We start from the raw sequence: 55201 nt of genomic DNA on the forward strand, positions 1-55201 counted from the left end.
ACCCGGGCAACTCCGCCCGAGGCACAGAATCCGCAGGAACGCGCGTACTCATATACACCAGCATCCCCCCACACCCCCCGACCGGCGAATTCAGACACCACGGACCCCCGCACACCCGCGCACCGGGTCGCCCGTCGCCGTCCGCGGGACACTGGAGGCAGGGACGCAGACGGCGGGGCCGGTCCGGCCGGCGACCGCGTGACGGCCGTGCCCGCGGGCGCCTGTGCCTGGACCTCCGCCCGGATGTCGTGGCAGGCGGGGGACATCGGGAGGGCCTCGGCCGAACTCGTGGCGCGGGGCGCGGCGTTCGAGCCGCGCGCGGCGTACGGCAAGGGCCGGCCGGTCCGCTGAGCCACTGTCCGTGGGAGCCGCCATGAGTTCGACCGCGATCGCAGACTACGCACTGATCTCCGACCGGCACTCCGCCGCGCTGGTGAGCCGGGACGGCTCCGTCGACTGGTTGTGCTTCCCCCGGTTCGACAGCCCCTCGGTCTTCGCGCGACTGCTGGACGGCGCGGCCGGTCACTGGTCGGTCCGGCCGTCGGTCCCGTACGAGGCGACGCGGACGTACGTGGACCGTTCCATGGTGCTGGAGACCACCTTCCGCACCGACTCGGGAACGGCCACGCTCACGGACGCCCTGCTGACCGGCCCGCACGGTGACGAGCACAGCCTCGGGGCCGGCGCGCCGCACCTGCTGGCCCGCAGGCTGACCTGCGCCGAGGGTGAGGTGCCGGTGGAGACGGAGTACCGCCCGCGACCGGAGTACGGGCTCGTCGCGCCGATCCTGTCGGGGACCGAGGGCGGGGTCACGTCCCGGGGAGGGGCCGAGTGGCTGGTGCTGACCACTCCGTACCGCATGGTCTTCGCGGACGCCACGGCCCACGGGACCTTCACCCTGCGGGCCGGCGAGTCCGTCTGCTTCGGCCTGCACCGTTCGACGCTCGAGGAGCCCCCGGCCCACGTCTGGACGCAGGAGGACCTGTCCGGCCGCCTGGACTCCACGATCGCTGCGTGGCAGTCGTGGTCGGACATGCACCAGGCCTACGACGGGCCCTGGCGTGACCTGGTGCAGCACAGCGGCCGGGTGCTGCAGGCGCTGTCGTTCCAGCCCAGCGGCGCCATCGTCGCCGCCGCGACCACCTCGCTGCCGGAGGGCGTGGGCGGCGAGCGCAACTGGGACTACCGCTACACCTGGGTCAGGGACGCCTGCCTGACCATGGAGGCCCTGTGGGTGGCGGCCTGCCCCGACGAGGCGCACGACTTCTTCGCCTTCCTGGCGACCGCCGCGCCGTCGCTGAGCGAGGACCGGACGCTGCAGATCATGTTCGGGGTGGGCGGCGAGCACGACCTGAGCGAGCGCACCCTCCCCCATCTGCGGGGATGGCGGAACAGCCGGCCGGTGCGGGTGGGCAACGGCGCGTGGTGCCAGCAGCAGATCGACGTCTACGGGGAGCTCCTCGAGGCCGCCTACCGCCTCGCGGACCAGTTGCACCGGATCGATGACGACACCCGGCGTTTCCTCGTCGCGTGCGCGGACGCAGCGGCGGAGCGGTGGACCGACAAGGACCAGGGCATCTGGGAGGTCCGTGGCGAGCCCCGCCACTTCCTGTACTCCAAGGTCATGTGCTGGGCGGCGCTGGACCGGGCGGTGCGGCTCGCCGACCGCCTGGGCGCGCGCCGGGACAAGGTGGCGGCCTGGCGGAGGACCCGGGACGAGATCCACCGGACCGTGCTGCGGGAGGGCTGGAACGAGGAGGCGGGCGCCTTCACGCAGTACTTCGGCTCGACCGCCCTCGACGCGTCGAACCTGATGATGCCGATCGTCGGTTTCCTGCCCGCCGACGACCCTCGGATCCGCGCCACCATCGACGCGACGGAGCGGAGGCTCACCGACGCCGCGGGACTGGTCTACCGGTACCGCACGGCGGAGGGGGTGGACGGCCTCGCCGGCGAGGAGGGCACCTTCCTGCTGTGCACCTTCTGGCTGGCCCAGGCGCTGGCCCTGTCCGGCCAGGCCGAACGGGCCAGCGACGTCTTCGCCCGGGCGGCGGCGTACGTCAACGACGTGGGCCTGCTGGCGGAGGAGATCGACCCGGCCACCGGTGAACTGCTCGGCAACTTCCCGCAGGCGTTCAGTCACATCGGCCTGGTCAACGCCGCCTGGGCGATCAGTGAGGCCCGGCAGCCCATCGCCGCATGACGATCCGTCAGGAGACTTCTTCCGTGGCGGGATCGCCCGGGGGCGGAGGCATGACTCACGAAGCGGGCCCGGGGCCTTTCATCGGGGGCCACTCCGGGGCCCCGGGCCGCTGACCACATCAGACACCCGTCGAGGGGTTCCTGCGAGCCGGAGTGACCCACCCGGGCTCAACCGGACACGGCCACAGGCAGCGTGACTCGGTGTCCGAAGCCGGTCGCACCCCGGGGTCCTTCGACACGATCGGCGCCGGCCGGGAAGGGGGGCCAGGCCGGCGCCGGATCGAAGCGGGGCCGTTCTCCTGCTCGGCGGCACTCCGTGGGGGCGGACCGCTCCGCGTCCCCGTGGAGTCCCGTGGCAGGTCTCCCGCGCCTGGTCCAACCGTGAACCGGAAGCGGTCATTCCCCGTCGTCCTCCCCTGTCGTCCTCCCCTGTCGCCATCCCCCGTCGCGGCCGGTGCCCGGGTGACGCGTCTGCCAGTCGGCGGCGAGTAGACCGAACAGCAGGTCGTCGGTCCACTCCCCCTTGATCCAGGTGTGAGCGGGGCGACGGCCCTCCAGCCGGAACCCGGCACGCTCCAGCAGACGTGCCGAGGCGGTGTTCCGCGCGTCGCACTCGGCGGAGACGCGGTGCAGGCCGCTCACGGTGAAGAGCCGGTCCAGCAGCGCGGTGACGGCCTCGGTGGCGTAGCCGTCGCCCTGGTGCGCTCGGGCGAGGGTGAAACCGAGGTCGGCCTGCATCCGGTTGTTGTGCAGGCACACGCCGATGTCGCCGATCAGCTCGCCGGTGGCGGCGAGCTCCACCGCGTACTGGAACCAGCCGGGCTCCTCCGGATCCCCCGCGGCGAACCGCGCGACGAGGTCCGCGGCCGTCTGAGGGGACACCGGCTCGCTCCAGCCCTGGTAGCGGGCGACGGCGGGGTCGGACCGGTAGGCGGCCAGGGCCGGCGCGTCACCGGGGCGGAACCGGCGTACGCGCAGCCGGGAGGTCTCCAGGAACACGCCTGCGATGCTCTCATGCCGCGGCATGCCTTCCGACGCCCCTCCCGGCGCCGCCACGCCCGTTGCGTTGGTGCTCACCCGTCACAGGCACGATGCTGGTCAGTGGATGCCCTGGCCGAGCCCGGTTCCCCCGCCCCCGCGGGGGAAAGAACCTAGCGAGGGCGAGATGACAGCCATGGAGCCACTTCCCACCGCCGCCGGTGGACAGCCGGAATCCCTGGGCACCGACGGCGCCACCGCCTACACCGCCTCCGCCACGCTCGACGACCACGGGATCGTCACCGGCTGGAGCGCCCAGGCCCACCACCTGCTCGGCCACACGCCCGCCGAGATCATCGGTCATCCCGCCACGCTGTTGCTCGCCGGACCCCCGCCGCACGTGCCGTCGCCCCCCTCCACGCCACGCTGGGCCGGGACCCTCGCGCTCCGCCACCGGGACGGACACACCCTGCGCCTGCGACTGCTCGCCCACCACCGCGAGACCGCCGGCCGGCCGCCGGGCGGCACCGGGCCCGGGCACGACGGCGACGCGCACGACAGGAGCGGCTGGCTCGTCGTCGCGGCGGTCCCCGGGTCCTCCGGCGACCCGCCGGCGCACGACGCGGTGTGCGGCTGGGCGTTCACCCAGTCCCCCTGCCCGCAGGCCGTCTTCGACACCGGGCTACGGCTGACGCGGGCCAACGCCGCCTTCGAGGACACCCTGGGACTGCGCGAGGCCGAGATGCGCGGCCTGCGGTTGGCCGACCTCGCCCCCGGTGACACGGCCCGGCAGACGGAAGCCCACATGCGGAGCGTCCTGACCAGCGGGCGCCCGCAGCACGCTCCGGCCCCCTTCACCGCGGACGGCTCCACCGCCACCGGAGACGACGGCGGCCCGGGCACCGCGCCGGGGGACGGCGCCGACGGGAAGCACGCCCTGCAGGCGACCCTCACCCCGCTCACCGACCCCGCGGGGACCGTGAGCGGGGTGGTGCTCACCACGCACCCGGCCGGGGAGGACCCCGAGGTGCGGCGCCGTTCGCAGCTCCTGCACGACGCCGCGACCCGCATCGGCACGACCTTGGACACCACCCGCACTGCCCAGGAGCTCACCGACCTCGTGGTGCCCGAGCTCGCCGATTACGCCGCCGTCGACCTGATCGAGCCCTCCAGCGGCGCCCGGGCCGCTGGGTCGGACGGTCCGGTCACCGTGACCCGCACCGCCGCCAGGTCCATCCTGCCCGGCACCCCCGAGGCCCTCATCGCCCTCGGCGACACCGCGACCTACCCCCCGGGGTCCCCTCCCGCGCAGACGCTGGCCACCGGCAAGGCCGCGCTGTACGACATCACCGAGGCCACCCTCGCCCGCTGGGCCGCCCAGGACCCCCGGGCCGCGTGGATCCGCGAGGCGGGCACCCACTCGGTCATCGCGATCCCCCTCACGGCCGGGGGCGGCACCCTCGGGCTGGCCGTCTTCAGCCGCCACCGCAATCCGGTCCCCTTCACCGCCGACGACCTCGCCCTCACCGAGAAGCTCGCCCACCGGGCCGCCACGGCGATCCACAACGCCCGCCGCTACGCCCGCGAGCGCACGACGACAATGACGCTGCAGCGCAGCCTGCTGCCGCACACCCTGCCCGAGCAGGACGCTCTGGACATCGCCACGCGCTACCTGCCCGCGACGACGCACGCCGGGGTGGGCGGTGACTGGTTCGACGTGATCCCCCTGTCCGGCGCCCGTGTCGCCCTCGTGGTCGGCGACGTCGTCGGGCACGGCATCCGCGCGTCGGCCACGATGGGGCGGCTGCGCACCGCGGTGCGCACCCTCGCCGACGTGGACCTGCCACCCGACGAGCTCCTCACCCACCTCGACGACCTGGTGATCCACCTCTGCTCCGACGACGCCGGGGAGGACCAGGACGCGGAGACCGCGGGCGGGATCGGCACCACGTGCCTGTACGCGGTGTACGACCCGATCACGCGCCAGTGCAGCCTCGCCCGCGCGGGGCACCCTCCGCCCGCCGTCGTGACCCCCGACCACGCCGTCCACTTCCTGGACGTCCCCGCCGGCCCCCCGCTGGGCCTGGGCGGGCTCCCGTTCGAGACGATGACCACGAACCTCCCCGAGGGCACGGTCCTCGCCCTCTACACCAACGGGCTGCTGGACCCGCACCACAACGACATCGACCAGTCCCTGGACAAGATGTTCACGGCCCTCGCGCACCCGACCTCGTCGCTGGACACGGTCTGCGACCGGGTCCTGACCACCCTCATCACGCACCGCCCGACCGACGACATCGCCCTCCTGGTCGCCCGGACCCGCACCCTGCCCTCCGACCACATCGCCACCTGGCAGCTGCCCAACGACCCCGCCACCGTCGCGCACGCCCGCCACCACACCACGTCGCAGCTGACGACGTGGGGCCTGGAGGAGACCTCGTTCACCACCGAACTGCTCGTCAGCGAGTTGGTCACCAACGCCATCCGCTACGGCAAGCCGCCCATCCAGCTGCGCCTGATCCACAACAACACGGCGCTCATCACCGAGGTCACGGACACGAGCAACACCACCCCGCACCTGCGCCGTGCCCGTACGTACGACGAGGGGGGGCGGGGTCTGCTCCTCGTGGCGCAGCTCGCCCAGCAGTGGGGCACCCGTCACCATCCGCGCGGCAAGACGATCTGGACCGAACAGGTCCTGACGCCCGCCTGACGACCACGGCCACACATACCCCCACCCCGTATCCGCGTACTGCCCTCGCGAACCTTGGCACATACCCCTAGGGGGTATAGCGTGGAGCAACGCGCCCGCCCGGCACGTCGTCCCCATGCCACGGCACCCATGGAGCAGCCTTGAACACCGGAACGAAGATCACCGCGTTCGCCGTCGCCCTGGCGGCCTCGTTCGGCACCGCCTACGGCGTGGGTGCGGCCTTCGACCCGGTCCGCCCACCGGTGGCCGGCGTGAACGCGCCGGGGCCGGGACACGCGCACGACACCGCCGACGGCGAGGGCGCCGCCCAGCCCGCGGGAGGCCTGGCGATCAGCGAGGCGGGCTACACCCTGGACCTCCGCACGCCACGCGTCGGTTCCGGTCGCCCGGCCGAACTGCGCTTCCTCATACGCGACGCCGACGGCCACCCGCTCACCTCGTACCGGCGGGCTCACGAGAAGGAGCTGCACCTGATCGTCGTCTCACGCGACCTGATGTCCTACCGCCATCTGCATCCGGTCCGGGCCGCCGACGGCACGTGGAGCACCCCCGTCAGCCTCCCCCGGGCCGGGGACCACCGGGTCTTCGCCGACTTCACGCCCGCCGCGAAGGGCAGCCGGAACCTCACGCTCGGCGCGGACCTCTCCGTGGCCGGGGACCACCGGCCCGGCAGCCCCGCGCCGGTCTCCCGGACGGCGACCGTCGACGGCTACACCGTGACGCTCCACGGCGGCCTGCGACCCGGCGCCGCGCGGGAGCTCCGGCTGACGGTGACGAAGGACGGCCGCGAGGTCACCGACCTGCAGCCCTACCTCGGCGCGTACGGCCACCTGGTCGCCCTGCGCGCCGGCGACCTGGCGTATCTGCACGTGCACCCCGGCGGCGCCCCGGGCGACGGCGCAACCGCGCCCGGGCCGGACGTCTCCTTCACCGCCACGGCCCCGAGCGCGGGCACGTACCGGCTCTTCCTCGACTTCAAGCACCAAGGAACGGTCCGCACCGCCGCGTTCACGGTCACGGCCGGTCCGGACGACGGCCATGCCGACACGGACGGCGGCGGGACGGGCGGCCACGACCACGGCGACTGACGTCGGGCGTGGCTCGGCAGGGCCCTCAGCCGGAGCGGCGCCGCAGGCGACGGGCGCCGAGGAAGGCGGCCGCGCCGGCGGCCAACGCGCCCCCGGCGGCGCCGGCCAGAGCGCCGACGCCCGGCCGGTGCTCGCCGGAACCGGTGTCGGCCAGCGCCGGGCGGCCGGACTCGGCGGCGGTGGCGGCCTGGAGGATCAGGTCGGCGACGGCGTCGGGACGTGCGATCAGGGACACGTGGCAGGTGTCGAGCTCCACGGTATGGGAGTGGGCGCGCTCCGCCTGGAAGCGCTCCTGGTCCGGGTTGATCGTCATGTCCTGGCGGCCGACGAGGGCCCAGGACGGGATCGTCTTCCAGGCCGCGACCTTGGCCTTCTCCGAGAACGCGGTGGTGGCCGCGGGCCGCTGGGTGACCGCCAGCAGGTTCGCCTGGCTCTCCGGCAGGCAGGCGGCGAACACCGGGTGCACCTTGTCGCGCTTGAGGTAGAGGTCGGTACCGCTGACTCCCCCGCCCGCCCGGAACGGCACGGACTTGGTGGCGGTGCCCAGCGCGCTGGGGAACCGCTCGGCCAGCGACATCCCGCTCTCACCGACGTCGGGCATCAGCGCGGAGACGTACACCAGCGACTTCACCTGGGGGTTCCCCGCCGCGGCGGAGCTGATCACCGCGCCGCCGTAGGAGTGGCCTGCCAGGACGATGGGGCCCTTGATGCTCTCCAGTACGGAGGCGATGTAGGTGGAGTCGCTGTACAGCCCGCGCAGCGGGTTCGCGGGGGCGATGACGGGGTAACCGCGGCTCTCGAGCCGCTCGATCACCCCGTTCCAGCTGGAGGCGTCCGCGAACGCCCCGTGGATCAGGACCACCGTCGGCTTCGTCCCGGTCGTGTCCCCGTCCGCGGCGGCCGGAGCCGCGGCGGACGCGCAGAAGGCCAGGGCGCAGCCGGCCGCGGCGACGTGGGCGCGGCGTATGCGACGCCGCGAGCGGGAATCCAGAGTTGCCGCCATGCCGTATCTCGCTTTCCTCGGTGCTCAGGGCGGAGGCCCTACGGCACCTGAGTGTTCACGGCTCGGCGGCGACAGGCCCGGCCGCGTATGCCGACCGGGTCACGCCCGTGGGCCGTCGGGGTGAAAGCTGCCCCGAGGGGGTGTGCGGCCCGCGGGGCGCGCCGTGCGGCCGGGCCGCGGGGGCGGTTCCGGGTCGGACGGCGACGGCCTCGCTCATCTCCTCTTCCGCCTCGCGCTCGGCCCCATGAGGGAGCGCGGGGGCTGCCTCGGCACCGACTCGGCGACGCCCTTCCTGCTCGACAAGTCGACCGCCAGCCGCCGGATCGCGGTACTGGAGCGCAACTACAACGCGGCCGCCGGGACGCTGCGTGCCATCGGCGCGGTCTTCGTGCAGCGGCGCCGGATCCTGCGTCAGTCGTGGTCCAGGAAGCGGTGCGGATGCGCCGGGTAGACGCCCATGATCCGCACCTCGGAGGAGAAGAAGCGCAGCTCCTCCAGGGCCAGGGCCACTCCGCTCTCCTCGGGGTGGCCCTCGATCTCGATGTAGAAGCGGCTGGCCTTCAGCCCCGCGCCCACCTGGTAGCTCTCGATCTTGGTGAGGTTCACCGCGTTGCTGGAGAAGCCGCCGAGCGCCTTGTAGAGCGCGCTCGGGATGTTGCGCACCGAGAAGAAGAGGCTGGTCATCATGGGCGTGCCCGAGTCCGGCGGGAACACGGCGTCGCGGGAGAGGACGACGAAGCGGGTGGTGTTGTCGGAGGTGTCCTCCACGCCGCCGCGCAGCACCTGCAGCCCGTACAGGTCCGCCGCGCCGGGCGGAGCGAGCGCCGCGTGCCGCGGGTCGCCGAGCTCCGCGACCTCGCGGGCGGCGCCCGCGGTGTCGTCGCTCACCAGCGTCTGCCAGCCGCCCTCGCGGATGATCTTCCGGCACTGCCCCAGGGCGTGCACATGGCTGCGGACGCACACGACGTCCTCCAGCGTGGCCCCGGGCACGCCCATCAGGTCGAAGCGGATCGGCAGGAAGTACTCCGCGATGATCGAGAGGTCCGCCTCCGGCAGCAGGTGGTGGACGTCCGCGACGCGACCGGCGGCAGAGTTGTCCACGGGGATCACGGCCAGGTCCGCGCTCCCCACCGCGACCGCCTCCAGCGCCTGCTCGAACGTCGTGCAGGGCAGCTCCCGGCTCTCGGGGTACAGCCTGCGGGCCGCGGCGGCGGAATTGGATCCGGGTTCTCCCTGGTAGGCGATGGTCACCATGTGCGCGTCGGTATCTCCGGATCGGTGGGCTGTGCGTGCGGCGGGGCCGTCCTCGCATGCTACTGCGCGCCGCGCGCGCAACCCGTTCCCGTCCGAGGGCCGGACGGCCGTGGCCGGCGCGCGGCCCCGGCTCACCCCGGGCGCGGGCGGGTGGCCCACGGGCGGCCCCCACCGCCCGTGGGTCCCGCGCCGGCCCCGGCGGCCGGCGCGGGGATCATCACCACGGCAACTGCGCGGTGAGGTCGCCGAAGGTGCCGGTCGGGCCGTCCGGGCCGACCGTGGCGTAGCGCACGATCGCCTCGGCGCCCTCCTCCGGGGTCTGGATGCCGTGCCCGCTCAGACCGTGCAGGTCGGTGGCGCTGAACCCGGGCTCGACGGCGTTGACGCGCATGTGGGGCAGGCCCTTGGCGTACTGCACCGTGAGCATGTTCACCGCCGCCTTCGACGCGGAGTAGACGGGCGTGACGTACCGCGACTCGTTCTTCCCGGGGTCGAGGACCGTGCCGAAGGAGCCGAGCCCGCTGCTGACATTGACGATGACCGGCGCGGCGGACTCCCCCAGGAGGGGGAGGAAGGCGTGCGTCACGCGCACCAGGCCGACGACGTTGACGTCGAGGACGGTCGCCATGTGGGCGCCGGAGGCCTCCGCGGCGCCGACCATGCCCTCGAAGACGCCCGCGTTGTTCACCAGGACGTCGAGCCGGCCCTCGCGGCGCCGCAGCCCCTCGGCCGCCGCGGTCACGGAGGCGTCGTCGGTGACGTCGAGCAGGAGCAGCTCCGCCCCGAGCTCGTCGGCGGCCGCCCGTCCGCGGACGGCGTCCCGGGAGCCGATGTAGACGGTGTGCCCGAGCTTGATCAGACGGCGGGCGGTCTCGCGGCCGAGGCCCTTGTTGCCGCCGGTGACGAGCGTGATGGTCATGGGGTGCTCCCTTGCTGGTGCGCGCGACGCACGGGTGACCGCGCGCCGACGTGTCGGGGGGTGTGGTGGGGGGTGGGGGGGTGGCGCGAGTGGGGCGCCGTTCAGCCGGCGATGCCGTCGAGTTCCGCGACGGCGTCGGCAGGCAGCTCCAAGGCGGCCGCGGCCACGTTCTCGCGCAGGTGGGCGAGCGAGGACGTACCCGGGATCAGGACGGTGGTCGCCGACCGCCGGAGCAGCCAGGCGAGGGCGACCTGCTGCGGCGAGGCACCCAACCGGGCCGCCACGCCGGCGAGTCCGTCCGACTGGAACGTGGTGAAGCCCCCGAGCGGGAAGAAGGAGGCGAAGGCGATGCCTTCGGCCGCGCACCGGTCGACGAGGGCGTCGTCCTGCCGCTTGACCAGGTTGTAGAGGTTCTGCACGGCCACGACGGGGGCGATGGACTGCGCCTCGGTCAGCTGGCCGTCGGAGACCCCGCTGAGACCGAGGTGCCGGATCAGGCCCTGCTCGCGCAGTTCCGCGAGGGCGCCGAACTCCTCGGCGATCGGGTCGTCGCCGGTGCCCCCCACGGAGCCGAGGCGCAAGTATACCACATCGAGTGCGTCGAGTCGCAGGCGGCGGAGGTTCTCGTGCACCTGGGCCTTCAGGTCGTCGGGCTCCAGGGAGGGGATCCAGCCGCCGGTGGCGTCGCGGCGTGCGCCGACCTTGGTGGCGATGCGCAGGGCGTCCGGATAGGGGTGCAGCGCCTCCCTGATCAGCTCGTTGACCACCGCGGGACCGTAGAAGTCGCTGGTGTCGATGTGGGTGATCCCCAGCTCGACCGCCTCCCGCAGCACGGCGAGGGCCTGGTCGCGGTCCTTCGGCGGGCCGAAGACCCCGGGACCGGCCAGCTGCATGGCGCCGTAGCCCATGCGGCTGATGACGAGGTCGTCCGCGAGCCGCAGCGCACCACCGGGGAGATTCCGGGCGTTTCTCATGTGTCGCACCTTTCGCGCATTGGTGTGGGGGGTGACGAACCGGTCGGCTCCGGCCGCCCTCCACTGTGCGCGGCGTGGGGCGCCGGTGGCAGTGCCCCACTGTTCCTGGGGGTGAGGGGACCAGTCGCCTCACCCGCGGGGACGCATCCCGGCGTCCGTGCGGCGCGTCGCACGGCGATCCGGCCGGTCCGTCACGTCGCCTGGTCACGACGACCGGCGACGGCACCCACCCCGGAAGGCCAGACATGAGCACGTACCTGATCAACCACCTGCGCATCCCCGGCGGCATCCCGAACGACGAGGGCCTGACCTACCTGGAGCGCGTCGACGCCACCTTGCGGCCCTACGGCGGCACGTGGCTCGCGAACGGCGAGCCGACCGTGGTGGAGGGCGCATGGCCCGGCCTGGTCGTCCTCCTGGAGTTCCCCGACCGGGCCGCGGCCCAGGACTGGTACAACTCCCCCGAGTACCAGGAGATCCTGCCGCTGCGCACCCGCAACGCGATCTCCGACCTCGTGCTGATCGACGGTCTTCCCGCGGACTACACCGTCGCCGGCTTCGCCCGGCAGGTCCGGGCGTCGCTCGCCGGTGCGTCCGGCGCGTCGGGTGTATCCGGTGCTTCCGGGGCGTCCGGTGCGTCCGGTGCGGACGGCTGACGCAGGCTCAGAGACACCCTGGCCGGGGCGGGTCGATCCCGCCCCGCCGGCCTGCCCGGTCCCCGTCCTCGTCCGCGACCGGCTGCCCGGCCGTCCACGAGGCCAGGATGCGCAGGGCGTCGTACGACGGGCTGCCGGGCTCTGCGGTCAGCACCATGAGGCGCTGACCCGAGCCGTCGGGGCTGCTCCACGTGTCGCAGTCGAGCGTGAGGTCACCGACCATCCGGTGCCGGTAGTGCTTGGTGCCGTAGCTGGTGGTCATGACGCGGTGCTCCGCCCACCAGGTGCGGAAGTCGGCGTCCTGGACCGACAACTCACCCACGAGACGCGCCAGTTCGGGATCGTCGGACTCAGCGGCGGCCTGCATGCGCAGGGCGGCGACGGCGTCGCGGGCGTCGTGCTCCCACTGCCGGTGCATGCCGCGGACGGTCGGGTGCGTGAAGAGCAGGTGCACGTAGTTGCGCCGGCCCGGCGGGACCGCCGAGAAGTCGGTGTACAGGGCCGCGGCGGCGTCGTTCCAGGCCAGGACGTCCAGCCGCTTGCCGAGGACGACGGCGGGCGTCGCCGAGAGCTGGTCGAGCAGACGCCGCATCGCGGGCCTCACGCCCTGCGCGGGACGGCGGCGCCGCGGCTGCGCGTCGGCCTTGCCGGCGAGCTCGTACAGGTACCTCTGCTGGTCCTCGTCGAGGCGCAACGCACGGGCCAGCGGGGCGAGGACCGAAGCCGACGCCCGGACGCGGCCCTGCTCGAGCCGCGTGTAGTAGTCGACGCTGATCGCGGCGAGCTGCGCGACCTCCTCACGGCGCAGACCCGCGACCTTGCGCCCGGAATCCGCCGGCGGCAGACCGCATTCGTCCGGTGCCAGCTGCGCCCGGCGGGCTTTCAGGAAGGCTCCGAGTTCGCGAGGACCAGATGCCGCAGTCATGTGCCCCATTCTCCCGCGCACTCCCCCTGCTGTGAGGGGGCACGTTTCTTCCCCGGCAGGAACCCGCCTCTTTTGCCCACCCCGGCCAGGACGGAGGGTCGAAAGTGCCCGGCACGGTCCCGGGCGGCAGAGGGCCCGCCGAACGGGCGCGGCCCGCCACGACAGCGAACACGGAGAACCCTGTGGCCAAGACCACCGTCACCTTCGACAGCGCCGGCATCCCGCTCGCCGGCCACCTCTACACCCCCGACCACTCCCACGACGCCCCCGCCGCGCGGGGCCCGCGGCCCGCGGTCGTCGTCGGCCACCCCGGCACCGGCGTGAAGGAGCAGGCCGCCGGTCTCTACGCGCGGCGCCTGGCCGAGAAGGGCTTCGTCACGCTCGCCTTCGACGCGGCGCACCAGGGCGAGAGCGGCGGCGAACCCCGCGGCCTGGAGGACCCCGCCCAGCGGGTGGAGGACCTCAAGGCGGCCGTCTCCTACCTCACCACCCGCGACGACGTCGACGCCGGACGCATCGGCGCCCTGGGCATCTGCGCCTCCGGCGGCTACGTCCTTCCCGCGGCGGCCGGTGACCGGCGGATCAAGGCCGTCGGCACCGTCAGCGCGGTCGACGTCTCCCGCCAGTTCCGCCTGGGGGCGGACGGGACCCAGGACGCGGCCGTGTTCCAGGGCATGCTGGAGGCCGCTGCCGGCGCACGTACCGCCGAGGCCCGCGGCGAGGAGCCGCCCGTCCTGACCCTGTTCCCCGACACCGCGGACCAGGCCCGCGCACTGGGCGGGGAGCACGGCGTCGAGGGCTTCGACTACTACCGCACCCCGCGCGCCCGGCACCCCCGGGCCGCCGACTTCTTCACCTGGTCGAGCATCGACAGGATGGCGGCCTTCGACGCCTTCGCCCCCGTGCCGCTCATGGGCCCGCGCCCCCTGCTGATGGTCGTGGGGTCCCGCGCGGTCACCGCCTGGATGAGCGTCGACGCGTTCCAGCGCGCCACCGGCCCCAAGGAGTTGCACTGGATCGACGGCGCCGGCCACGTCGACCTCTACGACCGGGAGCGGTACGTCGACCCCGCGGTCCAGAAGCTCGCCGGCTTCTTCACCCGCAACCTGGACCCGGCCGCGGGCCACTGACCCCGGCGCCCGGGCGGGGTGTGCCGGTAGGGTCCGCGCATGCGTGACGTCGCAACCGGCGTCTGGCACTGGCAGACGCCGCATCCGGAATGGACGCCGGACGAGCCGTGGCCGCGGGAGGTGTCGTCGTACGCCGTCGACGACGGCACCCGGCTGCTCGTCCTCGACCCGCTGTCCGTTCCGGCCGGGCTGCTCGCGCTCGCCGCCGAACGGGATCCGGTCGTGGTGCTCACCGCTCCCTGGCACGAGCGCGACGCACGGGGTCTGGTCGAGGGCCTCGACGCACCGGTGTTCACTCCCCCGCCCGACACCGCCGACGACCTCGTACGGAAGTTCGGCGTCACGCGCGAACAGGCCGGTGACGGCAGCCCCGACCTCGCCTGGCTGCACACCGGTGACGGCGGCCATGGCCACTTGTACGCCGCGGGCGACCGACTCCCGGCGGGGATCGAGGCGTTCGCCGGGAGGGAGCACAACGACATGGTTCTGTGGGACGGCCGTGTGCGGGCCGTCATCCCCGGCGACACCCTGGTCGACTTCGGCCGCGGGCTGCAGATCAACGACCGGCTGCGGGACGGCGTCACGCGCGAGCAGGTGGTCCAGCGCCTGCGGCCGCTGCTCGCCCTCCCGGTCGAGCTCGTGCTCCCCGCACACGGCGCACCGGCGGACCGGGCCGCGCTGGAGCGTGCGCTGTCCCTCTGACCTCACCTGGTCCGGCACAATGCGGACGTGATCCTGGACGCCATCGACGCCGTGGACTGGTCGGCGATACCCAACCCGACGTCGTGGCCGGGCGACGAACCCGCACGGGTCGCCGACGCGCTGCGGCGGCTGACCGTGTCGACCACGGCCAACGAGACGGGGAGTGCGGCGGCGGCACTGGGGGACCGCGGCTTCACCTGCGGGCACGCCGCCATGGTGTTCCCCGCGGCCTACCCCGCCACGGCGGTCCTGCTGGACCTCGTCGAGCACGGCCGGCGCCCGCGCATCAAGGACGTGGCCCTCTCGCTGGTATTCGACGCACTGTGCTTCTCCCCGCTCGCCGGCCACAACCGCGTGGACACGCCCTACGGCACCGACGTCCCGCTCTGCTGCGCCATCGCGCGGCAGATCCGCAGCCGTGCCGGCGCCCTCCTCGCCCACGGCATCCACGGGAAGCACCTACTGGCGCAGGCCGCACTGCACTGGCGGCTGGCCGTCGAGGAGACCGAGCCGCAACCCGACGGCACCACGACCGCCTTGGCGGTCCTCGAAGGCGAGCCCTTCGACACACCGGCCGAAGCAGAAGTGCACACGACGGAGCCGGCGAAGACGTTTCCGCCCGTGCGTATCGAGTCGCTGACGGCGGATGCCTCCGGCGCGGCCTACGTACGACTGGCGCACGCGCCGTACGGCGTGCTGTCGCCGGGGTGCGTCCTCTACGACGCCGAGTGCGGAAACCGCGAGCACTGAACTCACCCGTCGCGGCGTGCGAAGAGGATCCCCCCGAGCCTGCTCTCGGCCGAGGCGAGCGTCATCTGGGCCTCCACGGTGAAACCGGCGTCGCCGAGCCACGCGGCCATCCGGTCGGGCCGCCGCAGGTGGACCCGGACCTTCATCGGGTGGCCGCCGTAGCCCTGCGTCTTCAGTCGCGTCCCCTCGCCTGCGTGGAAGGCCAGCAGCAGCGGGCCGCCCGGCCGCAGGGCCCGCCGGAAGTGCGTGAGGACGGCGCCGACCGCGTCGTCGGGGACGTGGATCAGGGAATACCACGCGACCAGGCCCGCCACCGAGCCGTCGGGGAGGTCAAGGTCCGTCATGGAACCGACGTCGAACCGCACGCCGGGGTGCTCGCGCGTGGCCACCTGGATCATCGCGGGCGACAGGTCGATCCCGAAGGCGTCCGCACCCAGTCCGTTCAGGTGGGCCGTGATCCTCCCGGGTCCGCATCCGACGTCCGCGACCGGCCCTCCGCCACTGCTCCTGACCAGGTCGGCGAAGAGCGCCAGCACCGCACGTTCGTAGGGTGTTTCGTCCAGGAGGCCGCGGACCTGGTCGGCGTAGTCCTCGGCGACGGTGTCGTAAGACGTCCGGGTGTCCGCGAGCCAGTCGTCGGTGTCCATGGCCGGCCACGGTAGTTCACCGGGGGAACGGGTTCTCGGGCGGCACCCGCGCCCGGTAGGTTCGGTTGCCGTGACCGACGACGACGCGTGGGAGATCGGCCGGAGCCCGGCCGGGGGGCCGGAGCCGCCGCTCGCCGGGGGCGAGGCCGCGACGCTGCTGGGCTCGCTGGAGCGGCAGCGCGCGACCTTCGCGTGGAAGTGCGGCGGCCTGGACGCGGCGGGCCTGCGGGCGACGGTCGGTGCTTCGTCCGTGACCCTGGGCGGTCTGCTGAAGCACCTGGCGCACTGCGAGGACGCCACGTTCTCCCGGAAGTTCCTCGGGCGGGAGCCGGGTGCGCCGTGGGACACGGTGGACTGGCGCGCCGACCCCGAGTGGGACTGGCACTCCGCGGCGCAGGACGGCCCCGAACAGCTCATGGCGCTCTGGCGGGGCGCGGTCGCCCGCTCCCGGCACGTGGTCCGCGAGGCCCTGGCGGTGGGCGACCTCGGACAGTTGGGCCGCTGGACCACCCCTGACGGGCGGTCACCGAGCCTGCGGCGCATCCTCGTCGACCTCATCGAGGAGTACGCGCGGCACGTCGGGCACGCCGACCTCATCCGGGAGTCCGTCGACGGGCTCGTCGGCGAGGACCCGCCGGGCTGACGGACCGTGGCGGGCGACGCGGCGTCGTTCAGGCGGGGAACCGTACGCCCGTGAGCCGCTCGCTCTCCGTCCACAGCCGCTCGCCCTCGGCGGGGTCGTCCGCGCCGCGCGGCAGCCGTACCGGAACAGGCGTTCCGGAGGTCTGGTCGCGCCCGGCGGGGCCGAGGAACTGCCCGCTGCGGACGTCGGGGCTGGTGGCGGCGTACAGCGACGGCCAGGCCGCGCCCTCGGGCGAGCCCATCAGCGCCCGCGAGGCGACGGCGACGACCATCCGGGCGAGCGGGCCGCTGCTGTGCCGCTGCAGGTTCGTCATCGCAGAACCGGGATGGACGACGACCGCCTCGACGGAGGTGCCCGCAAGGCGGCGCGCCAGTTCCCGGGTGAACACGACGTTGGCGCGCTTGGACTTGGCGTAGGCGCCCATCGCTCCGTACCGGCGCTCGCTGTTGAGGTCGTCGAGCCGGCCGCTGCGCCATCGCGCGGCGACGGCGCTGACGGTCACGACACGGGCCGCCGACGACCGCAGCAGGGCCGGCATGAGCCCGGCGGTGAGGGCGAAGTGGCCGAGGTGGTTGGTGCCGAAGGTCAGCTCGAAGCCGTCGGTGGTGGTGCGGCGCTCGGGCACGTTCATGACGCCCGCGTTATTGATCAGCAGGTCGACCGCCCCCGGCCCCGCGGCCAGCCGCTCCCCCGCCCGCCGGATCGAGGCGAGGCTGCCGAGGTCGACGACGACCGTGCCGACGTCGGCGCCGGGCTGCTCGGCGGCGAGGGCGGCCGCCGCCTCGTCGAGCGTGTCCTGGCTGCGTCCGGCGAGGATCACGCGGGCGCCGTGCGTTGCGAGCACGCGTGCGGTCTCCAGTCCGCTGCCGCTGTTCCCGCCCGTGACGAGGGCGGTGCGACCGCGCTGGTCGGCGATGGCGCCGGGGGTCCAGTGGCGGGTGGGGGCGGTGGTGGCGGGCATGCCCGGACTCCTATCAAGTGAACGTTCATTTAATAGCTAGACGGTGCCCTGCCCTGGCCGAGTTGTCAAATGAACGTTCAATAGCCGAGGATGCGTGCATGCGCACACGTGATCCGGAGCTGAAGCGGCGGCTGCTGCTGGAGGCGGCGCTGACCGAGTTCGCCGAGTACGGCGTCGCCGGGGCGCGGGTCGACCGGATCGCCGGACGCGCCGGGGTGAGCCCCGGCCTGACCTACTCCTTCTTCGACGGGAAGGAGGGCCTGTTCGAGGCCGTCTACGACGCCGTCGTCGAACAGGCCGTGGCCGGCATCCCCATCGACGCCGACGACCTGCCCGGCTACGCCGGCCGCCTCCACGACGCGGCCCTCGACCACCCCGAGGTCATGCGCTTCGTGGCCTGGTACGCCCTCGAACGCGGCGACGGCCGCGAGGTCCGGCCCGTCGTGGCCGCGTCCATGGCCGACAAGGTCGCCGCGGTCGAGGACGCGCAGCGGCGCGGCACCGTCACCGACCGCATGGGCGCGGGCGAACTCCTCGCCCTCGTCCTCGTCGTGGCCAACATGTGGCAGCGCCAAGGGGAGGACGTCCGCTCCCTGGTCCCGGCACCGGAGCGCAGGCGGGTCGTCGTGGAGTCGGTGCGGCAGCTCGTCACGCCCTGATCCGACGTCCGTACGCGAGGGGCACGAGTCCGCCGCGCGCACCCTCCCTACGCGGCAGGGAGGTTGACCCCCGCCCGTCCTGACGCCGCGCTCCCGACACGCGGCGCCCCCACCCCGTCCGGCGCAATCGCGACGGCCTCCGGCCTGCGCGGCGATCACCCACGGGGCAGCCTGGGAAGCGGAGCCCGCCCGGTCGTCCTCGCACGCCGACCGGGCGGGCCGCTGCGTCGGGGGCACCGGGATGACTCCGCGGGCCGCGGCGGTTGTACGGGGAGGAGAAGTACACCGCCACGCGAGGGAGCAGCGGACATGACCGCTCAGGACGTCGAACGCACCGGCTTCACCGAGCAGTGGGAGCGCTGGCACCGCGGCAAGGAGGAGGTGCTCGCCGGTCCGCACGGTTTCCTGGCGATCACGAGCCTGCGCTGGCTGGGACCGCGACCGGAACGCTTCGAGGACGCCCCCGGCACCTGGTCGGTCGCCGACGGCCATGTGGTGGTCGAGCTCGGCGACGGCGAGGAGTTGACCGTCGACGGCACGCCGGTACGAGGCCGGTACGACTTCGGCGTCATCGGCGAGCGCGACGGTGTCCACGCCGGCTTCGGCGACGCCGTCGTCGAGGTCGCCAAGCGCGGCGGACACGACATCCTGCGCCCACGCCACCCCGGCAACCCGCTGCGCACCGGCTTCACCGGGACGCCCGCCTACGCGCCCGATCCCCGCTGGGTCCGCGAGGGCCGATTCGTGCCCTACGACGCCCCGCGTCCGGTGACCGTGGGCGCGACGGTCGAGGGCCTGGAGCATGTCTACGACTCCCCCGGCCAGGTGGAGTTCGACGTGGACGGCGCGACGTACCGGCTCACCGTCTTCAACGGCTCGCGGCCGGGCGGCCTGATGGCGCTGTTCACCGACGCGACGTCCGGGGTGACCACCTACGCGGCGAACCGCTCCCTGCAGATCGACCCGCCGGACGCCGGGGGCGGGGTGAGCCTGGACTTCAACCGTGCGGCCAACCTGCCCTGCGCGTACACCGACCTCGCCACCTGCCCCCTCCCGCCCGCCGGCAACCGGCTGCCGTTCGCCGTCGAGGCGGGCGAGAGGATCCCCCTGGAGCGGGGCGGCCGGGCCTGAACCCGGGGGTCGCTCAGCCGCGCAGGACCTCCCGGCCGAGCCGGCGGCGGGCCGGGTCCAGCGCGGCGTCGACCTCCTTGTTCCGCGCGACGTCCAGCACGACGGCGGCCGGATGGTGCTCCCGGCGCTCGACTGCGGCGCGGCGCAGGTGGGTCGGCGGGTGCGTCTGGTCCTCGACGTGGGCGGTCAGGGCGGACAGCCGGCGCCGCCGCTCCAGTTCATGCGCGGGAATCGACCCCACGTACTCCTTGAGCCGTTCCCAGACCGCCTCGTCGGGTTCCCTGTCGGCGCCGCGTGTGGCGCGGTGCACGGTGCCTGCGGTGACGTACTGCTGGTCGAGCCAGAAGGAGATGGCGTCGGCGAGCAGCAGGACGTCGAGCCCCCCGATGGCAGCCTCCGTCGAACCGATCCGCGCTTCGAGGTCGTCCGCGAGGTACTCGGCCTGCTGACTGGCGCGCAGGGTCAGGTGTGCCAGGACGTGCAGGAGCAGCAGCACGGCGGAGGCGGGTACGAACATGAACAGTCGTGCGGCGATCTCGATCATTCCCAGGCCGCTGGTGTCCTGCTGCGGACGCAGCAGCACGTACCACTCGACGAGCGTGCGGTGAGCGGAGCCTATGACGAGCGTCTGGCTGGTGTCGCCGTTGACGAAGTGACCGAACTCGTGGCCGAGCAGGCCGACCCGCTGCTGCGGGGTCAGCACCTCCCACAGCCCGAGGCCGATCGTCAGCACCTTGCGACGGCGCAGGCCGACCGCCTGGACAGAGGCGTTGACCTGGGTGTCCACCACGACGACGTCCGCCCGTGGCGCTCCGAGGGCGTCGGCCACCTCGTCCAGCAGCGCGTAGAGCGCGGGCGCGTCCGCCCGGTGCAGCTGGTCCCCGTGCCGCGGCCTCCGCCCCAGCCGTGGACGCATCAGCCATGCCAGGCCCAGCAACAGGACGCCCAGCACGGCGGGGATGATCGCCCGCCAGCCCGTCACCAGCAGCCACACACCTGCGGCGGCCACGGCCAGCGTCAGCAGGTGCACGAGGCCGGCGATCGCGTAGGCGCCGACGTACGCCGCGCCCCGGCCGGGCCTCGGCGGCCGTTCCGACGTCATCCTGGCGAACAGTTCCTCGCCGTACGCCCGCGACAGGCGCCGGCGCAACGCGTCGACGGGTCCGTCGTGCTCCTCGTCGTCCTCGTTCCCGCCCCGCACGTTCCAGTCGCACGCCGCGCACCAGACGACGAACCGGTCGTCCTCCGTCAGCCGCTGCCCGCACTGCGGGCACGGTCTTCCTCGGCCTGTCCGCATGTCGCCCCTCCCCTTGATCATCTCGAGCCGGGGCATCGTAGTGGCGGTGCGGATGCTCCGCGCGCCCGGGGGCCACCGCCCGCCCCCGGGCGAAGGGTTCACCCGGGGTCCGTGTGGTTCACCGCCAGACCGGAAGATCCGTGCCCCAGCGCCCCGGGGGGCGGGTCCAGTCGGCCGGGGCGCCGTGGTAGCCCAGGGGCGGGAGGGCGTGGACCAGGCATCCGTAGGCGGAGTCGGCGACGGCGAGCCGGCTCGTGGGGTCGTGGTCCCCACCGGTTCCGGTTCCGGTCTGCGCGTCGCCCGGGCCGATGCCGTGCGTCAGCCAGGAGGCCGTGGCCGTCAGCGACAGCCGCAGCAGCCTTCCGCCGCCGTGGCGGCGGGCGTCGGCCAGGGCGCGCAGGACCGCCGCGGCCAGCAGGTAGCCGGTGCCGTGGTCGAGGGCCTGCGCGGGGAGGACGCCCGGACGGCCGTCCGGTCCGGCCTCGATCGAGGCGATGCCGCAGCGCGCCTGCACCAGGCTGTCGAAGCCGCGCCGCCCCGCCCAGGGACCTGACCGATCCCAGGCGCGGAGCTGGGCGACGACCAGCCCCGGCCGCCGCTCGCGCAGCGCCTCCGCCGAGAGGCCGAAGCGGTCCAGTGCGCCGGGGCGGTAGCCGGTCACGACCACGTCGGCGGAGGCGAGGAGGTCCTCGAGGACCGTCCGGTCGGGACCGGAGAGGTCGAGCCGCGCCGACCGCTTCCCGAAGCCGGTGTCGGCGTGGGCCGACTCGTCCTCCGGCAGACGGGGGCTGTCCACCCGCAGGACGTCCGCGCCCAGCAGCGCCAGCGTGCGCGTGGCGACCGGTCCGGCGATGACCCGCGTCAGGTCGAGCACGCGGACATCCGCCGCGGGCAGCCCCGCCGGAGGCAGGGGGCGCACCGGAGCGTCGTCGGTGCGCTCGGTCTCCACGAGCGGCCGCGCCGCCGGGCCCGGATCCCGTACGGCGACGGCCAGCCCGCCCGCCGCGTAGACGGTCTCCTCGACCTCCGCGGCCTTGCGCCCGGCCAGCTCCTCCGCCAGCCGTCGGGCCAGTGCGTCCTCGTCGCCGCCGTCACCACCGTCGGGAAGGCCGAGGGCGGCGGTCAACCGGGCTCGGTGGTGCGGGTAGTTGGCATGGGTGCGCACCCAGCCGTCCGCGGTGCGCCAGAAGCCGGACAGCGCAGCGAAGGACGTGGCCGCCCGGCCGTCGATCCGCAGGTGCCGCTCGCTCACGAACGCGGTGGCCACCGCCCCCTCGTCGACCAGCACCGCAGGCGGCGGCCCGCCGGAGCGCAGCGCGAGCAGTTCGGCCGCGGCGAGCGAGCAGACCCCGACCGTGGCCCGGGCCATCCGGCGTACCGGCAGCCGGGCGGGCAGCACCCCGGCCACCTCCCGGTACGCCACGTGTTCCGCCCGCTCGGGGACGCCGCCGAGGGCCTCCCAGGCCTCGACGGTCGGACGGTCGGGCGGCTGCTGCATCGTGTCGTTCCTTCCTCGGAGGGCGGCCGTTCAGCGGGGCGGGCGCCGCCGGTACAGCCCCTCCTGCACGACGGAGGCGACCAGGCGGCCGTCCCGGGTGAAGAACTGACCCCGGGCCAGGCCCCGGGACGACGCGTACGTCGGGCTCTCCATGGCGAACAGCAGCCACTCGTCGGCGCGGAACGGCCGGTGGAACCACACGGCGTGGTCGAGCGATGCGGCCTGCCGCACGCCGGGGTGGTCGGCGTAGGGCAGGCCGGCCGTCGCGAGCAGCCGGATGTCGGAGAAGTAGGTCAGGGCGCAGGCGTGCAGCAACGGCCCTCCGGGCAGGGCGTCGCGGGTGCGGACCCACAACTGCTGGCGCGGCCCCTGCCCGATGCTGGGCAGTCCCTTGTCGGGGTCGCCCACGCAGCGGGACTCCAGGACGGCCTCGAAGACGGACGCTCCCCGCCGGGCACGTCCGAGCTCCCACAGCTCGGGCAGTCCCTCGGGCCCGGGCGCCTCGGGCGCGTCCGCCTGGTGCTCGTCGCTGTCCTCCGGGCGGTGGAAGGAGGCGGAGAGGCTGAAGATCGCCTCGCCGTCCTGGATCGCGACCACCCGCCGGGTGGCGAAGGAGCGTCCGTCCCGGGTCCGGTCGACCTCGTAGACGATGGGCCGGTCGGTACGGCCCGCGCGGATGAAGTAGCCGTGCAGGGAGTGGACGAGCAGGTCGGGGGCGGGCAGGGTCGAGCCCGCCGCGATCAGCGACTGCGCCGCGACCTGGCCGCCGAAGGCCCGCAACGGCATCCCGGCGTGGCAGAAGCCGCGGTAGAGGTTCTCCTCCAGCCGCTCCAGGGTCAGCAGTTCCGTGAACGACGTGGCCGTCTCGGCCGGGTCCGGGACGTTCTGCTGCATGGGTTCACCGCCAGGGTGCGTACGGCCGGGCGCTCACCGCTCGCCCACTTCTGTGCATGACGCACATGGTAGGGCCGCCGACCTGCGCGGACCCGGCGGGGTCGGACCGGCCCCGCTGGTCACCGGCGGTGCGGGGCCCAGCGGTTGAGGGTGGTGCCGTCCGCGGCCAGGGTGAGCCAGGTGCCGTCGCCGAGCGCGACGGGGAGCGCACCGCACCCCTGGCGACGCGGAGGACCGTGCCGATGGCGGCCCATACGACGGGCACCTCGCAGTCGTGGGCGCGCAGGACGAGGACGGCGATGACGTCGTCGATGAGTGGGCGCGCAAGGGGGAAGTGCCGCGGCATGTCGGCTTGCCGCTCCTAAACGATCACGGGAAGGTACCGCTATGACCTCGAAATCCTCTGCCGTGCCCCTGGCCGGCCGTGTCGCCGTCGTCACCGGCGCTTCCAGCGGCATCGGGGAAGCGACTGCCGAGCACCTGGCGTCACTGGGTGCGAAGGTGGCAGTACTGGCCCGCCGCGAGGACCGGCTTGCCGTCCTGGCTTCGCGGATCGAGGGTCAAGGCGGCACCGCCCTGGCGATCCCGGTGGACGTGACCGACGCGCAGGCGGTGCGTGCCGCTGCCAACAAGGTGAAGAACGACTTCGGCGGCGCCGACCTGCTGTTCAACAACGCGGGTGTGATGCTGCCGGCCCCGATCGAGGAGCTCGCCACCGACCAGTGGCAGCAGCAGATCGATCTGAACATCACCGGCCTGATGCACATCATCGGAGCGTTTGTTCCGCAGCTGGTCGAGACGGCTGCCGAGCGTGGCGTCAGCGACCTGGTCAACACTTCGTCGATCGCCGCGCAGAACATCTTCCCCAACTTCGCCGTCTACTCGGGTACAAAGGCCTACGTCACGCACTTGTCGCGCCACCTGCGCACGGAGCTCGGTCCGAAGAACGTGCGAGTGTCGGCCATCGAGCCTGGCATCGTCGGCACGGAGTTGCAGAGCCATGTGACCGATTCCGGTGCCCTGGAGTGGCTGGCGGGCTCCAAGGAGACGATCGAGTGGCTGACGGCCCAGGACATCGCCCGTACCGTCGGTTTCCTCGTCTCCCAGCCGGCGCACGTCAACCTCCAGCAGGTCACGATCATGCCCACCGGCCAGCCGAGCTGAGCTGTCGTCAGGCGTCACTGCGGGGACGGCGGCAGGTCGATCCGTACTACGACACGTACCGCCGAATGCTGCGGCATCATCTGCCTCCGACGACCCCGCATGTCATCCTGAAACGATCGGTCAGTGGCCGCGCGGTGCGGTGATGTCGTACGAGATGCGCCCCGCGGGCAGGTAGAACAGCGCGATGAGGGCGCCGCCGCGGACCTCGGGGTAGTGGTGGCTGCCGGGGGCGGGGGCGGTCCAGCCCGGCCCCTGCCAGCCGCTGGGGCCGGCGAGCTGCGCGTCACGGTCGACGGGCGCCACGAGGTTGATCTCGCCGTAGGGGTGGGCGTGGTACTGGCCCCGGTAGCGGGCCTGGCTGTTCATGTACACCGCGGTGATGCTGAAGTACTGCGTCTCCGCCGAGGGCGGTGCGATGAGGCTGCGCCGGTAGTTCGGGCCGTCGACCTCGGCGTTCGCGGCCCAGCCCTCCTCGACGCCGAGCTTGATCAGGCGCGAGAGGTGCCCGTACAGCTCGCTGCGCGGGCCGTGGGTGCCGTTCAGCCAGTCCTCGAGTTCCTTGCCCGCGGTGCGGTTCCTGACCGCTTCCAGGAAGGGGATGCTGCGCTCGATGAGCTCCCGTCGGTGATCCATCGTCCGTCCTCCTCGGCACCCGGGGTGGCCGTCGCACCCCGTCGGTGCCAGGGTGACAGCGGGTTTCGTTATCGTCAATGGTTGTAACTAAACGACCGGACGGAGTCCCCGCACGCCGATCAGCGTTACAGTTCCTATCTGTAATGAATTGTCCGCTCTGACCCGTCTCCCCCGTCGTGGGGCGGCGGGCCGGTCGAGGAGGCGAGGCCCGTGCACGAGCCCATCAAGCGTGCGGGGAGCCATCACACCCATGGCCGTACGGCGCTCCGCGGGCTGAAGCGGTCCAGGTCCTGGCGGGCATGGCGGCTGTCCGAGGCCGGCACCCCCGTCGCACTCGTGCTGATCATCACGACGATCGGTTTCCTCGCGCCCTCCGACGTGCACCTGGCGTCCCTGCTCATCGCCGCGCCCGCCCTGACGGCGGCGATCTCGACGGCGCGCGCCACCACCGGGGTGGCCGCGCTGTCACTGGTGGCCGCGGTGACCTGCGACGTCCACGACGGGCTGCTCCGCTCCCCCGTCCTGCCGACGCATGTCGCGGCCCTGCTGGTGGTCTCCGTCTTCCTCATCGCGTTCTGCAGCACCCGCGACCGCAACCGCCGGGAGGCGAGCCAGCTGCGGGCGATCTCCGAGGCGGCGCAGCAGGTCGTCCTGCGGCCCCTCCCCCGGCGGATCGAGGGCCTGCGGGTCGCCTCGGTGTACCGGGCGGCCGAGACGATGGCCGAGGTCGGAGGCGACCTGTACGCCGCGGCACGGACGCCGTACGGCACCCGGCTCCTCATCGGTGACGTCAAGGGCAAGGGCCTGCAGGCGCTCGACGACACGGCGGCGCTGCTCGGCGCCTTCCGCGAGGCGGTGCACCAGCACCCCACCCTGCCCGGCCTGGCCGCGGCGCTGGAGGGCAGCGTGCGCCGGCACGTGGCCGAGGCGTCCGAGGCCGACGCCGACGCGCCGGAGCGGTTCATCACCGCACTGCTGGTGGAGTTCCCGGCCGGCGGGGGCCTCGTGCGCACGGTCAGCTGCGGGCACCCGTTGCCGCTGCTGCTGCGCGACGGCCGCATCACCGCCCTCGCTGGCCCGGCGCCCGCGCCGCCGCTCGGCCTGGCCGGCCTCGACCCCGCCGCGTACCGCGTGGACCGCTTCCCGCTCGCCCCGGGCGACCTGCTCCTGCTCTACACCGACGGCCTCGCCGAGGCCCGGGACCGCTCGGGCGCCTTCTACTCCGTGGCCGACCTCGGGATCCCCCGGGACACGGCCGTGTGCGACCCGGAATCCCTGCTCCAGGAAGTCCTGGCGGACCTGCTCCGCCACACGGAGGGGCGGCTCAACGACGACGTGGCGCTGGTGGCCGTGCAGTGTCCGCCCGCGGGCTAACGCGAGGCTGCGCCGTCCCGCTCAGGCAGCCGGGTCGTCCAGCTCGATGCGGGCACCGTCAGCGTCCGGCGGCCACAGGGGCTCGGGCACCCGCGCCCCGAACGACGCGCCCCACCGGTTGCGCGACGAGACCTCGTGGACCGGACGCCGGTTGGCGGCGACCCCCCAGCGGCCCAGTGGATACCCGAACGCCAGCATCGCGATCATCCGCCAGCCGTCCGCGGTGGGCACGCCCAGCAGGTCGCGGACGGTGTCGGCCTCGTAGCGCAGGACCGTGGTCAGCACGCCGCCGATGCCCTCGGCTCCCGCGGCCAGCAGCGAACTCCAGATGGCCGGGTAGATGTTCGCGCCGCCGTGGTCGTCCACCGCGAAGACGAAGACCAGCAGGGGGATCTCGGCGAAGTGCTCGACGAAGTGGTCCCCGGAGCTCTTGATGCGCCCCAGGGACTTCGCCCGCCGTGCGGGGTCCTCGTGCGGTGCCGTACCGAGCCGGCCGGCCTCGATGTCGGCGTACTCCCGCTGCCGGCAGGACGCGTAGAGCTCGGCGAGCCCGCCTTGAGCCCGGGGTCGTCCACGGCGAGGAAGTGCCAGCGTTGCGTGTTGCCGCCGTTGGGCGCCCGGATGGCGGCGTCCAGGATCCGGCACCGGCTCTCCATCGGGAGGGGATCCGGCTTCATGGCGCATGATCCGGGTCGTGTAGAGCGCTTCGTAGACGTCCACCGGTCAACTCCCAGGGCGCGAGCGGCGGTTACGTTACAAATATTCACCGTAACACCAACGGAAGTCGCCTGCCCGCGCCCTGGACCGCCCCGGCCTGCGCCGCGCCCGGCCGGATCAGCCGGAGCCGGCGGGGCGCACCGCGATGGCGGGCCAGACGGTGTCGACGAGGCGGTCCGGGATGTCCGCACCGGATCCCCCGGTGCGCAGGTAGTCCGCGAAGTAGCTGCCGAAGCAGAGGGTCACGACGGTGTCGAGGTCGACGTCCTCACGGACCTCGCCGCGCTCGCGGAGCCGCCGCAGGGTCTGCGCCAACTCGTCGCACCGCGGCCCGACCCCGTGCTCGCGCAGCTGCTCCAGCAGGCCGGGTGCACGTTCGACCTCCGCCATGAAGTTGCCGTGCAGGGCCATCGCGCCCTTGTTGTGGTACCGCGGATCGAGGCGGCGCACGGCCTCACGGAACGCCTCGACTCCGGACAGCGCGTCCATGTCGACGTCCGGGTACGCCTCGCGCTGGGCGCGCAGTCCGTACTGGAGGGCGTCGACGACCAGGTCGTACTTGTTCGCCCAACGCCGGTACAGCGTGGGCCGCGTGACCCCGGCGTCGGCGACGATGTCCCCGATGGTCATCTGCGCATACCCGTCGGCGACCAGCCGCTTGCGCGTCGCCCGGATGATCGCCTCCTCGATCGCCGGGTCCCGCGGCCGGCCACCGGCCCGCGAGCCGGCGCCGCGGTCGGCCCCCTTGTCGTCCTTGGCGCTTCCGGTGCGGTCGTCGCCGCTCATCCGCGGTCCTCTCTGTGCCCGGACACGGCCACATGCCATCGATTGCGGGCGTTACATTACATAAGTGTAATGTAACGGCCCCTCACTTCACCACGCGGACGCCTCTCGCGGGGTGCGGGCGCCGCGCCGGTGGGGGTGCCGAGCGCGGGCGGCGCAGCTATCGTACCGACTGGACGGTATGAGCCGATCCCCCGCGAGCCCCCAAGGAGCCCCGCATGCCGCGCGCGAAGTCCAACGGTATAGAGCTCGAGTACGACACCTTCGGCAGCGCCGGCGATCCGGCGCTGCTGCTCGTCATGGGCCTCGGTGCGCAAATGACGCTGTGGCGTCCGGAGTTCTGCTCCGCGCTCGCGGACCGCGGTTTCTTCGTGGTGCGCTATGACAACCGCGACGCGGGCCTGTCGACCGGTCTCGACGAGCACCCTGTCCCGGACATCGGCGCCGTGCTGTCGGGCGACCCCTCCAGCGTCCCCTATCTGCTGGCCGACATGGCGGACGACGCCGTGGGGCTGCTGGACGCGCTGGACATCCCGGCCGCGCACGTCGTCGGCGCCTCGATGGGCGGCATGATCGCCCAGCAGCTGACGATCGACCACCCCGGCCGGGTGCTGTCGCTGTGCTCGATCATGTCCACCACCGGCGACCGGTCGGTCGGCCGCGCCTCGGCGGAGGCCATCGCGGCGATGCCCGGCTCGAACGGCGTCCCCTTGACGCGCGAGGCCGTCATCGACGACGGGGTCCGCAGGTCGGCCGTGATCGGCTCCCCCGCCTACCCGCCGGCTCCGCAGGAGCTGCGCGAGCGCGTGACCGCCGCCTACGACCGGGCGTACCGCCCGGAGGGCTACGTGCGCCAGTACGCGGCGATCCTCGCCTCCCCGGACCGCACGCCGGGCCTGCGGTCGGTGGCGGTACCGACGGTGGTCGTGCACGGCGAGCAGGACCCCCTGATCGACCACAGCGGCGGCCGGGCGACGGCGGCCGCGGTCCCCGGCAGCGAACTGCTGCTGATCCCGGGCATGGGTCACGACTTGCCGGAGCAGGTGTGGCCGGCGGTCGTCGACGCGATCGCCCGCAACGCCGCCAGGGCCACCGCCGCCTGAGCCCGGACACCCGGTCCGGTCGTGCATGGCGGTGTCCGGCCCGGCCTGCCGGAGCCGGCCCGGACACCGCCACCTACCGCAGCCGCCGCACCGACGCCGCCGGCGGACGCTCGCGCAGGGCGCCGTAGCCGATGAAGTACGCGGGCACCCGCTTGAGCCAGGGTGTGGAGTTGAGCAGGCCGGCGAGCCGCCCCGCGCGATCCGCGTCGCCGAGCGGGGAGCGTCCGGCCAGCACCGGGGCGACGAAGCGGCGGTGGGCCAGGCGCTGCAGGGCCTGCGTGGCGGCCGTGGTCGGCCACCGGCGGAACTGGACGGCGCGTACGTCCCGCAATCCGACGCTGCCGCGGCGCAGCGGCTCCACGAGGTGGCGCGCGGTGGCGACGGCGTCCTCGACGGCGAGGTTGATGCCGATCCCGAAGACCGGCGACATCGCGTGGGCGGCGTCGCCGATGCACAGCAGCCCCGGGCGGTGCCAGCGCTCCAGCCGGTCGCAACGCACGTCGAGGAGCTTCACCTCGCCCCAGGAGCGCACCGCGCGCACGCGGTCGCCCAGCCACGGCACCGCGGCCGAGTACGCGGCGAGGAAGCGGTCCAGGCCCGCGGCCCGGCGGTCGGCGTCGCTGCCCTTGGGGATCAGCGCGGCGCACTGCCAGTACTCCCCCCGGTCGATCATCGCGGTGAGGAAGCGGTCGCCGACTCCGGCCACCAGCCCCTGCGGGTCGCCCGGGTGCCGCGGCACCCGGAACCACCACGCGTCCATCGGACAGCCGAATTCCCGCAGGCCCAGTTCCGGCCGCGACCGTGCCAGTGACCCGCGGCCGTCGCAGGCCACGGTCAGGGTGGCCCGCAGTTCGCCGCCACCGCCCTCCGCGGTGCGGTAGCGCACGCCGGTGATCCGGCCGCGCTCCTCCAGGAAGGAGGTCGCCTCGGTGCCCATGCGCAGGGTGAACGTCGGCTCGCGGCGGGCCTCGTCCGCCAGGAGCGCGAGCAGGTCCCACTGCGGCACCATCGCCACGTAGTTGTACGGGCCCCGCAGGGTGGAGACGTCCGAGACGGTGACCAGGGACCGCCCGGGCCCGATCGGCAACTGGACGGTGGTGACGCGGCGTTGCGGCAGGGCGGCGAAGCGCTCGGCGAGGCCGAGTTCGTCCAGCAGGGCGAGGGTCGAGGGGTGCACGGTGTCGCCGCGGAAGTCGCGCAGGAAGTCGCCGTGCTTCTCCAGGACGGTGACCTCCACCCCCGCCCTGGCCAGCAGCAGGGCGAGCACCATGCCCGCCGGGCCGCCGCCCACCACGCAGCAGGTGGTCCGTTCCATCGCAGCCCACCCTCCGCCGTCATCCGCATCCCGGCCCCGATATAACGGGACATATTATCCTTGAACGGTGCACATTGATGCCGTCATGAGGTGCCACGCACTCCCGGAGGCCTGATGAGCCAGCAGCCGGTCACCCTGCCCTTCACCGATCCGGCCTTCGTCGCCGATCCCTTCCCCCTCTACCAGGAGCTACGCCAGGAGGGCCCGGTGCGCCGCGCGGTCATCCAGGGCGAGCTGGAGGCCTGGCTGGTCACCCGGTACGAGGACGGCCTGGCGGCCCTGACCGATCCACGGCTGAGCAGCGACGTCCGCGACGCCGCGGACCCGCGGCTCATGGCGCGGCTGCCCACCACCGAGCGCGAGTCGATGATCCGCACGATGCTGCGCGCCGACCCGCCCGACCACACCCGGCTGCGCCGGCTGGTCTCCAAGGCGTTCACCGCCCGCCGGGTGGCCGAGCTGGAGCCGCGGGTCCAGGCCGTCACCGACGAGCTCCTCGACGCGATCGTCCCGGCCGGGCGCGCCGACCTGGTCGAGGACTTCGCGCTGCCGCTGCCGGTCACGGTCATCAGCGAACTGCTCGGCGTGCCCGTCTCCGACCGCTACGACTTCCAGCGGTGGACCGACGACATGGTCCTCCAGGGCCCCCAGCCGCCGGACCCGGCCAAGATCGAGGCGGCCTGGAAGCAGATGCACGGCTACCTCACGGCCCTGCTGGACGCCAAGCGGGCGCACCCCGGGGACGACCTGCTGAGCGCGCTGATCGCCACCCACGACGACGAGCAGCGGCTGGACCGGCACGAACTGATCGCGATGGCCTTCCTGCTCCTGGTCGCCGGGTACATCACCACCGTCAACCTCATCGGCAACGGCATCGCGGCGCTGCTCACCCACCCGGACCAGCTGCGCATGCTGCGCGAGGACCCTGGGCTGCTGCCCGGCGCGATCGAGGAGTTCCTGCGGTACGACGGGCCGGTCAACCCCGGCATCGCGCGCTTCGCCCGCGAGGACCTGACCATCGCGGGGGTGGCGATCCCGCGGGGCGCGACGGTGGTGGTCGCCTCCGCCATCGCCGACCGCGACCCGGCGCGGTTCGGCGACCCGGACCGCCTGGACATCACCCGGGGGGACAACGCCCACCTCGCCTTCGGGCACGGCATCCACTACTGCCTGGGGGCGCCGCTGGCCCGGCTGGAGGGCAGGATCGCCATCGGCACCGCCCTGCGCCGGCTGCCCGGACTCGCGCTGGCCGTTCCGCCCGGGGAGCTGCGCTGGCGGCCGCGGGTGCTGCGCGGCCCCTCGCGGTTGCCCGTCACCTTCGGTTCCACCGACAGCTGAGGCCGGGGCGCCCGGACCGGGCGCCGGCCGTGTCCGCACGCGTACCGCCGGGCGAGCCGTACAGGGGGCTCGCCCGGCGGGGCGGATTCGGCGGGAGCCGGTCAGATGCGTGAGCCTCCGGTGGGGCCCCTCATGTCCGAGGACTTCCCCCGGCCCGTGCCCGGCCGCATCGAGGACGCCGCCAGCGCGAGTGCCAGAGCGATGACGCCGACCACCACGTTGTTGACGATCGTGCGCGTCGTGTCGACGTTCCCCGCGATGCACCACGGCGAGATGATCGTCCACAGGCCGATGATGGCGGCGGCCCACGCCATGGAGTGCGTGCGCTCGAACGCCCTGCCCACGCCGCCCATGAGCATGGCGTACGCGATGCCGGCTATCAGGTTGCCGACGGCAATCGTCGACAGGCCGTTGAAGCCCACGATCCAGGGGGACGCCGCCAGGTAGGTGCCGGTCACCAGGCCCATGGCCTCGATCGCCTGGCCCCGGTTGGTGGCGGTCGTCCGTTCGTACTCCGCGCGCAGCGCCAGCAGGTCGGGGTGCTGCTCGATACTCGGTCGCGTAGAGGCCATCTAAACCATCCCCACTCATTTCGGACGTTTCACCCCACACTTACCCATGATGCGGCGGTCGAGACGTGGAGATTCGCGCGGGACGGTACGAGCGGCCCGGAACGCCCTGGTCACGGGGTCCAGGAGCGTGCGACGGGGCGGTCAGACGATCTGCTCGGTGTCGATCCGGGCGTCCACGCGCTTGTAGGCGTCCGGCTGCTGGGTGAGCACCGGAAGACCGGTGGACAGCGCCAGGTGCGCGGCGTGCGCGGTGGCGATGTCCGTCGCGCGCTCGTGGGCGATCTGCGCGACGGACCAGCAGGTGGCCTCGCCGAGCGCCCGGAAGACGAAGCAGGGCGCCGCCAGGGCGTCCTGGAGGCGTTCGTACACCTCACCGAGGACCGACTCGGTCAGGCCCTGCGCGAAGGGCACCGCCGGGACGTACAGCGGCACCGCGGTCTGGGCCGAGCGGATGACCCGGGCGACCATGTACGGCCGCCCCAGGGCGAGAGCCCGGACGGCGGTGTGGTCGAGGATGTACCCGCCGCTCACGCCGCCTGACCCGGGTCCGCGGGCGGAGCGGTCTCGAAGCCGCGCCGCGCGTCGGCGGAGGCGACGGCCTCGAGGGCGGCCTCCCACTCGCCGGGGTGGTCCTGGCGGGCCCGTGCGGCGAGCCAGTCGACGGCGCGCAGGGCGCGTTCGGTGCGCTGGAGCCGTTCGGTGACGGCCGCCTCGATGAACGCGGACCGGTTGCCGCCGGGGCCACCGGCCAGCTTGTCGACCGCGGCGACAGTGTCCTCGTCGAGGGTGATGGTGACCTTCTGCTTCGCCATACGGTCACCATACCGATGTATGGCCGCACGGGGGGGACGATCGTCACCCGACCGGACGACCGCGTGTCGGACCCGGATGGGACGATGTCCCCCGCAGTTACGGACTCAGGGGAAGGCTGTACCGGCCATGTCGCTCATCCACCACACGACGCTGACGCCGACCAAGCTGGAGCTGCTCACGCAGTGGCTCCCCCGGCAGCCCTGGTACGCGGGCACGGGACGGGCGCCGGAGCTCGTGAAGGCAGGCGGTTTCCGCCTGGACGACCCCCTGGGCGAGGTCGGGGTGGAGTTCATGGTGGTCACCGACCAGGACGGCGCCGCGTACCACGTGCCCATGGCCTACCGCGGCGCGCCGCTGGCCGGCGCCGAGGACGCGCTCATCGGCACCACGGAGCACGGGGTACTGGGCAAGCGCTGGATCTACGACGGCGCGCACGACCCGGTTGTGGTGGCCCAGTTGACCGCCCTGGTACGAGGTGAGGCCGAGGCGCAGGCCCAGAGCCTCAGCGACACGCCCGACCCGACCGTCGCCCGCCACTACGCCGGCCCGGTGGACGCCGCCGTGTCCGGCGCTGGATCCGTGACCGACGGCCCGGAGGCCACGACCGACGTCACCCTCGACGCGGGCCCGGCCGGGCGCCTGGTCCTCCGCGTGACGCGGGCGCTGCGCCCCGGCGCTGTCGACGGCACCGCGGGCGGCGCGCTCGGTCACGTCGACGCCCGCTGGCAGCAGCCGGACGGCACCGAGGCCCGAGCGGTCTTCGCCGCCCTCCGGAAGGCCGCCGCCGGCTGAGCGGCGGGGCGACTGAGCCACGGCGACGATCGCCGAACTGCCGTGCGCGCAGGGCGCTTTCGGTAATCTCCCGCCATGAAGATCATGGGGGGTGTGGCGGTGGGAGCCGTCTTCGGGACGGTCACCTCGCTCGTCAACGCGCTGTCGTCGCCGTACACCGAACTCGGGGCCCCGGTCACCGGCACCCTCTGGGGCGGCGCGGCCAAGGTGCTGAGCCTGCTGCTGGACGCGGGCTGGTCCTGGGCCGCGCTCGCGGTGGCCGCGGGCCTGCTCGCCGGGACCAACGCCCGCGGCATGCTGGCCGGACCGCTGGCGCTGATCGCCGCCACGGCGACGTACTACCTGACCGACCGCCTCCTCGTGGACGCGGGCAGCGACGTCCTCCTCTGGGCGGTGGTCGCGGTGTTCTTCGGTCCGATGCTGGGCATCGCCGGCGCGGCCGTCCGGCGGCCCGGCCTGACCGGCCTCCTGGCCGCGTTGACGGTGCCGGTCGGTGCCGCCGTCCAGATGGTCGTACTGCCGCCCCGGCCGCATATGACGGTGACCCCGGCGATCGCCGTGGCCGAGGCCCTGGTCTGGACGGCCGCGGCGGCAGGCGCGGCGTGGGCCGTCCACCGCTTCCTCGCCGAGCGGCGTGCCGTCAGGACCGGGTGACGGCCCCTGCTCACCGAGCGGGGGGAGGCCGCCTGGCGGAGACTGGGGAGAGCACGGTCGTGCCGCCGTGATCGTCGAACGGGTCGCCCCAGGGAGCGGACATGCGCATCGACCTCACCGGACGGACCGCCTTGGTGACGGCATCGACGCAGGGCATCGGAGCGGCCATCGCGGCCGGGCTCGCACGGGCCGGAGCCCGCGTGGGCGTCAACGGCCGCGACCCGGACCGCGTGGACCAGGCCCTCAAGGAGCTGCGGGACGAGGTGCCGGACGGCGAGTTCGTCGCCGTCGGAGCCGACGTGGCCACCGACGAGGGCGCCGAACGGGCCCGCGAGGCCGTGCCGGACGTCGACATCCTCATCAACAACCTCGGCGTCTACGGCGCCAGGGACGCACTCGAGATCGACGACGCCGAGTGGCGCCGGTACTTCGAGGTCAACGTCCTGTCCGCCGTCCGCCTGACCCGGATGTACATGCCGCGGATGCTGGAGCGGGACTGGGGCCGCATCCAGTACATCTCCAGCGAGTCCGGCGTGGCCATCCCCGTCGAGATGATCCAGTACGGGATGACGAAGACGGCGATGCTCGCCCTCGGGCGCGGCTTCGCGAAGAAGGCCGCGGGTTCGGGCGTCACGGTGAACTCGGTCCTGGTCGGTCCGACCCGTACCGCGGGCGTGGAGGAGTTCGTCCAAAGGCTCGTCGACAGCGAGTTGCCCTGGGAGGAGGCGCAGCGCGTCTTCATGCGCGAGCACCGCCCGCAGTCACTGCTGCAACGCCTCATCGAGCCGGCGGAGATCGCCAACATGGTGGTGTACCTCAGCTCCGACCTCGCGTCGGCCACCACCGGCGGCGCCGTGCGTGTCGACGGGGGATGCGTGGACGCCATCGTCCCCTGAGGCGGCGTCAGGCGCCGGGTCGCGTCAGTCGCCGGGTCGCGTCAGTCGCCGGGTCGCGTCATCCGTGCCGTGCGCTCCAGCCAGGCGGCCGTGACCGAGCTGTGTCGCTCGACGACGTCCTCCGGTTCCCCGTTGAGCAGGGCGAAGGCCACCTGCTCCAGGCCGAAGGTGAGATACCACGTCCACGCGCGGTGCAGGGTCGGCCGGTCGACCGCCGCCGCCACCTTGTCCCAGCCGTGCCAGGCCAGGCAGGCGGCGTCGACGGCCGGGTCGAACGGCTGGGCGAGGTCCCAGTCCAGCACGCCGACCACGCGGCCGTCGTCGCTCCAGTGCAGGTTGCCGCCGGCCAGGTCGCCGTGGACCAGGGACGGTTCGACCGGGGGAAGGTCCAGGGCGGCGCCCACGCGGCGGCGCGCCTCGGCCCGCCACGTGCGCGGCAGCCGGGGGACGACGTCGCGCTCCATCATCTCGGCCCACCGGTCACCGCCCGCGTATTCGTGCGCGGCGCCCAGCAGGCCCTGGAGGTCGCGGCAGTCCACGCCCTTCAGCGCCCGCAGCAGCCCTGCGAGGTGTTCCGGTCCGCCACCCCCGCCCCGGGGTGCGGGCGTTCCTCCCAGCCAGGACAGCGCGACAGCGGTGTGCCCCGCCACCCGGACCACGTCGGACAGCGGGCGCGGCACGGCGAAGGGCAGGTCCAGGGCGCCCAGGCGGCGCAGCAGCTCCATGCGCCGCGACAGCGCCGCGACCGCGGTGGGGTTCCTGGCGACGCGCACGACCGCTACGCCCGGAAGCAGCACCACATGGTGCGAGCCACCGACCGCGAGGGTCGCGCCGCGCAGGTCGCGTCCTGGCAGCAGGGCCGCGGCCACGCTCAGCAGTTCCTCGGGCACGTGATCGACCATCACCGCAGCGTAGGGCCCCGGCACGTGACGCGATAGCCTTTCGATCATGGCGGACTGGAACATACGGCCGGCTGCGGCCACGGACGTCGAGGCGGTGGCGGAGCTGCGCGCCGTGGCGATGCGGGCCGACCTGGAGCGGCTCGGGCGGTACGACGAGCACCGCGTGCGGCAGCGCCTGCGGGACGCCTTCGCGCCGGAGCACACCTGGGTCATCGACGTGGGCGGCGGTCTCGCCGGCTGCGTCGCCCTGCGGCCTGCCGGGGACGCCCACTGGCTGGAGCACTTCTACGTGGATCCGCGCCTGCAGGGCGGCGGCATCGGCACGGCCGTACTGCGGGAGCTGCTGGAGCGGTGCGACCGGGACGGCGTCCCGGTCAGGCTGAACGTGCTGCGGGGCAGTGCGGCCCGGCGGCTGTACGAGCGGCACGGGTTCACCGTCGACACCGAGGATCCGGTCGACGTGTTCATGGTCCGCGAGCCCGCCGCCGTGTGCGGCGGTTGACCCCTGGGGGTCGCCGGAACGATCCGGTCAGCCGCGCGGGCGCTCGTCGCGCCGGCCGGCGCGGGGCGGCCTGGCCGTTCCGTGCAGCTTCTTGGCGTAGGCGCGGTACCGCCTGCGGGACCGCATCGGCATGAGCACACGGACGCGCAGCGGGGCGCCCTTCAGGAGCCCCTTCATGACGACGGGGTCGCCCTCGTAGAGGGTCATCCCGAACTGCAGGTCCAGGCGGTTGCGCGGCGTCACGGACGCGCCGTGGCCCCCGAGTTCGGCCCACTCCGCGGCCGTGATGTGCCGCTCGGCCAGCGGCAGGATCGTCTCCTCCTCCAGCCGCATGTGCTCGAACGCGATGCGGTTCAGCCGGTCGGCGATCTCGGCGGCCATCGTCCCCTGCGTGGAGGAACCGTTGACGCGCCAGCTCCGGACCGCCCCGGCCAGTTCGTCGCAGACGGCGTGCAGCTGCTCGTGCTGCTCCTCCATCACGTGTACCAGCGGGGCGAGTTCGTCACTGACACGCTCCAGGAGCCGGGGCCACAGCCCGATGTCCTCGCCTTCGTGGTGCCCGATGAGCGCGGAGAGCATGATGTCGACGTGCTCGGCCACGACGCGGGCCCTCGCCAGGTCGCCGTCGGCGACGCCCCGCACCAGCGCGGGCGTCAGCCCGAACTCCCGCCGGAACATCGTGTGCACCACGTGCATCTCCTGGACGTTGGCCATCGGCACGGCGTTGTCGGTGCTCATCTGCTCTTCCCGGTCGGAGACACGTTGCACGGCGGCCCCGGGCACGGCGAAGGCCCGCATCACCCGGAAGCCAGATACTTGCTTCGTCAAGTACATAACCGGCCTGCCGCGCATGTCAACCCGGCCACGACCGTCCCGGCCCTGCTCCGTGCGCCGCCGTGGTCAGGCCTCCTGCGGTCGCATCAGTGCCAGGTCCGCGCCCCACGCGTCCAGCACGGCGCCGTGCCCGGCCCGGCGGGCCGCCGTCTCGACGCGGGCGAAGAGCTCCCGCTGCGCGGACACGTCCCCGGTCGCCGCAATGGTGTCCGCGGCGTCGAGCAGCATGCGGGCGTCCCAGCCGGGCAGGGGGAACCTGGCGAGTTCCCACTCCAGGTACTTGTTGTACGGGCGGGGGCGCCGGTCGAGGGCGAAGAGCAGTTCCAGCAGGAACCCGATGCTGTCGGCGGCGTCGAGCCGCGCCGCGAGCACGTGTCCGTCGCGGTCGTTCTTGAGCGAGCGGTAGAGGGAGTTGGCGTAGGCGTCGAGCCACCGGCCCGCGTCCCGGGACGCCTCGACGGCGTCGAGCCGCGCCTTGGCGGCCACGATCCGGGCGACCCCGCCCCCGAGCCGGTCGAGCACGGTCCGGGCGCGCGCGAGGGCGTACCGCTCGAACCCCGGCATTCCGGCCGCGCGGAACTCCTCGAGGGAGACGATGACGAGGTCCAGCTCCGGTGTGCGGTGTCCTGCGAAGCGCGTGAGAGCCGTCGTCGCTCCGTCAGCGACGACGACGTACAGGTCGTGGTCGGAGTGTTCGGTGGCCATGCCCTCGTGGGCCCGTGAGCCTTTGAGGACGAGTCCGACGACAGCCGGGTCGGCGGTCGCGATGTCGACGAACGCTTCGTAGGTGAGGGGCTGCCGAGAGGTCACTCACTTGCTCCGGGGGTGAGAAAGGTGTGCCCGGGCCTGGGCCGGTTACGCCCAGACGCGGGACGCGTAGTCGAGGAAGTTGCGGCCGAGGATCTTCTCGATGCGCTCGGAACGGTACCCGCGGCGTTCCAGGAGGCGGACGAGTTCCCGGAACTGGTCGACGCCACGGAGGTCGACGACAAACGGGTAGGTGTCGGCGCGTTCGCCCGCGGCGCCGACGCCCGCCTCGCGGCGCCGGCCGACGTGTTCGGCGAGGGCGGTGCGGTAGGCGTCGAGGTCGTCGACGGGGGTGATGGTGCCGTCGGTGCCGATGCCGACGTGGTCCTCGCCGCAGACGTTGACCGCGTGGTCGATGTGCTCCACGACGTCGGCGGCGCGGGCGTGGCCGGACGGGTTGAGGAAGGGCATGAAGTAGATGCCCACGAAGCCGCCGCGGGAGGCGACGAGGCGGAGTTCCTCGTCGGTCTTGTTGCGGGGCAGGTCGGTGAGGGCCCGGCAGCCGGTGTGGTTGACGGAGACGGGCTGCCGGGAGGTCTTGGCGGCCTCCAGGCAGGTGCGTTCGCCGCTGTGGGAGAGGTCGACCATCACCTGCTGGTCGTTGAGTGCCTCGACGACCTCGTGGCCGAAGGGGGTCAGCCCTCGGTTGGCGGGGGCCATCGATCCGTCGCCGATGTGGTTGGCCTGGTTGTACGTCAGCTGGATGACGCGGACGCCCGCCTCGGCGAAGGTGGCGACGCGTCCGGGGTCCTCGCCGACGGCCACGGCGTTCTGGAAGCCGTAGATGACGCCGATCCTGCCGTCGGCGTGGGCGCGGTGGACGTCGGCGACGGTGCGGACCTTGGTGAGGTCGGCCGGGTGGTCGCCGATGATGGCGTCCCAGACGTCGATCTCGCGCAGGGTGTGCTCGAACGGGGGCAGGTCACCCATCGTGTAGCCGAGGGTGATGTTGACGGCGGTGAGGCCGGAGGCGTGGGCGTCGGCGAGGGCGCGGGCGTCGATGGTGAGCTGGTCGCTGGAGGGGTTGAGGTGGGCCGCGGCTTCGGCGGACGCGGGGGCGTTGGGGTTGTCGAGCTGACCCAGCGCGTTGACGATCACGGGGGTGGGGTTCACCGGCGCTCCTCGAACTCGGCGCGGTCGAAGCGGTGTCCGCGCTTGACGGTCAGGGTGACGCTGCGCAGGTTGGCGATGTCGCGCAGCGGATCCTCGTCCAGGACGACGAAGTTGGCCAGCTTTCCGGGTTCGACGCTGCCCATGGAGTCCTCGGTGCCGGCGGCACGGGCGCCGATGAGCGTGGCCGATCGCAGGACGTCCGCGATGGGGATGCCGCAGCGTTCGACGAGGAAGGCCAGTTCGTCGTGGAGGGCCGGGAAGGCGGCCCCGGGGGCGGTCTCGTGGTCGGTGCCGGTGGAGATGGCCACGCCCGCCCGGTGGGCCTGGGCGGTGACGGCGGCGGCGAGCGCGGTGTTCGCGCGGGCCCGGGCGGCGTCCTCGGGTCCCCCGCCGGCCAGTTCGTCGCTCTCCCACATGCAGGCGGTGGCGTCCAGGACGGTGCCGCGCCGGCGCATGAGGGCGAAGAGCCGGTACAGGTGCGGGTCGTCCCCGGCGGTGAACCGGGCGTGGTCGACGGGGGGTTTGCTCTTGTAGCTGGTAAGCCCGTCGGGGGCGCCCTCGAAGGCGAGCAGGGTGACGTGGGAGACCGTGTCGACACCGGCGGCGACGACCTGGCCGGGCGTCGCCGGGAACACGGTGGCGTGCGCCCAGACGGGGATGCCCTGGCGGTGGGCCTCGGCGGTGACGGCGGCGACCAGGTCCGCGTCGAGGTCCGCGTAGACCTTGATGGCCGCGGCGTACGTACCGCGGGCCATGGCGACCGCGAGGGGCAGGTCGGTGGCGGCGGTGACGGCCTGCATCCAGGGCACCTCGCCGGGCACGGCGCCCTGGGAGACCTGGTGGGTGCGCGGGTCGTCGAAGAACCCGGGGCCCGCCATCAGGGCGGCGTAGCGGATGTCGGGGCCGGGGATCTCGCCGACGAGGGTGGCACGGGCGAGGTCGCCGATCTGCCGCAGGTCGTCGGCCATGTCCCGGACGGCGGTGATGCCGCTGTGGACGTGACGGCGCAACGCCGCCTCGGCCGCGGGACGGTCGGGCGGGGTGGCGAGGTGCTGGTGGGTGTCGATCAGCCCGGGGATGACGAAGCGTCCGTCGAGGTCGAAAACCCGGGCGCCCTCGGGGAGCCGGGAGGCGAGGTCGGCGTCGGGCGCGACCGCGGTGACCTTCTGCCCGTCGGTGACGATGGTCGCGGGCCGGGGCGGCCGGCCGGTGCCGTCGAAGAGGGTCGCGCCGCGGTAGACCGCGGTCGTGCCCGCGGCGGGCGCCGCGTAGGGGGTGGGGGCGCCCCGGGACTGGTCGGCCATGCTCACCTCGACTGTTGCAACCTGCGTAACATCTGTATCGTCTGGGGAAACGCTCGGTACTGTACTGCAGCCGCCGGAGATCGAGAAGGAGTGGCCGCGATGCCCGAGGCCCCGCGTACCGCGGTGGACAAGGCGCTCGACCTCGTCGAGGCCGTCACCCGTGCGCCGCGTCCCGTCCGCCTGACGGACCTGGCCGGCGAGGTCGGCCTGCACCGCGCGACGGCCTACCGGATCCTGCTGGACCTGGTGCGCAGGGGCTGGGTGCTGCGGGCGGGTGACCGTTATCTGCCCGGCACCGCGGTGCTGCGGATGTCGGCGGCCGCGGCGGGGAACTCACTGAACGCCCTGGCCCGCCCGGTGCTGCAGGAGCTGTCCGACCTCACGGGGATGATGGTCAACCTGCAGGTACTGGAGGCCGACCGGGCCCGGGTGATCGACGTCGTCCGGCCGGAACGCCTGGCTATGATCAGCCACTTGCTGGGCGAGGCGCTGCCGGTGCACCGCTTCGCCGGGCCGCTGGCGCTGGTCGCGGCACTCGACCCGGCGGCGCGCGCGCCCTACTTGCGTCCCGCCGAGGCCGAAGGGCACCCGCTCGACGGGGACGACGGACTGCTGGCCGACATCGCGCGTACGGAGCGGACGGGGGTGGCCGTGGAGCGCGGACGCAACGAGAAGCTGGTCGCCTCGATCAGCCGCGCCGTGACGCCGGTCCCGGGCGCCCCCGTCTGCGCGCTCACCGTCGTCGGGCCGGACGCGGAGTTCGGTCAGGCCCGGCTGCCCGCCCTGGAGCGGGCGCTGCGTGACGCCGCCGACGAGCTCCGGCGCATTCTGACCGATCCTCAGGGAGCCACGTCATGAGCGGTCTCCTCGTCCTCGACCGGACGCAGACCCGGGCCGCGCTCGACGCCCGCCGCGTCGTCGACGCCGTGGCCACGGCCCTCGTCGCGATCAGCCGCGGCGAGGTGTCGGCGCCGCCGCGGATCGCGGCGCGCACCCCGGCCGGGTTGCTGGGCGCGATGCCGGGCCATGTTCCGGGGCTGGGCCTGGCGGCGAAGCTGGTGTCGGTCTTCGGCGATCCGGCGCTGCCCGGGCGCAGTGCGCACCGGGGCATGGTCGCGTTGTTCGACGAGCACGACGGGCGCCCGCTGGCCCTGATGGACGCCGAGTCGCTGACGGGCGTGCGCACCGCCGCGGCGGCCACGCTCGGGGCGCGGGCGCTGGCCCGCCCCGGGGCGCTGCGTCACACCGTGGTCGGCACCGGGGCCCAGGCCCGCGCCCAGATCGACCTGCTGGCGGAACTCCACCCGGCCGCGGAGGTCGTCGTCGCCGGCCGTGACCCGCGGGGCGCCCGTGAGGCCGCGGCCCGCCACCCGGGGGCGCGCGTGGCGGAGGGCATCGAGGAGGCGGTGCGCGGGGCCGACGTCGTCTTCTGCTGCACCGGGGCGACGCGTCCGGTCGTACGCCGCTCGTGGCTCGCGCCGGGCACGCACGTGAGCTCCGTCGGCGGTTCCCACGGCCCCGAACTCGACGCGGAGACCGTTCGGGACGCCGCGCTGTTCGCCGAGTGGCCCGGCGCCGCCGGCTCCCCTCCCCCGGCCGGGGCCCACGAACTGCAGGGTCTCTCCCCCGGCCGGGCGGTCGTCCTGCTCGGCTCCGTGCTCGCCGGTGACCACCCCGGACGCGGCGAGGCCGGCGGGCTGACCGTCTTCAAGTCCACGGGGCACGCGGCGCTCGACGTGGCCGCCGCCCATGTCGTCCACGCCGTCGCGCGTGCGGAGGGACTGGGCACGACCGTGGACATTTGACATCCTCCCCGTCCCACAGGACGGGGATTCCTGGCTCACGTGGGCTGGGGACCAGCGGTCCGCCAGCGCTTACACGATCAGCACCAGCCGGGTTGAGACCAGCCCGGACCAGCATCACGCGGGCGGAGTTCTTGTCCCTGGGAGACACGGCTCCGCACGCGGTGCAGGTGTAGGTACGTTCCGAAAGAGGAAGTGCGTGCTTGGTTCTCGCTCCGCACGACGCGCAGTCCATGGTGGTGTGCGTGGCATGCACCAGGCGGACGTCCCGCCCGTGCTTGCGGCCCATCTCGATCAGCGCCGTCTTCGTCGCGCCGATCGCAGCGTCCGCCGCCTTGCGCGCCATCGTGGTCTTCGCGAGGAACCTCGGCCGGAAGTCCTCCACCGCGATGACATCGTGGTCGGTCACCACGCGCTTGGCCCACTTGCGGGCAGTGTCCTGCCGCCGGCGAGCGATCTTCCTGGACACCTTCGCGGCGGCCCGGCGGGCCTTGCCGTAGCCACCGGTGTCGGGCTTGTTCCTCGGCGTACGCCGACGGGCCATCATCTTCTGGTAGCGGGCCAGCTTCGCCGCAGCGGTCCTCCCGTGCTGGGCGTGGGGCAGGTCGTGGATGTCGCTGGTCGTGGTCGCGGTCTCCTTGACGCCCCAGTCGATACCGATCACCGCGCCGGTGGCGGGCAGCGGCTGCACCTCGACGGACACAACGAACGAGGCGTACCAGTGGCCGAGGCTGTCCCGGTACACGCGTACCGACGTGGGATGGTCGGGCAGGTCGCGGGACCACACCACGGTCAGAACGATGCCACCGGCCAGGTGCAGACGTCCGTCCTTCAGTCGAAAACCCCGGGCGGTGTAGTTCAGCGACGGTGCGGCCTCGCGCTTGCGCTTCATCCCGTCGTCACGCTGCGGAACCTAACAGCGCCCACTGACAACGAAAGAGAACGCAGCTCAGAACCGACACGCAGAGAACTCCGTCGCTTCACGGCTCCCACCCAAGCACCAACACCTCCCCGGCCTGAAAGCCCGGGCACCCTGGGAGACACCAGGTGCACGATTCCTACCGCAAGAGACCAGGAGCGCGAGCCTTGCAGCAGCCACAGCAACCGTCACAGCACCGGGCACAGCGGCAGCCACTGGACGGCGTCACCGTCGTCTCCCTGGAGCAGGCCGTCGCCGCGCCGTTCGCGACCCGTCAGCTGGCGGACCTCGGCGCACGGGTGATCAAGGTCGAGCGGCCCGGCGGCGACTTCGCGCGGGAGTACGACAAGGCCGCCAAGGGTGAGTCCGCGTACTTCGTCTGGTGCAACCGCGGCAAGGAGAGCGTGGTCCTGGACCTCAAGGAGGAGGGCGACCGCGCGCTGCTCGACCGGATCCTGGCGGAGGCGGACGTCTTCGTGCAGAACCTCGCCCCCGGTGCCGCCGGGCGGCTGGGCCTGGGCGCGGAGGCGCTGCGCGCGCGGCATCCGCGGCTGATCTGGTGCGGTGTGTCGGGCTACGGCAACGACGGGCCCTACGCGGCGAAGAAGGCGTTCGACCTGCTGGTGCAGTGCGAGTCGGGGCTGGTGTCGCTCACGGGCACGCCGGACAGCCCCGCGCGGGCCGGGATCTCCATCGCCGACATCGCGGCGGGGATGTACGCGTACACCGGCGTCCTGACCGCGCTGTACGAGCGTGAACGCACCGGCGAAGGCAGCGCGTTCGACGTGGCGATGCTCGACGCGCTCGGCGAGTGGCTGGGGCAGCCCCTCTTCCACGGCCTGTACGGGAGCGCGCCGCTGACCCGCAGCGGCGCCCGGCACCCGTCGATCTCGCCGTACGGCCACTACCGGGCGGGCGACGGCGGGGAGGTCTTCGTCAGCGTGCAGAGCGACCGCGACTGGGTCGCCCTGTGCGAGAAGGTGCTGGAGCGGCCCGGGCTGGTCCGTGATCCGCGGTTCGCGGACAATCCGCTGCGCCACGCCCACGACGACGAGCTCACCGCAATCCTGGAGGAGCACTTCGCCGCCTTCACCGCCGACGAGGTCCTGGAACGCCTGGACGGCGCCGGGATCGCGAACGCCCGGCTGCGGTCGGTCGCGGAGTTCGCGGCCCACCCGCAGCTCGAGGCCCGCGACCGCTGGCGGGAGTTCGGCACGCCGTCCGGCCCGCTGCGCGGGCTGCTGCCGCCGGTGACGGTACGCGGCCGCGAGGCCCTGATGGGTCCTGTCCCGGCGCTGGGCGAGCACACGGACGCCGTTCGCGCCGAGTTCCGCGGCGCACGGGAGGGGACGGAGGGCGGTCGGTGAGCGACCACACGGCGATCGCGTCGGATCGACGGCTCGTCCCCCAGCCCGAGCTCACGGGCCCAGGCACGTCGCGCTGCGGGTCAGGGAGCAGGTGACGAAGGCCCGCGGATGACCATCGGTGCTGCGGCCTCGGCGCGGGCGCGAGCCGTGGCGCTCTCGACCTCGTCACGGGTGACTTCCATGTAAAAGCGTTCCCCATGGGCGTCGGTGATGTCGATGACGATGCCGGTCCACTCCTCGGCGGGCTCCTCGGGTACATGCCCGAGCTGGTATTCGGCCTCCCGAAGCAGTTCCTCGGTCACCCGGACCCCGGTCAGCCGCTCGGCGAGGGCAAAGGCCGCGGCCTTGGTGTCGACGCCCCCGCCTGTCCCGTATTCGTCGTCCGACAGCGCCCATCCGACCTCGAGGATCGACGCGTTGAGGGCATCGGGGGTACTGCCTGCCCTGACTGTGGGCCGCTCGAACGTGGTCCGGAGTTCCCCGTCCTCATACCAGTGGAAGAAGTCCATGGGCTTGCCTCCGTTGCTGGAGTGCACCACGGCGCGCCCGCCCGCCGACAGGGCCTCCAGGAAGCGCGGCTGCATCCCCGTGCCCCCCTCTCCGACGTGCAGGACGAGCGTCCAGTCGCCGCCTTCACCCGGGACGGTGAACGCGCCCGCGACGAAGGAGTCGTCCCAGTAGTCCATCGGGTCGCGCAGTTCGTCCTGCCGCTCGATCAGCGCGTCGGCTCCCGTACATGTGCCCTGGGGCTCCGCCCCCATCACTCGCAGCACCTCCCCCGGGGTGACACCCCGCGCCAGGGTCAGGGTGTACCCACACTCCAGCGCGTAGCCGAACAACGGAGAGGAACGTATCCAGGCATGGTCATGTGCGGTCGCCGAGGTCATGCATCACAGTCTGCCCGCCGCCACCGACAGGTCCGCGAAAGGGGCCCGGCGTCGGCACAGCTCGCGGTCCTTGCCGTAGACAGTGTCTACGGGCTGCTGGTAGACACTCCCCATGACCGATGGCGGCTCCCTGCGGGAGCGACTTGTCGATGCCGGCGTGGACCTCGTACTGGCCGGGGGCACCGCGTCGGTGGGGCTGCGCGAGATCGCACGGCGGGCGGGGGTGTCGCACGGCGCGCCGCGGCGCCACTTCCCCACGCACGATTCCCTGCTGTCGGCGATCGCCCGGCGCGGATTCGAGGACCTGCACGCGCGCTTCGCGACCGCGACCGCCACCGCGGACGCGGCAGCACCGCGTGCCCAACTGGCGGCCGCCGCACGGGCGTACGTCGGGTACGCGCTGGACCACCGCGGCATGTTCGAGCTGATGTTCCGCCACGACCTGCTGGACGGCGCGCCGCAGGGGGACGGCGGTCCGCGGCTAAGGGAGACGTCGCTGCCCCTCTTCGAGGCCCTCGTCGAGCTCGTCACCCGGTGCCGGGCCGAGCAGGACGCCGCCGTGGTGGCCACCACGCCGCCCGCCCCGGTGACGGCCGCCGCCCTCTGGTCGAACCTGCACGGGCTCGTCCAGCTGTGGACCTGGGGCAGTCTCCAGGTCGTCCTGGGCGCCGACGACCCGGGCGAGGAGTCGCTGCGCCACGAGCAACTCCTCACTGCCGTCCTCGACGCCCACCTCGGGCCGGTGCCCGCGTGATCTCCCCCGCGCGGCAGCGGCTCGCGCTGGCGGCGAGCGTCGCAGGGGCCGCGGTCGTCGCCCTCGACGGTGGCGTCCTGCTGGTGGCGCAGCCCAGCCTGCAGCGGGATCTCGGTGCGAGCGTCGCCGAGGTCCAGTGGACCAGCACGGGCTACCTGGTGGCGGTGGCGGCACTGCTCGTGCTCGCGGGCCGGCTCGGGGACCGCTACGGGCACCGGCGCCTGCTCTGCGCCGGCGTGCTGGGTTTCGGGGCGGCGTCGGCCGGGATCGCCGTCGCGGGCGGCGTCGGGTGGGTCATCGCCCTGCGCGTGGCCCAGGGCGTGTTCGGCGCGCTCCTGCAACCCGCGACGCTGGCGCTGCTGCGGCTGGCCTACCCCGAGGACCGGCTGGGACGGCCGATCGCCGTCCGGACGAGCGCGCTCGCGGTGGCCGCGGGGGCCGGTCCCGTCCTCGGCGGCCTCGTCGTGGCGCACCTGGGATGGCGCGCGGTGTTCTGGATCAATGTCCCCCTCGCGCTGGCGATCGCCGTGCTCACGCTCGCCGTCCGGGTGCCCGTGCCGCAGCGGCCGGACGACGGCGGAGGCAGGGTCGGCATGGCCGGGGCGGCCCTGCTCGCGCTGGCGCTCGCGGCCCTCGTCCACGCCCTGGCGGGCATACCCGAGCGGGGGTGGACGGCTGCCGGTACGGTGCTCGAAGTCCTCGCCGTGGCGGGCGCCCTCGCGCTGCTCGTCGCGTACGAGCGGCATGCGAAGCATCCCAACGTGCCCCGCGCGGTGGCCCGTTCTGTGCCCGTGACGGCGTCCGTCGCCATCCTGCTGGTGACGACCGCGGGGCTGTTCGGCACATTGTTCCGGGCCACGTTCTACCTGCAGGACGTGCTGCGTCTCGACCCGCTGGCCACGGGTCTGAGGGTGCTCCCGCTGACGGCGCTCATGGTGCTCGGCGCACCCGTCGCGAGTGCCGCGCTGCGCCGCTACGGCCCGCGCCGTACCGCCCTGTGCGGCACGCTCCTGGTCGTCCTGGGCATCACGCTGCTCTCGCGGTCCGGGCCGGGCAGCGCGTGGGCCGCCATGGCCGCCGCGTTCGCCGTGCTCGGCGCGGGCTTCGCCACCGTCATGGTGACCGCCACCGCTTCCGTGGTCGGCGACGCGCCGCCCGGGTACGCCGGGGTCGTCGGAGGCCTGAAGCAGACGGCGATGAACGTCGGCCCCACCCTCGGCATCGCGGTCGCGGCCGGCACCACGGGTACGGCCGGGGTGCCGGGCGCGACGATGAGCACCACCCTCGTCCTCCTCGCCGGGCTCACCGCGCTCGGCCTGCTCCCGGCGTCGCTGCTGCCCCGGCCCGCACGGGCATCGGCCTCGCCGGCCGGCCCACCGGCTCGGAGACGTCGAGGACCACTGCTGAACGCCGCCGCCCCGGCCGGCCGCACGGGGAGGTGCGGCCGGCCGGGGCGGGTCGTACCGGCCGGGGTCAGGCGCCGGCGCGGTAGGTCGAGGTGAACGTCCAGTCGCCGGAACCGACTTCGTAGATCCGCTCCCCGTCGGCGGAGCGGACGAAGCGGGCGCCCTTGGGCGCGGCCACGTCACCGGAGGTCACCGGCACGTGCACCTCGGCCGTGGTGCCCGCGGGTACGGTGAGCCGCAGCCGGTACGCGTCCCCGTCCAGGCGCCAGGAGGTGCCGGCGGTGCCGTACGGGGTGCGGTACGAGCCGGAGGCGGAGGTGAGGCCGGCGACGAGGGCCGGGTCGACGAGGAGTTCGCGGTAGCCGATGGAGCCGGGTGCCTGCTGGATGCCCGCGAGGCGGGCGGTGAACCAGGCGTCGATGGCGCCCAGCATGAAGTGGTTCTGGGACTGGCCGGGGCCGCCGTCCCAGCTCTCGCCGAGCGTGGTGTTGCCGTGCAGCACCTGGTAGCCGTAGCTGGGGCTGGTGGTCTGGGTGGCGATCCGGCCGACGACGTCGTCGTGCCCGGACTCCGAGAGCACCCGGAAGGCGGCGGGCAGCGAGATCTCCCCCAGGTTCAGGTGGAAGTCCGCCGCCTCGACGCTCGCGACGAAGTGGCCGAGCAGCCGGTCGCGCTGGTCGGCCGGGACGGCTCCCATGTCGAGGGCGAGCGCCTCCGCGCCGTGCCCGCCGCCGCCGAAGGTGCCCTGCGCGGGGTCGTAGTACTTGTCCGCGAGGGCTTTGGCGCTCGCGTCGGCCTTGGCGCGGTACCCGGCCGCGGCGTCCTGGTCGCCCAGGAGCGCGGCTATGCGGCTCATGGCGTCGACGACGCGCCAGTAGCCGTAGGTGCCGGCCACCGCGCGGGGGAAGGTGGTGTCCGGGGTGAACCAGTCGCCGAGGCCGTAGTCGAGGATGCCGCCGGAGACCTTCTCCTCCAGGAAGGTCACGTACTTCCGCATCTGCGGGTAGTAGGTGGCGAGGGTCTCCTGGTCGCCGTAGGTGGTGTAGAGCTGCCACGGCACCAGGACGAAGGCACCGCCCCAGTTGGAGTCGTTGCGGTAGCCGCCGGGCAGGGCCGTGTACTCCGGGGTGGTGGAGGTGATCAGGCCCTCGGGGGTCTGGCCGTCGGCCATGTCGCGGACGATCTTGCGGAGCTGGGACTCCATGTCGTAGTTCGCGGCGAGGGTGGGGAAGACGAGCTGGTCCTGCTCCAGCCAGCCGAGCTTCTCGCGGCTCGGGCAGTCGGTGAGGACGCTCATCATGTTGCCCTCGATGGAGCGGCGGATGAGGGAGTGGATGCCGTTGACCAGGTCGTTGGAACTGGTGAAGTCACCGGCCGAGGTGTTGTCGGTGTGCAGCACCTTGCCGCGGACGGTCACCGTCGCCCCGGCGGGCAGGCCCTTCAGCTCCAGGTAGCGGAAGCCGTGGTAGCCGTACTCGGGGTGCCAGGTCTCGGCACCGGAGCCGCTCGTGGTGTAGCTGTCCCACAGGGGCCCGCCGACGTTGCTGATGGACTGGAAGGCGTGACCGTCCTTCAGGCTCTCGGCGGGCACGATGCGGACGGTGGTGCCGGCGGGTGCCCGCACCGTGATCTCGGGCCAGCCGGCGATGTTGCGGCCCAGGTCGAAGACCCGGCTGCCCTCGGCGCCGGGCACCTCCTTGCCGGTGAGGGTCTCGACGACCCGGATCGGCTCGGTCTCGCGGGCGCTGAGCAGGGCGGGCGCGTCCGCGGTGCCGGGACCGGCGACGGTCACGGCCTTGTCCCAGCCGGCGCGGCTGCCGCGGGGTTCGTCCCAGTGCGGAACGGCGCGGCGCGCGTCGTAGTCCTCGCCGCCGTACCAGTTGGAGGACGTGGTGGGGCCGAGCGTGGTGCGCCAGTCGTCGCCGCTGCCGATGCGGCGGACGGTGCCGTCGGCGAGGGTGACCTCCAACTGGGCGATCAGCTTGGGGTCGCTGATGTTGCCGTAGAGCTTGCGGTAGCGGTCCGCGGTGCTGACGACGTTCGAGATGCCGTTGCCGACGGAGACGCCGACGGTGTTGCCGCCGGTGCGCAGCAGGTCGGTGACGTCGTAGGTGGCGTACTGGACGCGCTTGGTGAAGGTGGTGTTGGCGGGTTCGAGGACGGCGTCGCCGACCTGCCTGCCGTTGATGGTGGCGTCGTAGACGCCGAGGCCCGATACGTACAGGCGGGCGCTGCGCACGTGCTTCGGCAGGGCGAAGTCCTTGGTGAACAGGGGCAGTCCGGACGGCAGCCAGGGCTTCGGCGGCTGCCGGCCGGTGACGGCCGCGGCCTGGGTGAAGGGCCCGGTGGGGGTGTCGGCGGTGGCGAGGGTGTAGTCGGTGGGGAAGCCGGGGACGCGGCCGTCGTCGGTGAGGACGTCGGCGCGGGGGTAGAGGGCGACCTGATCGAAGGTCTTCGCGGACTTCAGGTCGAGGGTGAGCGTGACGGGCTGCTGGGAGACGTCCGGTCCGGTGTGCGCCGCGCTGGAGTAGCCGGCGGCGGTCTGGAGGCCGCTGTTGGGCAGGCCGTCCACGGCGAGGGCCGGTTCCCAGGTCTTGCGGAGGGTGGTGGACTCGGACGCGGTGACGGCGGCACCCTTGGCGAGACCCGTGGTGCCGGAGGCCGCGTCGCGGACGTCGATCTCGCCGAGCTGCAGGCGCCAGGTGCGGCCGGGGAAGTCCTCCTGCAGGGGCAGGCCGAGGCGGGTGACGTCGAGGCGGAGGTAGCGGGCCGTGGTGCGGGGCAGTGTGACGACCACGGGGGTGACGTCGCGTTTGCCGAGCTGCCAGTCGGCGTTGGTGATCCAGTCGGCCTGCCAGTCGCCGCTCTTGGTCAGGCCCGTCTCGAAGGACGCGGGCGTGCTCCAGTCGGCGGTGTGGTCCGCGCCGTGCGAGCCCGTGGCGGACCAGAGCATGACGCGCCAGTAGACCCGGGTGCGGGAGCCGAGCTGCTTGCCGGCGTAGACGGTCTGCGGGACGGCGGAGGCGACCTTGCCGGAGTCCCACAGGTCGGGGCGGCCCTGCCGGAGCCTGGTGGGCGAGGTGGCGGCCTGGACCCGGTAGGCGGTCTGGACGAGCCCCGGTGAGCGGCCGGTGAGGGCCCAGCTCAGTTCGGGGGTGGTGTCGTCGATGCCCAGGGCCTGGGTGAGCTTCTGGGTGCGCAGGTCGGTCGCGGTCAGCGACGCGGGGGCGCCGGCCTCCGCGGTGACGGCGGTGGGCAGGATCGTGACGAGCGCGGTGAGACCGGTCGCGAGGGCGAGGGCCGGGGTACGCCTGGTGCCTGCGCGCGGGGGTCGGGGCATGCGGGTGCTCCTTGACGGCGGTGCTGTGGGCGGGGGCTGCGGGTCCGTCGCTGCGGGGGACGGCACGTCAGATCCGGCGCAGGGTGGTGGTGACCTCGCGGTACGGGCGCAGGGTCACCGGGCCGAGGAGTCCGGACGGCAGGGGCTTGTTGCGCTCGTTCGACAGGGTGTTGGACACCCGCACCGTGAGGGTGTTCCGGCCCGGGCGCAGCAGCTCCGTCACGTCGGTGGTGTACGGGGCCCATGGCAGCGGGGGCAGTTCGGTTCCGTTGACGGCGACCGAGGCGGCCTCCCTGACCTGGCCGAGGTCGAGGCGGAAGCCCCGGCCGTCGAGCGTCCCGGCGTCGAGGACGAGTTCGGTGGTGTAGGTGCCGCTGCCGGAGAACAGCGGTTCCACGGTCGTCCAGCTGCCGAGCGGGCCCGTGACCGGCGTGGCTCCGGCGCGCTGCAGGGTGAGCGTCCAGTCGCCGGCCACGGGGAGCGGGGCGAGCGGGTCGGTGACGCGTACCGTGCCCCGGTAGGTGCGGCCGCCGTCGGTGCCGGTGAGGACGTGGTCGCCGGGCGCGTCGAGGACGGCGGTGACGCGCAGGGTCTGGCCGGCGGCCTTGACGGAGGCGATGGACGCTGCGGGCAGGGTGCTGTCCGTGAGGTGCGGAGCTTCCTTCGCGCCGGCGCGCACGACGACGGCGAGGGTCTCGTACGGGGCGAGCCGAAGCGGCAGGCGGATGCCACCGTGCTTCTGCTCCCGGTGGACGGGCGCGGGGCGCACGGTGCCGGTGACGGGGTCCCAGAGTTCGGGGGCGCCGGTGGCGGGGAGCACGGCGACGGTGTCGACCTGCGCGGCGCTCTCGTTGTTGAGGAGGAAGGCGACGTCCTTGCCGCGCGTGGTGCGCAGCACCCGTACGGCCGGCGCCCGCGGTTCGAGGACGGCCGCGGCGACTCCCGCCTCCCGTGCCGCGTCCCCGAGGGCGGCGGAGTCCGCGACGCGGACGGCGGTTCCCGCGCCGACGCGGTGGCTGCCGGGGACGGTGTCGCCGAAGAGGCCGTTCAGCGCGCGCTCCAGGCTGCGGTCGCGCCCGCCGGCGTCCTCCTGGGGCAGGGTGCCGACGGCGACGACGGTGCCGCCCTGCCGGGCGAAGGCCTCGAGGCGGGTGACGGCGGCGGCGTCGAGGGTCGGGGTGACGGGGAGGACGGCCAGGTCGTAGCCGGCCTCGCCGACGACGAGCCGTCCCTGGTGGACGCGGGCGTGGGCGAGCAGCTCCGGGTCCCCGGAGAGGGCGCCCTCGTGGACGAGGTCGAAGTCGACCTGGGCGCTCTCCAGTGCGTACGCGGCGTCGGTGAAGGCGCCGTCGACCTCGCCCTGGCGGGTGGTGCCGCGCCACTGCTCGGCGGCCCGCTGCGGCTGGATCAGGGCGGTGCGGGCGCCGGAGGTGCCGCGGGCGACCTCCATGACGCGGCCGATCCAGTCGGCGATCGGCTCCATCGCCCACCACCAGGGTGCGCGCGGCCCGAACGGCGGCGGGAAGAAGACACGTTGCTCGTCGGTCCACAGGGCGTGCAGCACGGTGAGGTTGACGCCGCGGGCGGCGTTCGCGCCGACCAGGGCCCGTACGAAGTCGGGCGCGACCTGCCAGCCCATGTTGCCGAAGCACTCCAGCAGGGCCCGGTCGCGGCCCATCTGGTGGGCGACGCTGACCGGGTTGCGGGGGATCATGGTGGGCTGTCCCGCCACGTACTCGGCGGTGATGATGTCGCCGCCGGGCACCTGCGCCCACTGGTGGACCTTGTGCAGGTCGCCGGTGGAGACGATCCGCTTGGAGGGCGAGGTCTCGTCGTACAGCGGGTTGGTGATGAGTGCGACGCCGCGCCCGGCGTACCACTGGGACTGCTTGCGGAAGTAGCCGGCGAAGCGGTCCGAGACGGCCTGCCAGTAGCGGCCCCGGGTGATGCGGCCGGTACGGCCGAGGTCGTCGAAGGCCGTCGCGTAGGCGGTGCCGGGCTCGGTGCCGGCCTTCCGCAGGGCCGCGGCCAGGGTGGGCGACCACGGGAGGCGCTTGAAGTGCGCCTCGGCGGAGGCGAAGAACGGCTCGTCGTCCCAGAAGCCGGGGATGACGTTGCCGAAGTAGCGGGCGAACCTGCGGTGGTACTCGCCGGGCACGATGTCGAGGAACAGCTCCACCGGCTCGTCGTCGAGGAGGTCGACGTAGCTGCGGCTGTAGCCCTGGGAGTCGTCGACCAGCGGGGTGCCGCCGAACACGTCGATCAGCCAGTCGCCCTCGGGGACGCGCCAGGTGCGGCCTTCACCGAGTTCCCCGGTGAGTTCGACGACCTGGTCGCTGGAGGTGGCGCCGACCGGGCGGGCGGCGGCCGCGGCGGGGATCGCGGCGCCGGCGGGCGGGATCCGGGCGGGGAAGTCGCCCGCGGCGGCGGGGTCGCCGAAGGCGGTCCGGGTGTAGAGGGCGGTGCCGTCGGCCGCGGTCACGACCAGGCTCGCCCACAGGGCGCGCTGCGTCCCGGTGGCACGGACGCCGACGCCGCCGGCGGGGTGCGTGGTGTCGGTGACGGTGCCCTTGGCCTTGCCGTCGAGGGTCACGGTCAGGGTGGAGCCGCTGACGGTCACGGCGAGGGTGTGGAACTTGGTCTTGTTGAAGCCGTCGGTGCGCATGGAGCGGGCGAGCTCGACGGGGTCCCGGTCCTCCGCGAGGAGCGACACGGTGACCACGCCGGTCTGGTCGAACTCGACGGCGTAGCCCGCGGTGCCGTCGGCGGCGGCGCGTACGACGAGCCCGGCGGACACCTGGTCGGCCCGGGCGCTGCCGGTGACGGTGTAGTCGCGCCACTCATCTCCCCCGCGCAGCACGGCCGCGCCGCCCAGGACCGCGGCGTCGGCGACCAGCGAGGTGGTGTCCACGCCGACGCCGGTGGTGGTGCGCAGGTCGATGGTGGCGGGTCCGGAGACGACGGTGCTGGACCGCCACAGGGCCTTCAGCCGCAGGTCGGGGCGGGGCTCGTAGGTGCGTGAGCCGACCTGGCCGCCCTTGACGATGTACTCGCCGGATCGTCCGCTGGGGAAGTGGTCGTCGTTGAAGATCCACACCCGCATGCCGGTCTTCTCGGCGGTCCGCAGGACGTGGCCGACGATCGCGAACCATTCCTCGCTGAAGAAGACCGGCTGCATCTCCGCGTTGTCGAACGGGAAGAGCACGACCTCGTACATCCCCTTGTCCCGCAGGTCCGCCATCTGGGCGTCGACGAGCTCCGGGGTGACGGGGCCGTTCCAGTACCAGTAGACCGTCGGGCGGCTGTCCCTGGCGGGGTCGGCGAAGCGGGCGGGCGACCAGGTCGTCCCCGTCGCACCGTGGTGCTGCTGCGCGGCGTACGCGGGGAGCGGCAGGCCGGAGGCGAGCGCGGCTCCGGTCATCCCTGCGGCGGCCACGAAACGGCGTCTGGACAGGGGGAGTTCAGGCATGGCGGTACTCCGTGAGGTGAGGGCGGGTGCAAGCGGGTGGGCGGGCCGGGGCGCTCGCGCCGGCCGTGTCAGGGGGCCGCGAGGGCGGCGACGTCGGCGGGCGCCAGGGCGCGGTTGTGCAGCCGGAAGCCGGCGACCGCACCGGTGAGGTAGGGGTGCGTGGGGTTCTGCGAGCGGCCGAGGTAGTTGTGCGTGGTCGTGCCGAGCAGCAGCGGGCTCGCGGCCATCGCCGCGTTGCGGCCGGCTTCGGCGCCGTCGACGTAGAGGATGCCGGCGCCGTCGCCGAGGGTGAGCGCGACGTGGGTCCAGCGGCCGGTGGGCAGCGGTGCGGCGGCGTCGATGACGTCCTCGGCCTCCATGCCGGCGATCTTCAGGGCGGCCCGGGCGCGTCCCGCGCCGGTGCGCGGGGTGAGGAACAGATAGGTGTCCTTGTGGTAGCCGAGGTCGAAGACGCGGGCGGAGTTGACCAGGACGTCCACCCGTACCCACATGCTGACGGTCAGTTCGGACAGCCCGGCGGGCAGGGCGGGGGCCAGGGCGACGTGGCCCCCGGCGCCGTCGAGGGCGACGGCGGTCCGGCCGACCGGCCCGTCCGCGGTCCAGGAGGCGCCCGCGGT

General features: G+C 73.5%; 54 protein-coding genes and 1 pseudogene (1 of these 55 cut by a window edge). 25 read left to right on the forward strand and 30 right to left on the reverse strand.

The features are described 5' to 3' along the window. Nucleotides 1-198: 198 nt before the first annotated feature. Nucleotides 199-351: a hypothetical protein gene (locus PV410_RS29485; protein ID WP_500328802.1), complete on the forward strand. Its 153-nt coding sequence runs from the start codon at nt 199-201 to the stop codon at nt 349-351. A 22-nt stretch (nt 352-373) separates the two neighbouring features. Next, complete coding sequence (locus PV410_RS29490; RefSeq protein WP_500328803.1) at nt 374-2203, forward strand: glycoside hydrolase family 15 protein; 1830 nt, start codon at nt 374-376, stop codon at nt 2201-2203. A 395-nt stretch (nt 2204-2598) separates the two neighbouring features. Here the strand turns inward: PV410_RS29490 and PV410_RS29495 are convergent, their stop codons facing one another. Continuing rightward, the gene (locus PV410_RS29495; RefSeq protein WP_500328804.1) at nt 2599-3228 is read right to left on the reverse strand and encodes a GNAT family N-acetyltransferase; all 630 of its coding nucleotides are present in this window, start codon (nt 3226-3228) and stop codon (nt 2599-2601) included. Nucleotides 3229-3376: 148 nt separating this feature from the next. Between PV410_RS29495 and PV410_RS29500 the strand changes: the two genes are divergently transcribed. After that, nucleotides 3377-5893: a SpoIIE family protein phosphatase gene (locus PV410_RS29500; protein WP_500328805.1), complete on the forward strand. Its 2517-nt coding sequence runs from the start codon at nt 3377-3379 to the stop codon at nt 5891-5893. A 140-nt stretch (nt 5894-6033) separates the two neighbouring features. Next, nucleotides 6034-6981, forward strand: a complete 948-nt coding sequence (locus tag PV410_RS29505) for a DUF8832 domain-containing protein (protein WP_500328806.1) — start codon at nt 6034-6036, stop codon at nt 6979-6981. A 25-nt stretch (nt 6982-7006) separates the two neighbouring features. Here the strand turns inward: PV410_RS29505 and PV410_RS29510 are convergent, their stop codons facing one another. Further along, nucleotides 7007-7984: an alpha/beta fold hydrolase gene (locus tag PV410_RS29510; RefSeq protein WP_500328807.1), complete on the reverse strand. Its 978-nt coding sequence runs from the start codon at nt 7982-7984 to the stop codon at nt 7007-7009. Between the two features lie 244 nt (nt 7985-8228). Here PV410_RS29510 and PV410_RS29515 point away from each other — a divergent pair, with 244 nt between their 5' ends. After that, complete coding sequence (locus tag PV410_RS29515; RefSeq protein WP_500328808.1) at nt 8229-8435, forward strand: hypothetical protein; 207 nt, start codon at nt 8229-8231, stop codon at nt 8433-8435. Here PV410_RS29515 and PV410_RS29520 read toward each other — a convergent pair. From PV410_RS29520 to PV410_RS29530, 3 genes are all read right to left on the reverse strand, one after another. Beyond that, a complete protein-coding gene (locus PV410_RS29520) occupies nt 8396-9238 on the reverse strand; it encodes a prephenate dehydratase (protein ID WP_500328809.1) in 843 nt (280 codons plus the stop codon). The two genes, PV410_RS29515 and PV410_RS29520, sit on opposite strands and share 40 nt — an antisense overlap. A gap of 217 nt (nt 9239-9455) precedes the next feature. Beyond that, the gene (locus PV410_RS29525; RefSeq protein ID WP_500328810.1) at nt 9456-10157 is read right to left on the reverse strand and encodes an SDR family NAD(P)-dependent oxidoreductase; all 702 of its coding nucleotides are present in this window, start codon (nt 10155-10157) and stop codon (nt 9456-9458) included. A gap of 101 nt (nt 10158-10258) precedes the next feature. After that, on the reverse strand, nt 10259-11131 hold the full coding sequence (locus tag PV410_RS29530; protein ID WP_500328811.1) for an oxidoreductase: 873 nt from the start codon (nt 11129-11131) through the stop codon (nt 10259-10261). Nucleotides 11132-11376: 245 nt separating this feature from the next. Here PV410_RS29530 and PV410_RS29535 point away from each other — a divergent pair, with 245 nt between their 5' ends. Further along, a complete protein-coding gene (locus PV410_RS29535) occupies nt 11377-11787 on the forward strand; it encodes a DUF1330 domain-containing protein (RefSeq protein ID WP_500328812.1) in 411 nt (136 codons plus the stop codon). A 7-nt stretch (nt 11788-11794) separates the two neighbouring features. Here PV410_RS29535 and PV410_RS29540 read toward each other — a convergent pair whose 3' ends face one another. Further along, complete coding sequence (locus PV410_RS29540; RefSeq protein WP_500328813.1) at nt 11795-12712, reverse strand: helix-turn-helix domain-containing protein; 918 nt, start codon at nt 12710-12712, stop codon at nt 11795-11797. Between the two features lie 182 nt (nt 12713-12894). Here PV410_RS29540 and PV410_RS29545 point away from each other — a divergent pair, with 182 nt between their 5' ends. From PV410_RS29545 to PV410_RS29555, 3 genes are read left to right on the forward strand one after another with little or no spacing between them, the layout of a single operon-like run. Beyond that, complete coding sequence (locus PV410_RS29545) at nt 12895-13842, forward strand: alpha/beta hydrolase (protein WP_500328814.1); 948 nt, start codon at nt 12895-12897, stop codon at nt 13840-13842. A gap of 39 nt (nt 13843-13881) precedes the next feature. Then, nucleotides 13882-14544: an MBL fold metallo-hydrolase gene (locus PV410_RS29550; RefSeq protein ID WP_500328815.1), complete on the forward strand. Its 663-nt coding sequence runs from the start codon at nt 13882-13884 to the stop codon at nt 14542-14544. A 27-nt stretch (nt 14545-14571) separates the two neighbouring features. Beyond that, entirely contained in the window at nt 14572-15294 is a 723-nt protein-coding gene (locus tag PV410_RS29555) for a hypothetical protein (RefSeq protein WP_500328816.1), read from the forward strand. A 2-nt stretch (nt 15295-15296) separates the two neighbouring features. On the opposite strand, the gene PV410_RS29560 is transcribed toward PV410_RS29555, so the two are convergent. Then, the gene (locus PV410_RS29560; protein ID WP_500328817.1) at nt 15297-15941 is read right to left on the reverse strand and encodes a class I SAM-dependent methyltransferase; all 645 of its coding nucleotides are present in this window, start codon (nt 15939-15941) and stop codon (nt 15297-15299) included. A 70-nt stretch (nt 15942-16011) separates the two neighbouring features. On the opposite strand from PV410_RS29560, the gene PV410_RS29565 reads away from it, so the two are divergent. Then, complete coding sequence (locus PV410_RS29565; protein WP_500328818.1) at nt 16012-16584, forward strand: DinB family protein; 573 nt, start codon at nt 16012-16014, stop codon at nt 16582-16584. A 28-nt stretch (nt 16585-16612) separates the two neighbouring features. On the opposite strand, the gene PV410_RS29570 is transcribed toward PV410_RS29565, so the two are convergent. Next, entirely contained in the window at nt 16613-17545 is a 933-nt protein-coding gene (locus PV410_RS29570; protein ID WP_500328819.1) for an oxidoreductase, read from the reverse strand. A gap of 98 nt (nt 17546-17643) precedes the next feature. On the opposite strand from PV410_RS29570, the gene PV410_RS29575 reads away from it, so the two are divergent. Both PV410_RS29575 and PV410_RS29580 read left to right on the forward strand, forming a co-directional pair. Next, the gene (locus tag PV410_RS29575) at nt 17644-18204 is read left to right on the forward strand and encodes a TetR family transcriptional regulator (protein ID WP_500328820.1); all 561 of its coding nucleotides are present in this window, start codon (nt 17644-17646) and stop codon (nt 18202-18204) included. Between the two features lie 309 nt (nt 18205-18513). Then, nucleotides 18514-19335, forward strand: coding sequence for a DUF1684 domain-containing protein (locus PV410_RS29580; RefSeq protein ID WP_500328821.1), 822 nt, complete (start codon nt 18514-18516; stop codon nt 19333-19335). Nucleotides 19336-19348: 13 nt separating this feature from the next. Here the strand turns inward: PV410_RS29580 and PV410_RS29585 are convergent, their stop codons facing one another. The 4 genes from PV410_RS29585 to PV410_RS29600 all read right to left on the reverse strand — a co-directional run bounded on the left by PV410_RS29585 (nt 19349) and on the right by PV410_RS29600 (nt 23278). After that, nucleotides 19349-20632 (reverse strand): M48 family metallopeptidase, encoded by a 1284-nt coding sequence (locus tag PV410_RS29585; protein ID WP_500328822.1) that lies wholly within the window; start codon nt 20630-20632, stop codon nt 19349-19351. A 118-nt stretch (nt 20633-20750) separates the two neighbouring features. After that, nucleotides 20751-22130, reverse strand: coding sequence for a CoA transferase (locus PV410_RS29590; protein WP_500328823.1), 1380 nt, complete (start codon nt 22128-22130; stop codon nt 20751-20753). Nucleotides 22131-22160: 30 nt separating this feature from the next. Further along, nucleotides 22161-23024: an acyl-CoA thioesterase gene (locus PV410_RS29595; protein ID WP_500328824.1), complete on the reverse strand. Its 864-nt coding sequence runs from the start codon at nt 23022-23024 to the stop codon at nt 22161-22163. Nucleotides 23025-23143: 119 nt separating this feature from the next. After that, on the reverse strand, nt 23144-23278 hold the full coding sequence (locus PV410_RS29600; RefSeq protein ID WP_500328825.1) for a hypothetical protein: 135 nt from the start codon (nt 23276-23278) through the stop codon (nt 23144-23146). 133 nt (nt 23279-23411) lie between these two features. Here PV410_RS29600 and PV410_RS29605 point away from each other — a divergent pair, with 133 nt between their 5' ends. After that, nucleotides 23412-24188 carry an SDR family oxidoreductase gene (locus tag PV410_RS29605; RefSeq protein ID WP_500328826.1) on the forward strand — a complete coding sequence of 259 codons (777 nt, stop codon included), beginning with the start codon at nt 23412-23414 and terminating at the stop codon, nt 24186-24188. Between the two features lie 120 nt (nt 24189-24308). Here the strand turns inward: PV410_RS29605 and PV410_RS29610 are convergent, their stop codons facing one another. After that, entirely contained in the window at nt 24309-24821 is a 513-nt protein-coding gene (locus tag PV410_RS29610) for a 4-hydroxylaminobenzoate lyase (protein WP_500328827.1), read from the reverse strand. 210 nt (nt 24822-25031) lie between these two features. On the opposite strand from PV410_RS29610, the gene PV410_RS29615 reads away from it, so the two are divergent. Then, entirely contained in the window at nt 25032-26195 is a 1164-nt protein-coding gene (locus PV410_RS29615) for a PP2C family protein-serine/threonine phosphatase (protein WP_500328828.1), read from the forward strand. A gap of 21 nt (nt 26196-26216) precedes the next feature. Here PV410_RS29615 and PV410_RS29620 read toward each other — a convergent pair whose 3' ends face one another. The 3 genes from PV410_RS29620 to PV410_RS29630 all read right to left on the reverse strand — a co-directional run bounded on the left by PV410_RS29620 (nt 26217) and on the right by PV410_RS29630 (nt 27698). Further along, complete coding sequence (locus tag PV410_RS29620) at nt 26217-26561, reverse strand: nitroreductase family protein (RefSeq protein ID WP_500328829.1); 345 nt, start codon at nt 26559-26561, stop codon at nt 26217-26219. After that, nucleotides 26474-26872: a nitroreductase family protein gene (locus PV410_RS29625; RefSeq protein WP_500328830.1), complete on the reverse strand. Its 399-nt coding sequence runs from the start codon at nt 26870-26872 to the stop codon at nt 26474-26476. The genes PV410_RS29620 and PV410_RS29625 overlap by 88 nt, the downstream gene beginning before the upstream one ends. Before the next feature lie 157 nt (nt 26873-27029). After that, nucleotides 27030-27698 (reverse strand): TetR/AcrR family transcriptional regulator, encoded by a 669-nt coding sequence (locus tag PV410_RS29630; RefSeq protein ID WP_500328831.1) that lies wholly within the window; start codon nt 27696-27698, stop codon nt 27030-27032. Nucleotides 27699-27913: 215 nt separating this feature from the next. Here PV410_RS29630 and PV410_RS29635 point away from each other — a divergent pair, with 215 nt between their 5' ends. After that, nucleotides 27914-28798: an alpha/beta fold hydrolase gene (locus tag PV410_RS29635; RefSeq protein ID WP_500328832.1), complete on the forward strand. Its 885-nt coding sequence runs from the start codon at nt 27914-27916 to the stop codon at nt 28796-28798. 73 nt (nt 28799-28871) lie between these two features. Here PV410_RS29635 and PV410_RS29640 read toward each other — a convergent pair whose 3' ends face one another. Then, nucleotides 28872-30113, reverse strand: a complete 1242-nt coding sequence (locus PV410_RS29640) for an FAD-dependent oxidoreductase (protein WP_500328833.1) — start codon at nt 30111-30113, stop codon at nt 28872-28874. A 114-nt stretch (nt 30114-30227) separates the two neighbouring features. On the opposite strand from PV410_RS29640, the gene PV410_RS29645 reads away from it, so the two are divergent. Next, entirely contained in the window at nt 30228-31451 is a 1224-nt protein-coding gene (locus PV410_RS29645; RefSeq protein ID WP_500328834.1) for a cytochrome P450 family protein, read from the forward strand. A 101-nt stretch (nt 31452-31552) separates the two neighbouring features. Here the strand turns inward: PV410_RS29645 and PV410_RS29650 are convergent, their stop codons facing one another. From PV410_RS29650 to PV410_RS29660, 3 genes are all read right to left on the reverse strand, one after another. Beyond that, the gene (locus tag PV410_RS29650) at nt 31553-32023 is read right to left on the reverse strand and encodes an SPW repeat protein (RefSeq protein ID WP_500328835.1); all 471 of its coding nucleotides are present in this window, start codon (nt 32021-32023) and stop codon (nt 31553-31555) included. Nucleotides 32024-32164: 141 nt separating this feature from the next. Continuing rightward, complete coding sequence (locus tag PV410_RS29655; protein ID WP_500328836.1) at nt 32165-32554, reverse strand: hypothetical protein; 390 nt, start codon at nt 32552-32554, stop codon at nt 32165-32167. Next, nucleotides 32551-32835, reverse strand: coding sequence for a ribbon-helix-helix domain-containing protein (locus PV410_RS29660; RefSeq protein ID WP_499509169.1), 285 nt, complete (start codon nt 32833-32835; stop codon nt 32551-32553). The genes PV410_RS29655 and PV410_RS29660 overlap by 4 nt, the downstream gene beginning before the upstream one ends. 127 nt (nt 32836-32962) lie before the next feature. Between PV410_RS29660 and PV410_RS29665 the strand changes: the two genes are divergently transcribed. From PV410_RS29665 to PV410_RS29675, 3 genes are all read left to right on the forward strand, one after another. Beyond that, nucleotides 32963-33628 carry a maltokinase N-terminal cap-like domain-containing protein gene (locus PV410_RS29665; RefSeq protein WP_500328837.1) on the forward strand — a complete coding sequence of 222 codons (666 nt, stop codon included), beginning with the start codon at nt 32963-32965 and terminating at the stop codon, nt 33626-33628. Nucleotides 33629-33703: 75 nt separating this feature from the next. Then, the gene (locus tag PV410_RS29670) at nt 33704-34282 is read left to right on the forward strand and encodes a hypothetical protein (protein WP_500328838.1); all 579 of its coding nucleotides are present in this window, start codon (nt 33704-33706) and stop codon (nt 34280-34282) included. A gap of 101 nt (nt 34283-34383) precedes the next feature. Beyond that, complete coding sequence (locus PV410_RS29675; protein ID WP_500328839.1) at nt 34384-35178, forward strand: SDR family NAD(P)-dependent oxidoreductase; 795 nt, start codon at nt 34384-34386, stop codon at nt 35176-35178. A 41-nt stretch (nt 35179-35219) separates the two neighbouring features. On the opposite strand, the gene PV410_RS29680 is transcribed toward PV410_RS29675, so the two are convergent. Continuing rightward, nucleotides 35220-36080, reverse strand: a complete 861-nt coding sequence (locus PV410_RS29680; protein WP_500328840.1) for a phosphotransferase — start codon at nt 36078-36080, stop codon at nt 35220-35222. Nucleotides 36081-36126: 46 nt separating this feature from the next. Here PV410_RS29680 and PV410_RS29685 point away from each other — a divergent pair, with 46 nt between their 5' ends. Beyond that, entirely contained in the window at nt 36127-36582 is a 456-nt protein-coding gene (locus PV410_RS29685; RefSeq protein WP_500328841.1) for a GNAT family N-acetyltransferase, read from the forward strand. Between the two features lie 27 nt (nt 36583-36609). Here PV410_RS29685 and PV410_RS29690 read toward each other — a convergent pair whose 3' ends face one another. From PV410_RS29690 to PV410_RS29705, 4 genes are all read right to left on the reverse strand, one after another. Then, nucleotides 36610-37320, reverse strand: coding sequence for a hemerythrin domain-containing protein (locus PV410_RS29690; RefSeq protein WP_500328842.1), 711 nt, complete (start codon nt 37318-37320; stop codon nt 36610-36612). A gap of 162 nt (nt 37321-37482) precedes the next feature. After that, complete coding sequence (locus PV410_RS29695; protein WP_500328843.1) at nt 37483-38226, reverse strand: hypothetical protein; 744 nt, start codon at nt 38224-38226, stop codon at nt 37483-37485. 45 nt (nt 38227-38271) lie between these two features. Next, a complete protein-coding gene (locus PV410_RS29700) occupies nt 38272-39336 on the reverse strand; it encodes a dipeptidase (RefSeq protein WP_500328844.1) in 1065 nt (354 codons plus the stop codon). Continuing rightward, nucleotides 39333-40640, reverse strand: coding sequence for an amidohydrolase family protein (locus tag PV410_RS29705; RefSeq protein ID WP_500328845.1), 1308 nt, complete (start codon nt 40638-40640; stop codon nt 39333-39335). The genes PV410_RS29700 and PV410_RS29705 overlap by 4 nt, the downstream gene beginning before the upstream one ends. A gap of 99 nt (nt 40641-40739) precedes the next feature. Here PV410_RS29705 and PV410_RS29710 point away from each other — a divergent pair, with 99 nt between their 5' ends. Together PV410_RS29710 and PV410_RS29715 are read left to right on the forward strand one after the other, a co-directional pair. Continuing rightward, nucleotides 40740-41498, forward strand: a complete 759-nt coding sequence (locus PV410_RS29710; RefSeq protein ID WP_500328846.1) for an IclR family transcriptional regulator — start codon at nt 40740-40742, stop codon at nt 41496-41498. After that, nucleotides 41495-42445: an ornithine cyclodeaminase family protein gene (locus PV410_RS29715; protein ID WP_500328847.1), complete on the forward strand. Its 951-nt coding sequence runs from the start codon at nt 41495-41497 to the stop codon at nt 42443-42445. The genes PV410_RS29710 and PV410_RS29715 overlap by 4 nt, the downstream gene beginning before the upstream one ends. Here PV410_RS29715 and PV410_RS29720 read toward each other — a convergent pair. Further along, nucleotides 42348-43334, reverse strand: a pseudogene (locus PV410_RS29720) (RNA-guided endonuclease InsQ/TnpB family protein); the annotation flags it as partial. The gene PV410_RS29715 and the pseudogene PV410_RS29720 overlap by 98 nt on opposite strands. Before the next feature lie 194 nt (nt 43335-43528). Between PV410_RS29720 and PV410_RS29725 the strand changes: the two are divergent. After that, nucleotides 43529-44728: a CaiB/BaiF CoA transferase family protein gene (locus tag PV410_RS29725; protein ID WP_500328848.1), complete on the forward strand. Its 1200-nt coding sequence runs from the start codon at nt 43529-43531 to the stop codon at nt 44726-44728. A gap of 80 nt (nt 44729-44808) precedes the next feature. Here PV410_RS29725 and PV410_RS29730 read toward each other — a convergent pair whose 3' ends face one another. Next, a complete protein-coding gene (locus PV410_RS29730) occupies nt 44809-45615 on the reverse strand; it encodes a DUF6461 domain-containing protein (RefSeq protein WP_500328849.1) in 807 nt (268 codons plus the stop codon). 112 nt (nt 45616-45727) lie between these two features. Between PV410_RS29730 and PV410_RS29735 the strand changes: the two genes are divergently transcribed. Next, the gene (locus tag PV410_RS29735) at nt 45728-46369 is read left to right on the forward strand and encodes a TetR/AcrR family transcriptional regulator (RefSeq protein WP_500328850.1); all 642 of its coding nucleotides are present in this window, start codon (nt 45728-45730) and stop codon (nt 46367-46369) included. Further along, entirely contained in the window at nt 46366-47871 is a 1506-nt protein-coding gene (locus tag PV410_RS29740; RefSeq protein ID WP_500328851.1) for an MFS transporter, read from the forward strand. Before PV410_RS29735 ends, PV410_RS29740 begins: the two co-directional genes overlap by 4 nt. Here the strand turns inward: PV410_RS29740 and PV410_RS29745 are convergent. From PV410_RS29745 to PV410_RS29755, 3 genes are all read right to left on the reverse strand, one after another. Further along, a complete protein-coding gene (locus tag PV410_RS29745) occupies nt 47843-51115 on the reverse strand; it encodes a family 78 glycoside hydrolase catalytic domain (RefSeq protein ID WP_500328852.1) in 3273 nt (1090 codons plus the stop codon). The two genes, PV410_RS29740 and PV410_RS29745, sit on opposite strands and share 29 nt — an antisense overlap. 67 nt (nt 51116-51182) lie before the next feature. Beyond that, nucleotides 51183-54584 (reverse strand): glycosylhydrolase-like jelly roll fold domain-containing protein, encoded by a 3402-nt coding sequence (locus tag PV410_RS29750; RefSeq protein ID WP_500328853.1) that lies wholly within the window; start codon nt 54582-54584, stop codon nt 51183-51185. Between the two features lie 68 nt (nt 54585-54652). Continuing rightward, nucleotides 54653-55201 carry the 3' end of a glycoside hydrolase family 127 protein gene (locus PV410_RS29755; protein WP_500328854.1) on the reverse strand. 2049 nt of this gene lie beyond the right edge of the window, so the window shows 549 of its 2598 coding nt (coding positions 2050-2598); the start codon falls outside the window, past its right edge; its stop codon occupies nt 54653-54655.

Origin of the sequence: Streptomyces sp. PA03-5A (genome assembly GCF_033792725.1) — a bacterium.
Taxonomy (GTDB): Bacteria; Actinomycetota; Actinomycetes; order Streptomycetales; family Streptomycetaceae; genus Actinacidiphila.

Coding starts and splice junctions, on each gene's coding strand:
- PV410_RS29490 (WP_500328803.1), top strand. CDS start 374: ATGAGTTCGACCGCGATCGCAGACTACGCACTGATCTCCGACCGGCAC.
- PV410_RS29495 (WP_500328804.1), bottom strand. CDS start 3,228: ATGCCGCGGCATGAGAGCATCGCAGGCGTGTTCCTGGAGACCTCCCGG.
- PV410_RS29500 (WP_500328805.1), top strand. CDS start 3,377: ATGGAGCCACTTCCCACCGCCGCCGGTGGACAGCCGGAATCCCTGGGC.
- PV410_RS29510 (WP_500328807.1), bottom strand. CDS start 7,984: ATGGCGGCAACTCTGGATTCCCGCTCGCGGCGTCGCATACGCCGCGCC.
- PV410_RS29515 (WP_500328808.1), top strand. CDS start 8,229: ATGAGGGAGCGCGGGGGCTGCCTCGGCACCGACTCGGCGACGCCCTTC.
- PV410_RS29520 (WP_500328809.1), bottom strand. CDS start 9,238: ATGGTGACCATCGCCTACCAGGGAGAACCCGGATCCAATTCCGCCGCC.
- PV410_RS29525 (WP_500328810.1), bottom strand. CDS start 10,157: ATGACCATCACGCTCGTCACCGGCGGCAACAAGGGCCTCGGCCGCGAG.
- PV410_RS29530 (WP_500328811.1), bottom strand. CDS start 11,131: ATGAGAAACGCCCGGAATCTCCCCGGTGGTGCGCTGCGGCTCGCGGAC.
- PV410_RS29535 (WP_500328812.1), top strand. CDS start 11,377: ATGAGCACGTACCTGATCAACCACCTGCGCATCCCCGGCGGCATCCCG.
- PV410_RS29540 (WP_500328813.1), bottom strand. CDS start 12,712: ATGACTGCGGCATCTGGTCCTCGCGAACTCGGAGCCTTCCTGAAAGCC.
- PV410_RS29550 (WP_500328815.1), top strand. CDS start 13,882: ATGCGTGACGTCGCAACCGGCGTCTGGCACTGGCAGACGCCGCATCCG.
- PV410_RS29560 (WP_500328817.1), bottom strand. CDS start 15,941: ATGGACACCGACGACTGGCTCGCGGACACCCGGACGTCTTACGACACC.
- PV410_RS29570 (WP_500328819.1), bottom strand. CDS start 17,545: ATGCCCGCCACCACCGCCCCCACCCGCCACTGGACCCCCGGCGCCATC.
- PV410_RS29575 (WP_500328820.1), top strand. CDS start 17,644: ATGCGCACACGTGATCCGGAGCTGAAGCGGCGGCTGCTGCTGGAGGCG.
- PV410_RS29580 (WP_500328821.1), top strand. CDS start 18,514: ATGACCGCTCAGGACGTCGAACGCACCGGCTTCACCGAGCAGTGGGAG.
- PV410_RS29585 (WP_500328822.1), bottom strand. CDS start 20,632: ATGCGGACAGGCCGAGGAAGACCGTGCCCGCAGTGCGGGCAGCGGCTG.
- PV410_RS29590 (WP_500328823.1), bottom strand. CDS start 22,130: ATGCAGCAGCCGCCCGACCGTCCGACCGTCGAGGCCTGGGAGGCCCTC.
- PV410_RS29595 (WP_500328824.1), bottom strand. CDS start 23,024: ATGCAGCAGAACGTCCCGGACCCGGCCGAGACGGCCACGTCGTTCACG.
- PV410_RS29600 (WP_500328825.1), bottom strand. CDS start 23,278: ATGGGCCGCCATCGGCACGGTCCTCCGCGTCGCCAGGGGTGCGGTGCG.
- PV410_RS29605 (WP_500328826.1), top strand. CDS start 23,412: ATGACCTCGAAATCCTCTGCCGTGCCCCTGGCCGGCCGTGTCGCCGTC.
- PV410_RS29610 (WP_500328827.1), bottom strand. CDS start 24,821: ATGGATCACCGACGGGAGCTCATCGAGCGCAGCATCCCCTTCCTGGAA.
- PV410_RS29625 (WP_500328830.1), bottom strand. CDS start 26,872: ATGAAGCCGGATCCCCTCCCGATGGAGAGCCGGTGCCGGATCCTGGAC.
- PV410_RS29630 (WP_500328831.1), bottom strand. CDS start 27,698: ATGAGCGGCGACGACCGCACCGGAAGCGCCAAGGACGACAAGGGGGCC.
- PV410_RS29635 (WP_500328832.1), top strand. CDS start 27,914: ATGCCGCGCGCGAAGTCCAACGGTATAGAGCTCGAGTACGACACCTTC.
- PV410_RS29640 (WP_500328833.1), bottom strand. CDS start 30,113: ATGGAACGGACCACCTGCTGCGTGGTGGGCGGCGGCCCGGCGGGCATG.
- PV410_RS29645 (WP_500328834.1), top strand. CDS start 30,228: ATGAGCCAGCAGCCGGTCACCCTGCCCTTCACCGATCCGGCCTTCGTC.
- PV410_RS29650 (WP_500328835.1), bottom strand. CDS start 32,023: ATGGCCTCTACGCGACCGAGTATCGAGCAGCACCCCGACCTGCTGGCG.
- PV410_RS29660 (WP_499509169.1), bottom strand. CDS start 32,835: ATGGCGAAGCAGAAGGTCACCATCACCCTCGACGAGGACACTGTCGCC.
- PV410_RS29665 (WP_500328837.1), top strand. CDS start 32,963: ATGTCGCTCATCCACCACACGACGCTGACGCCGACCAAGCTGGAGCTG.
- PV410_RS29670 (WP_500328838.1), top strand. CDS start 33,704: ATGAAGATCATGGGGGGTGTGGCGGTGGGAGCCGTCTTCGGGACGGTC.
- PV410_RS29675 (WP_500328839.1), top strand. CDS start 34,384: ATGCGCATCGACCTCACCGGACGGACCGCCTTGGTGACGGCATCGACG.
- PV410_RS29680 (WP_500328840.1), bottom strand. CDS start 36,080: ATGGTCGATCACGTGCCCGAGGAACTGCTGAGCGTGGCCGCGGCCCTG.
- PV410_RS29685 (WP_500328841.1), top strand. CDS start 36,127: ATGGCGGACTGGAACATACGGCCGGCTGCGGCCACGGACGTCGAGGCG.
- PV410_RS29690 (WP_500328842.1), bottom strand. CDS start 37,320: ATGAGCACCGACAACGCCGTGCCGATGGCCAACGTCCAGGAGATGCAC.
- PV410_RS29705 (WP_500328845.1), bottom strand. CDS start 40,640: ATGGCCGACCAGTCCCGGGGCGCCCCCACCCCCTACGCGGCGCCCGCC.
- PV410_RS29710 (WP_500328846.1), top strand. CDS start 40,740: ATGCCCGAGGCCCCGCGTACCGCGGTGGACAAGGCGCTCGACCTCGTC.
- PV410_RS29715 (WP_500328847.1), top strand. CDS start 41,495: ATGAGCGGTCTCCTCGTCCTCGACCGGACGCAGACCCGGGCCGCGCTC.
- PV410_RS29730 (WP_500328849.1), bottom strand. CDS start 45,615: ATGACCTCGGCGACCGCACATGACCATGCCTGGATACGTTCCTCTCCG.
- PV410_RS29735 (WP_500328850.1), top strand. CDS start 45,728: ATGACCGATGGCGGCTCCCTGCGGGAGCGACTTGTCGATGCCGGCGTG.
- PV410_RS29745 (WP_500328852.1), bottom strand. CDS start 51,115: ATGCCCCGACCCCCGCGCGCAGGCACCAGGCGTACCCCGGCCCTCGCC.
- PV410_RS29750 (WP_500328853.1), bottom strand. CDS start 54,584: ATGCCTGAACTCCCCCTGTCCAGACGCCGTTTCGTGGCCGCCGCAGGG.